This window comes from Candidatus Palauibacter soopunensis (assembly GCF_947581735.1).
Classification (GTDB): Bacteria; Gemmatimonadota; Gemmatimonadetes; order Palauibacterales; family Palauibacteraceae; genus Palauibacter; species Palauibacter soopunensis.
The window spans coordinates 57,672-115,342 of the sequence record NZ_CANPVT010000027.1 but is presented as its reverse complement, the minus strand read 5'-3'; the positions used below and the strand labels follow the sequence as shown (position 1 = coordinate 115,342).

The 57,671-nt window shown below is 68.7% G+C and carries 46 protein-coding genes and 1 tRNA gene (2 of these 47 cut by a window edge); 23 read left to right on the top strand and 24 right to left on the bottom strand.

The annotated features are described in order from the left end of the window. Positions 1-608: the 3' portion of a hypothetical protein gene (locus RN901_RS08720; RefSeq protein WP_310757888.1), read on the top strand. 547 nt of this gene lie to the left of the window's left edge; the window shows 608 of its 1,155 coding nt (coding positions 548-1,155); its start codon lies off the left edge, out of view; its stop codon occupies positions 606-608. 61 nt (positions 609-669) lie between these two features. Here RN901_RS08720 and RN901_RS08715 read toward each other — a convergent pair whose 3' ends face one another. The 5 genes from RN901_RS08715 to RN901_RS08695 all read right to left on the bottom strand — a co-directional run bounded on the left by RN901_RS08715 (position 670) and on the right by RN901_RS08695 (position 5,578). Continuing rightward, positions 670-1,365 carry a hypothetical protein gene (locus RN901_RS08715; protein WP_310757887.1) on the bottom strand — a complete coding sequence of 232 codons (696 nt, stop codon included), beginning with the start codon at positions 1,363-1,365 and terminating at the stop codon, positions 670-672. A gap of 179 nt (positions 1,366-1,544) precedes the next feature. Beyond that, the gene (locus tag RN901_RS08710; protein ID WP_310757886.1) at positions 1,545-2,081 is read right to left on the bottom strand and encodes a hypothetical protein; all 537 of its coding nucleotides are present in this window, start codon (positions 2,079-2,081) and stop codon (positions 1,545-1,547) included. A gap of 143 nt (positions 2,082-2,224) precedes the next feature. After that, positions 2,225-3,061, bottom strand: a complete 837-nt coding sequence (locus RN901_RS08705) for a hypothetical protein (RefSeq protein WP_310757885.1) — start codon at positions 3,059-3,061, stop codon at positions 2,225-2,227. A 35-nt stretch (positions 3,062-3,096) separates the two neighbouring features. Further along, positions 3,097-4,575, bottom strand: a complete 1,479-nt coding sequence (ahcY, locus tag RN901_RS08700) for an adenosylhomocysteinase (RefSeq protein WP_310757884.1) — start codon at positions 4,573-4,575, stop codon at positions 3,097-3,099. 19 nt (positions 4,576-4,594) lie between these two features. Then, the gene (locus RN901_RS08695) at positions 4,595-5,578 is read right to left on the bottom strand and encodes a metalloregulator ArsR/SmtB family transcription factor (RefSeq protein ID WP_310757883.1); all 984 of its coding nucleotides are present in this window, start codon (positions 5,576-5,578) and stop codon (positions 4,595-4,597) included. 376 nt (positions 5,579-5,954) lie between these two features. Here RN901_RS08695 and RN901_RS08690 point away from each other — a divergent pair. After that, positions 5,955-6,028: transfer RNA gene (locus tag RN901_RS08690), tRNA-Pro, on the top strand. 13 nt (positions 6,029-6,041) lie between these two features. Here RN901_RS08690 and RN901_RS08685 read toward each other — a convergent pair. Continuing rightward, the gene (locus RN901_RS08685; RefSeq protein ID WP_310757882.1) at positions 6,042-6,725 is read right to left on the bottom strand and encodes an outer membrane beta-barrel protein; all 684 of its coding nucleotides are present in this window, start codon (positions 6,723-6,725) and stop codon (positions 6,042-6,044) included. A gap of 178 nt (positions 6,726-6,903) precedes the next feature. Here RN901_RS08685 and RN901_RS08680 point away from each other — a divergent pair, with 178 nt between their 5' ends. Next, complete coding sequence (locus RN901_RS08680) at positions 6,904-8,475, top strand: amidohydrolase family protein (protein WP_310757881.1); 1,572 nt, start codon at positions 6,904-6,906, stop codon at positions 8,473-8,475. A gap of 9 nt (positions 8,476-8,484) precedes the next feature. Here the strand turns inward: RN901_RS08680 and RN901_RS08675 are convergent, their stop codons facing one another. After that, positions 8,485-10,431, bottom strand: a complete 1,947-nt coding sequence (locus RN901_RS08675) for a CocE/NonD family hydrolase (RefSeq protein WP_310757880.1) — start codon at positions 10,429-10,431, stop codon at positions 8,485-8,487. 169 nt (positions 10,432-10,600) lie between these two features. Between RN901_RS08675 and RN901_RS08670 the strand changes: the two genes are divergently transcribed. The 7 genes from RN901_RS08670 (at position 10,601) to RN901_RS08640 (ending at position 19,394) form a co-directional block, all read left to right on the top strand. Further along, the gene (locus RN901_RS08670) at positions 10,601-12,748 is read left to right on the top strand and encodes a hydantoinase/oxoprolinase family protein (RefSeq protein WP_310757879.1); all 2,148 of its coding nucleotides are present in this window, start codon (positions 10,601-10,603) and stop codon (positions 12,746-12,748) included. Further along, complete coding sequence (locus RN901_RS08665; protein ID WP_310757878.1) at positions 12,745-12,939, top strand: hypothetical protein; 195 nt, start codon at positions 12,745-12,747, stop codon at positions 12,937-12,939. Before RN901_RS08670 ends, RN901_RS08665 begins: the two co-directional genes overlap by 4 nt. Beyond that, on the top strand, positions 12,936-14,369 hold the full coding sequence (locus RN901_RS08660) for a sodium:solute symporter family protein (protein ID WP_310757877.1): 1,434 nt from the start codon (positions 12,936-12,938) through the stop codon (positions 14,367-14,369). Before RN901_RS08665 ends, RN901_RS08660 begins: the two co-directional genes overlap by 4 nt. Positions 14,370-14,393: 24 nt before the next feature. Continuing rightward, the gene (locus RN901_RS08655; RefSeq protein ID WP_310757876.1) at positions 14,394-16,130 is read left to right on the top strand and encodes a hydantoinase B/oxoprolinase family protein; all 1,737 of its coding nucleotides are present in this window, start codon (positions 14,394-14,396) and stop codon (positions 16,128-16,130) included. Next, positions 16,127-17,305, top strand: coding sequence for an FAD-binding oxidoreductase (locus tag RN901_RS08650; protein WP_310757875.1), 1,179 nt, complete (start codon positions 16,127-16,129; stop codon positions 17,303-17,305). The genes RN901_RS08655 and RN901_RS08650 overlap by 4 nt, the downstream gene beginning before the upstream one ends. Before the next feature lie 143 nt (positions 17,306-17,448). Next, positions 17,449-18,240: a phage Gp37/Gp68 family protein gene (locus tag RN901_RS08645; RefSeq protein ID WP_310757874.1), complete on the top strand. Its 792-nt coding sequence runs from the start codon at positions 17,449-17,451 to the stop codon at positions 18,238-18,240. Next, positions 18,132-19,394: a three-Cys-motif partner protein TcmP gene (locus RN901_RS08640; protein WP_310757939.1), complete on the top strand. Its 1,263-nt coding sequence runs from the start codon at positions 18,132-18,134 to the stop codon at positions 19,392-19,394. The genes RN901_RS08645 and RN901_RS08640 overlap by 109 nt, the downstream gene beginning before the upstream one ends. Before the next feature lie 29 nt (positions 19,395-19,423). Here RN901_RS08640 and RN901_RS08635 read toward each other — a convergent pair whose 3' ends face one another. Together RN901_RS08635 and RN901_RS08630 are read right to left on the bottom strand one after the other, a co-directional pair. Next, positions 19,424-19,786, bottom strand: a complete 363-nt coding sequence (locus tag RN901_RS08635) for a DUF1499 domain-containing protein (RefSeq protein ID WP_310757873.1) — start codon at positions 19,784-19,786, stop codon at positions 19,424-19,426. A 50-nt stretch (positions 19,787-19,836) separates the two neighbouring features. Beyond that, positions 19,837-20,949: a hypothetical protein gene (locus RN901_RS08630; protein ID WP_310757872.1), complete on the bottom strand. Its 1,113-nt coding sequence runs from the start codon at positions 20,947-20,949 to the stop codon at positions 19,837-19,839. 117 nt (positions 20,950-21,066) lie between these two features. On the opposite strand from RN901_RS08630, the gene RN901_RS08625 reads away from it, so the two are divergent. The 6 genes from RN901_RS08625 to RN901_RS08600 all read left to right on the top strand — a co-directional run bounded on the left by RN901_RS08625 (position 21,067) and on the right by RN901_RS08600 (position 29,976). Continuing rightward, entirely contained in the window at positions 21,067-22,197 is a 1,131-nt protein-coding gene (locus RN901_RS08625) for an acetamidase/formamidase family protein (RefSeq protein ID WP_310757871.1), read from the top strand. Between the two features lie 67 nt (positions 22,198-22,264). Next, positions 22,265-24,886, top strand: a complete 2,622-nt coding sequence (locus RN901_RS08620) for a DUF5916 domain-containing protein (RefSeq protein ID WP_310757870.1) — start codon at positions 22,265-22,267, stop codon at positions 24,884-24,886. 22 nt (positions 24,887-24,908) lie between these two features. Beyond that, positions 24,909-27,557: a DUF5916 domain-containing protein gene (locus RN901_RS08615; RefSeq protein WP_310757869.1), complete on the top strand. Its 2,649-nt coding sequence runs from the start codon at positions 24,909-24,911 to the stop codon at positions 27,555-27,557. A 54-nt stretch (positions 27,558-27,611) separates the two neighbouring features. Further along, the gene (locus tag RN901_RS08610) at positions 27,612-28,331 is read left to right on the top strand and encodes an SDR family oxidoreductase (protein ID WP_310757868.1); all 720 of its coding nucleotides are present in this window, start codon (positions 27,612-27,614) and stop codon (positions 28,329-28,331) included. Further along, a complete protein-coding gene (locus tag RN901_RS08605; RefSeq protein WP_310757867.1) occupies positions 28,328-29,188 on the top strand; it encodes a deoxyribonuclease IV in 861 nt (286 codons plus the stop codon). Before RN901_RS08610 ends, RN901_RS08605 begins: the two co-directional genes overlap by 4 nt. Before the next feature lie 2 nt (positions 29,189-29,190). Further along, the gene (locus RN901_RS08600; RefSeq protein WP_310757866.1) at positions 29,191-29,976 is read left to right on the top strand and encodes an enoyl-CoA hydratase-related protein; all 786 of its coding nucleotides are present in this window, start codon (positions 29,191-29,193) and stop codon (positions 29,974-29,976) included. A 46-nt stretch (positions 29,977-30,022) separates the two neighbouring features. Here the strand turns inward: RN901_RS08600 and RN901_RS08595 are convergent, their stop codons facing one another. The 3 genes from RN901_RS08595 to RN901_RS08585 are packed head-to-tail and all read right to left on the bottom strand — an operon-like array spanning position 30,023 to position 34,870. Continuing rightward, entirely contained in the window at positions 30,023-31,651 is a 1,629-nt protein-coding gene (locus RN901_RS08595) for a PH domain-containing protein (protein WP_310757865.1), read from the bottom strand. Next, positions 31,648-32,265 carry a PH domain-containing protein gene (locus RN901_RS08590; RefSeq protein WP_310757864.1) on the bottom strand — a complete coding sequence of 206 codons (618 nt, stop codon included), beginning with the start codon at positions 32,263-32,265 and terminating at the stop codon, positions 31,648-31,650. Before RN901_RS08590 ends, RN901_RS08595 begins: the two co-directional genes overlap by 4 nt. A 16-nt stretch (positions 32,266-32,281) precedes the next feature. Continuing rightward, positions 32,282-34,870, bottom strand: coding sequence for a CehA/McbA family metallohydrolase (locus RN901_RS08585; RefSeq protein WP_310757863.1), 2,589 nt, complete (start codon positions 34,868-34,870; stop codon positions 32,282-32,284). A gap of 239 nt (positions 34,871-35,109) precedes the next feature. Here RN901_RS08585 and RN901_RS08580 point away from each other — a divergent pair, with 239 nt between their 5' ends. Genes RN901_RS08580 through RN901_RS08565 form a run of 4 tightly spaced genes read left to right on the top strand, consistent with a single transcriptional unit; the run spans position 35,110 to position 41,967 of the window. Then, entirely contained in the window at positions 35,110-36,729 is a 1,620-nt protein-coding gene (locus tag RN901_RS08580; protein WP_310757862.1) for a D-aminoacylase, read from the top strand. After that, a complete protein-coding gene (locus RN901_RS08575) occupies positions 36,729-38,417 on the top strand; it encodes an amidohydrolase (protein ID WP_310757861.1) in 1,689 nt (562 codons plus the stop codon). The genes RN901_RS08580 and RN901_RS08575 overlap by 1 nt, the downstream gene beginning before the upstream one ends. Beyond that, positions 38,414-40,543 carry a CehA/McbA family metallohydrolase gene (locus RN901_RS08570; RefSeq protein WP_310757860.1) on the top strand — a complete coding sequence of 710 codons (2,130 nt, stop codon included), beginning with the start codon at positions 38,414-38,416 and terminating at the stop codon, positions 40,541-40,543. The genes RN901_RS08575 and RN901_RS08570 overlap by 4 nt, the downstream gene beginning before the upstream one ends. A gap of 26 nt (positions 40,544-40,569) precedes the next feature. Then, positions 40,570-41,967 carry a CapA family protein gene (locus RN901_RS08565; RefSeq protein WP_310757859.1) on the top strand — a complete coding sequence of 466 codons (1,398 nt, stop codon included), beginning with the start codon at positions 40,570-40,572 and terminating at the stop codon, positions 41,965-41,967. A gap of 28 nt (positions 41,968-41,995) precedes the next feature. Here RN901_RS08565 and RN901_RS08560 read toward each other — a convergent pair whose 3' ends face one another. From RN901_RS08560 to nthA, 4 genes are read right to left on the bottom strand one after another with little or no spacing between them, the layout of a single operon-like run. Next, on the bottom strand, positions 41,996-45,343 hold the full coding sequence (locus RN901_RS08560) for a hypothetical protein (RefSeq protein WP_310757858.1): 3,348 nt from the start codon (positions 45,341-45,343) through the stop codon (positions 41,996-41,998). A gap of 52 nt (positions 45,344-45,395) precedes the next feature. Beyond that, positions 45,396-45,791 carry a nitrile hydratase accessory protein gene (locus RN901_RS08555; RefSeq protein ID WP_310757857.1) on the bottom strand — a complete coding sequence of 132 codons (396 nt, stop codon included), beginning with the start codon at positions 45,789-45,791 and terminating at the stop codon, positions 45,396-45,398. Further along, a complete protein-coding gene (gene nthB, locus RN901_RS08550) occupies positions 45,788-46,444 on the bottom strand; it encodes a nitrile hydratase subunit beta (protein WP_310757856.1) in 657 nt (218 codons plus the stop codon). The genes RN901_RS08555 and nthB overlap by 4 nt, the downstream gene beginning before the upstream one ends. Further along, complete coding sequence (gene nthA, locus RN901_RS08545) at positions 46,441-47,196, bottom strand: nitrile hydratase subunit alpha (protein WP_310757855.1); 756 nt, start codon at positions 47,194-47,196, stop codon at positions 46,441-46,443. Before nthA ends, nthB begins: the two co-directional genes overlap by 4 nt. A gap of 95 nt (positions 47,197-47,291) precedes the next feature. On the opposite strand from nthA, the gene RN901_RS08540 reads away from it, so the two are divergent. Further along, positions 47,292-47,837 (top strand): thiamine pyrophosphate-binding protein, encoded by a 546-nt coding sequence (locus tag RN901_RS08540; RefSeq protein WP_310757854.1) that lies wholly within the window; start codon positions 47,292-47,294, stop codon positions 47,835-47,837. Between the two features lie 37 nt (positions 47,838-47,874). Continuing rightward, positions 47,875-48,495: a thiamine pyrophosphate-dependent enzyme gene (locus RN901_RS08535; protein WP_310757853.1), complete on the top strand. Its 621-nt coding sequence runs from the start codon at positions 47,875-47,877 to the stop codon at positions 48,493-48,495. Between the two features lie 24 nt (positions 48,496-48,519). Here the strand turns inward: RN901_RS08535 and RN901_RS08530 are convergent, their stop codons facing one another. From RN901_RS08530 to RN901_RS08505, 6 genes are all read right to left on the bottom strand, one after another. Continuing rightward, positions 48,520-49,965, bottom strand: a complete 1,446-nt coding sequence (locus RN901_RS08530; RefSeq protein WP_310757852.1) for an amidohydrolase — start codon at positions 49,963-49,965, stop codon at positions 48,520-48,522. 3 nt (positions 49,966-49,968) lie between these two features. Continuing rightward, positions 49,969-50,634 (bottom strand): peroxiredoxin, encoded by a 666-nt coding sequence (locus RN901_RS08525; RefSeq protein ID WP_310757851.1) that lies wholly within the window; start codon positions 50,632-50,634, stop codon positions 49,969-49,971. Between the two features lie 71 nt (positions 50,635-50,705). After that, positions 50,706-51,485 carry a tetratricopeptide repeat protein gene (locus tag RN901_RS08520; protein WP_310757850.1) on the bottom strand — a complete coding sequence of 260 codons (780 nt, stop codon included), beginning with the start codon at positions 51,483-51,485 and terminating at the stop codon, positions 50,706-50,708. A 34-nt stretch (positions 51,486-51,519) separates the two neighbouring features. Next, entirely contained in the window at positions 51,520-53,724 is a 2,205-nt protein-coding gene (locus RN901_RS08515) for a TonB-dependent receptor (protein WP_310757849.1), read from the bottom strand. Between the two features lie 4 nt (positions 53,725-53,728). After that, entirely contained in the window at positions 53,729-54,058 is a 330-nt protein-coding gene (locus RN901_RS08510) for a transcriptional regulator (RefSeq protein WP_310757848.1), read from the bottom strand. After that, positions 54,055-54,672, bottom strand: coding sequence for a hypothetical protein (locus RN901_RS08505; protein WP_310757847.1), 618 nt, complete (start codon positions 54,670-54,672; stop codon positions 54,055-54,057). The genes RN901_RS08510 and RN901_RS08505 overlap by 4 nt, the downstream gene beginning before the upstream one ends. 184 nt (positions 54,673-54,856) lie before the next feature. On the opposite strand from RN901_RS08505, the gene RN901_RS08500 reads away from it, so the two are divergent. Further along, positions 54,857-55,729 (top strand): DUF4198 domain-containing protein, encoded by an 873-nt coding sequence (locus tag RN901_RS08500; protein WP_310757846.1) that lies wholly within the window; start codon positions 54,857-54,859, stop codon positions 55,727-55,729. A 42-nt stretch (positions 55,730-55,771) separates the two neighbouring features. Here RN901_RS08500 and RN901_RS08495 read toward each other — a convergent pair whose 3' ends face one another. Together RN901_RS08495 and RN901_RS08490 are read right to left on the bottom strand one after the other, a co-directional pair. Continuing rightward, on the bottom strand, positions 55,772-56,752 hold the full coding sequence (locus RN901_RS08495) for a D-2-hydroxyacid dehydrogenase (RefSeq protein WP_310757845.1): 981 nt from the start codon (positions 56,750-56,752) through the stop codon (positions 55,772-55,774). Positions 56,753-56,922: 170 nt separating this feature from the next. After that, positions 56,923-57,671, bottom strand: the 3' portion of a protein-coding gene (locus tag RN901_RS08490) for a hypothetical protein (protein WP_310757844.1). It continues 340 nt past the right edge of the window; the window shows 749 of its 1,089 coding nt (coding positions 341-1,089); its start codon lies off the right edge, out of view — the gene reads right to left on this strand; its stop codon occupies positions 56,923-56,925.

Genomic DNA, 57,671 nt, shown 5'->3' with positions numbered 1-57,671 from the left:
CGCCCTTCGAGTCCGACGCGTATCAGCTCGCGACCGTCGCGGCCATGAGCGTGGGCCTGGCTCCGGGATGGCTCGAGCAGGCCCCCTCTCCCGAGCTGCAGAAGCGGATCGCGAGTCTGCGGGAGTACCTGCGGCGGGTCCCTCCTCCCCACGACTACGCTCGCGTGGCGCTGCTCTGGGCGGACCGGTATCTCCCCGGCGTAATCGACGCCGACGCGAAGCAGGACATCGTCCGGATGATCCTGGACCGTCAACGCCCGGACGGGGGCTGGTCGATCCGCTCGTTCGCTCAGCCCGAGGAGTGGGGCCGCGGCAACCGCGCGGAACGCCTGCGAGCCGAGGTGGACTTCGGCGATCCCGCGAGCGATGGCCACCAGACCGGCTTGGCGGTCGTCGTGCTGTCGTCCGCGGGAGTGCCGGCAACGCACCCGGCCGTGCAGCGAGGCGTCGAGTGGCTCAGCCGGAACCAGAGAGAATCAGGCCGCTGGTGGACAAAGTCGCTCAATACGGAGACATGGCACTTCATCACGTATACGGGGACGCTCTACCCGGTGATGGCTCTCGCCGTGACGAGTTCTCTGGCGAGTCCCTCGTCCGAGGAGCGCTAGGGAATCGCGTCGGCGCTGGCCTCTACAATACGGCCACGTCCTCCGGCGAAGAGTCTGCGTGTCAGTTGTCGGCCGCGAGATTCAACGTGTGCACTGTCTCGCCGTCTCGCCGGACCAGCAGTCCCTGAAATTCCTCTGAAAGGCCCGTCCACGCGTGTCCCGCGGGTGCGGTGCCGAGAAAGACCCTGTCCGGTCCGCTGCCCACCAGAACGCCGTGCGGACCATTATCGTCCAGGATCAAGATGAGACCCTCCTGGATGCGATCCGTGTCGAGACCGAGACTGACCCGATAGTTGCCGTCCATAGGCTTCACGCCGTACCCCATCCGCTCGAACCCATTGGCGTCGTTGATCACCATGCCCGTGCTCGGTGCGATCCGCTGTCCGATGTTCGGATCGGGCACGGGATCCCCGACGACGAGGCGATCAAACCCCTCCTCGCTGAGGATGAGCATGCCGTTCGTCTCGTGGTTGTAGTCCTGGTAGAAGTCCATGTAGACGTCGGGGAATCCGGGTCCCCAGACCTCCCGCACGCGGGCTTCATCGGTGCGAACGCGGTCGGAGGCCTGCGGGATCGGAGCGCCGATGAGGATTCGTTCCCGCCCGCCCGCGTCCTCGATGACCAGCCCCTGGGCTCTGATTATATCATCCGTAGCCGCCCCGCTTCTGACGAAGAGCACGACCAGCGCGACGGTCATCAACGCGGCGTAGACCTGCAACCAACGAATCGAACGTGTGAGTCGTTCGCCATTCGCCATCACGGAATCCTCCTTGTCAGTTGTCAGCCGCGAGATTCAGTTGGTGCACGGTCTCGCCGTCTCGCTGGACCAGCAGTCCTTGAAATTCCTCTTCGAGACCCGTCCACCCGTGTCCTGCGGGCGCGCTGCCAAGAAAGATCCTGTCCGGCCCGGTGCCCACTAGAACGCCGTTCAGGCCATCATCTTCCAGGAGCAGGACGAGACCCCTCTTCGATACGATCCGTGTCGAGGCCCAAGCCGACGTTGTAGCGACCGTCCACAGGCGACAGGCCGTACCCCGTCCGTTCGAATCCTTCGACGTCATTGATCACCATGCCGGTAGTTGGTGCGCTACGCCGCCCGATGTTGGGATCGGGTACCGGATCCCCGACGACGAGGCGGTCGAATCCGTCCTCGCTGAGGATGAGCATCCCGGTGGTCTCGTGGCTGTAGTCCCGATAGAAGTCCATGTAGGCTTCCGGGAATCGGGGTCCCCAGACCTCGCGTACCCGGGCTTCATCGGTCCGAACGCGGTCGGCGGCCTCCGGGACCGGGGCGCCGATGAGGATTCTCTCTCGCCCGGCCGCGTCCTCGATGATCAACCCGCGGGCTCTGAGCACATCGTTCGTCGCCGCCTCGCTTCTTACGAACAGCACCACCAGCGCGATGGTCATCAACGCGGCGTAGCCCTGGAGCCAGCGAACGGAACGCGTCAATCGTTCGGAACTCGTACCCATGGAGTCCTCCCCCATACGACCCCGGCCGTCCGGTCCGCCAACACCCGACTGCGGCGTCTCGAGGGGATCCCGGATTGGCCTCCGCGCTGCTGTCGCGCATGTGACACGAGAACGTCAGACGAGGGTTGTACGAGCGCCCAGCTCTAGGGGCGTAGCAGCAAACCCAGGACCAGTCCCGCTTCGCTGGCCTTCATGCTCGAACGGACGGTGACGACGACGTCCTCGAACTCCGTGGTCCACTCTTCCCGGGCGTAGACCGAGTAGCTCGCCTCGACCCGGAGGGCGACCCGCTCGCTCAAGGCCTTTCCCAGTCCGATCCCGGACTTCCAGACCGTGAAATCCATGTCGCGGTCCTCCTGGCCGGACTGGAACTGGGCGGGATCGCAGGGCTCGGTCGTGAAACAACCGTCGAAGTGGTTGGTGAACTGCGCACCCGCAAAGCGGACGCCGACGAGGACGTGCAGACTGATGCCCCGCGACCGCAGGCCTCCCGGACTGCCGCCGAGCCTCAGCGTCATCCCGTAGCTCGTTGCCGGATCCAGGTTCCACCGGTCCGGCCAACTCTCTCCGAGTTGCTTCCGTTTCGGCGAAATCCCCACGCCCGGGAACTGCGCCTCCACGGTGCCGCCGCGGGACTCCACATCGACGGCCGCATCGAGGAAATAGGCGCCGCCGGAGAACGGCATCCGGTATCCGGCGACCAGACCGATCCCGTAGGAGAGCGCGTCCCCGGAGGCCTCGTCTTCGAACACCTGCCCGCGCCGGGGCTCCGGCACCAGCGTGTTGGGCGCCGTGTTGTCGACCGATTTCTGCATCGTCGCGCTCAGCTGCCCGAGCGGAAACGCCAGGCCCAGGTAGAAGCCGCCACTCCCCGCACTGCCCTCGTCCGCCTGGCCGGCGAGGCCGTCCGTGGCGACGAGAGCCGCCAACACGAGGCAGCCGAGCAGGCCCGTGGTCGACACTCTTGGGAACATCTTCACGCTCCGTTCTCTGCTGGTAGCGGTGGTGGCCCGGGCTAGTAGCGGTAGTGGTCCGGCTTGAAGGGGCCGTGCTTCGGCACGCCGATGTAGTCCGCCTGCGTTTCCGTCAGCTCCGTCAGGCGCGCCCCGAGGTGATCGAGGTGCAGCCGCGCCACCTTCTCGTCGAGGTGCTTCGGCAGCATGTAGACCTGCCGCTCGTAGGCCTCGCGGTTCCGCGCGAGTTCGATCTGCGCCAGCACCTGGTTCGTGAAGCTCGCGCTCATCACGAAGCTCGGATGCCCCGTCGCGTTCCCGAGGTTGAGCAGCCGCCCCTCGGACAGGATGAGCACCGAGTGTCCGTCCTCGAACACGAACTCGTCGTACTGCGGCTTGATGTTGTTCCGCGTCACGCCGGCCTTCGCGAGCCCGGCCATGTCGATCTCGTTGTCGAAGTGGCCGATGTTCCCGACGATCGCCTTGTCCTTCATACGCGCCATGTGATCGAAGTTGATCACGTCCCGGTTGCCCGTCGCCGTGATGAAGATGTCCGCCGTCTCCACCACATCCTCGAGCGTCCGCACCTGGAAGCCCTCCATGGCGGCCTGGAGCGCGCAGATCGGGTCGATCTCCGTCACGACCACGTGCGCGCCCTGCCCCTTGAGCGCCTGCGCGCACCCCTTCCCGACCTCGCCGTACCCGCACACGACGGCGGTCTTGCCCGAGATCATCACGTCCGAGGCGCGGTTCAGCCCGTCGATGACCGAGTGACGGCACCCGTAGATGTTGTCGAACTTCGACTTCGTCACCGAGTCGTTCACGTTGATGGCGGGGAAGAGAAGCGTCCCCTCCTCCGCCATCTCGTACAGGCGGTGGACGCCGGTCGTCGTCTCCTCCGACACCCCCTGGATGCCGGGCGCCGTGCGCTCCCACCGGCCCGGGTCCTTCGCCGCGATCCGGCGCAGCGTCTCGAGGATGACACCCCACTCCTCCGGCTCCGTCTCCGCGTCGAAGTCCGGAATGTTCCCGGCGCGCTCGAACTCGAGCCCGCGGTGGAGGAGAAGCGTCGCGTCGCCCCCGTCATCGACGATGAGGTCCGGGCCCGAGCCATCCGGCCACAGGAGCGCCTGCTCCGTGCACCACCAGTATTCCTCGAGCGTCTCCCCCTTCCAGGCGAAGACGGGGATCCCGCGCGGGTCTTCCGGCGTGCCGTCCGGCCCCACCGCGACGGCCGCGGCCGCGTGATCCTGGGTCGAAAAGATGTTGCAGGAGACCCAGCGCACGTCCGCGCCCAGATCGGCCAGCGTCTCGATGAGGACGGCCGTCTGCACGGTCATGTGCAGCGAGCCCATGACCTTCCGGCCCGCGAGCGGCTTCGCGTCGCGGTATTCCGCCCGCACCGACATCAGCCCGGGCATCTCGTGCTCGGCGAGCCGGATCTCCTTGCGGCCCCACTCGGCCAGGCTCAGGTCCGCGACCCTGAAGGGAATCCGGCCGGCGGCGGTTTGGGTCGATTCGTGAAGTACGGCGCCTTCCATCGTCTATCTCCTTGGGTGTTCAGGCAGTCTTTGCAGTCTTCGTTGTGCAGACAGCTTTCCGGGCGGTGGCCGCGAAGAGCGCCGGTCCGGCCGCCTCGGGTTCGGGGGCGAGCGGAAGGTGACGGTACCCTTCGAGACCGGCGCTACGCGTCCAGTCGCGCATCTGATCCTCCGTGAAGCCGAGCCACAGGTGCCCCATGGTTTCTCGATACTCCTCTCTGTCGTGCGCGCGCATGTCGAGCACGAGGAGTCTCCCGTTCGGGGCCAGTGCCCGGGCCGCCTCCGCCAGCACCCGGCCGGGTTCGACGGTGAAGTGGAGGACGAGCATCAGCACGGCCAGGTCGAGTTCCCCGTCGTCGACGGGGAGCGACTCCAGTTCTCCCTCGCGGACCTCGACGTTGTCGCGTTCGCCCAGGCGCACGGCCGCCGCCGCCAGCATCTCGGGCGATCGGTCGACCGCGATCACGCGCTTCACGAAGGGCGAGATCATGTTTGCCAGCGTCCCCGTCCCCGCGCCGAGATCGCCCACGACCCACTCCGGATCGAGCAGACCGAACAGCGCCGCGAACCGGGCGTCGCTTCCGAACAAGTCGTCGCGGAGGGCGTCCCATTCCGCTGAGGATTCGGAGAAGAAGGCCGCGGCCCGATCCCGGCGCTCGGCGAGCACGCTCTCGGCCCGCTCGGCATCGTCCACGGCCCAACGGGCCCCCGCGAGACTCCCGGCCGTGACCTGCCACAACTCCCGGGCACCGGCCTCGAGAACGCCCTCCATCCGGTAGAACCGGGTCTTGCCTTCGTGTCGCCGGCGCACCCAGCCATCATCCGCGAGCACGCGGAGGTGACGCGAGACCGTGGACTGCGGGAGCTGGAGCACGGAGACCAGTTCCGAGACGGTAAACTCGTTCCGGTCCAGGAGCGTAAGCAGCCGCAGCCGGTTCTCGTCCCCGAGGGATTCAAGGCGGGAGAGAAGATCCCGAGTCGGTGCGGGCGCCCGTGCGGCCATCGTATCCATAAATCCAAATATATGGATACGAAAATGTTGGCGCTACGCTCGCTTCAGGACCGGCCCGCTGCGATCTGTGCGATCATGTCGTCTATGTCGGCCGTCGGACCTTCGATCTTCCGCAAGGCCTCGAGCGCTTCCGTGTGCGAGCCGCCGGACTCGCGTTCAAGGCGCTCCGTGATCGCCCGACAAACCCATGCTTCCGGCGCGACCTGTGATTGCCCCGCCGCCTCACACAGGCGGTGGTACAACGAAGCGGAGACCAACACTTCCAAACGGTGATTCTGCACTTCACCCCCCCCTCCCTCACTCTGGACGGACCCCTTCGGTCGTCAGCTTGACCCTATCACCGTACAAGCTAGCTTCACGTCCACATCGGGGCGTGGCGCAGCCCGGTAGCGCGCCTGAATGGGGTTCAGGAGGTCGCGAGTTCAAATCTCGCCGCCCCGATTTTGCTTCAAGCTTATCCGATCAGGAAGACGGGACCCGCCTGGAATCCGAGATGTCGCGTTTTCCAGTACCCGTCGTCGCGAATCGCGGTCAGGCCAAACGAGTAGAGGGCGTCGAGGCCGAACCGGAGGCGGTCGGCGAGCGGTATTTCGAGCCCGACGCCGGCCGACAGGCCGAAATTGATCGACTTCACGTTCGTGCTCAGGCCGAGGTTCGGATGGTCGCAGGCAGTACGGACACGCTCGGACAGGGGCAGCAGGGGCGGACTAAGGCCCCGCCCCACTGGCTCGGGATGCCGGGTAAAGCCCGCCGCCACATGGCATGAGCGTTTGAGTGCGGTCCACGGACCGAACAAGATGCCCACCGCCCAGCCATCCCGTGCGGTCGGAGTCCACCGGCCCAACGCGGACAACTGGACGTAATCCACCCACAGGGAGACCGTGTGCCCTCGATGATCGCGGCCAGCCTCACCGTCGGCCTCTATCGGTGAATAAGACCCGCCGAGCCTCAGGCTGACCGCATCGGAGAGTTGGATTCCGACATCGATGCCGACGATGGCCACCGCGCGCGTCTCCGTATCGTACCCCTCCGGCATGGTGACGGTGGAGACACCGATGCCGCCCCGAACCCCGAGCGTGGTTTGGGCCGCTGCCGGCGTGGCCAGGAGCATGAGACCGAAGAACACGATTCTGCGCATGACTCGCTCACCTCGGAGCAAGGGGGCCTGATTCCGTCACCGGCGCCTAAACCTGACACCCGTGGAAGCCGGAAGAGTTTCAAGCGCCGCGCGGGATTACGTCTCTAGGGCCGGCTGGACGTATCGGGACCCTCCCGGCAGCTTGCGGGAGACGGTGTCCGGGAAAGAGGAGAGGAACATGGGCTCACGATCGGTCTTCGCGGCGGCTTGCTTTCTTTCCTTCTTCTCCGTGCCGGCTGCGGCGGCCGCGCAGGAAACATCCCCGCCCCTCGCGATCGTCGGGGCGACGATCATCGACGGAAACGGCGGTGCCTCCATCGTTGACGGGACGATCGTCATCGAGGGGGATCGGATCGCCGCCGTGGGGCCAAGCGCCGACGTGGCCGTTCCCGCGGGCGCGGAAGTCATCGACGGGAGCGGCAAGTTCGTCACGCCCGGGTTCGTGGACACCAACGTCCACATGTCGCTTGCCTTCGGGCGGGGAGGGCGTGTCGAGGAGCACGCGGCGTACTGGGCGCACCACGAGGCGCTCATCCTTCAGGGGCTCCAACTCCACCTGAAGCACGGGGTGACGACCGTCCGCGACAGCTACGGCGTGCTGCGTCCCATGCAGCGGGTCAAGAAGAAGATCGATTCCGGGGAGGAGATCGGCCCGCGCACCTACCTCGCCGGCAACATCGTGGGCTGGGGCGGGCCCGCCTCCGAGACGTTCGCCGGCCTCCCGGAGTCGGAGATCAGCTTCTTCGCCGAGCAGATGAACGACGAGGTCACGCTCGGAAGCGGCGAAGAGATGATGCACATGACGCCCGACGAGCTGCACGTCGCGATCAATGCCTATCTCGACCACGGGCCGGACTTCATCAAGTACGGCGCCACGCACCACTTCAACTATCCGGCGGGTATCTCGTTCTCGCCGCGAGCCCAGCGGGTGATCGTCGAGGAGACGCACAAGCGCGGGCTCGTCGCCGAGACCCATGCCACGAGCCTCGAAGGCCTGCGCCTCTCGATCCTCGCGGGGATCGACCTCATCCAGCACCCGGACAACGTCGGGAACCGCACGATCACCGATGAACTCGTCGACATGATCGTGGAGCGCAACATCGTGTGCTCGATGCTCATCAACCAGTTCACGGGTCCCAGTTGGCAGTTCCACGTCCGCAACATGGAGCGCGCGCGGGAGGATCTCGCCGCGGCCCAGTCTCGCGAGCGTCAGCGGCGCATCCCCCCGACGACCGCGGAGATCCGCCGTCGCGTCCAGGACACCGGCCTTCCACAGCCGGGATCCGTGATGGAAGGACGCTGGACGACGAAGCGGACGAACGCGAAGAAGCTCATCGAAGCGGGCTGCATCGTGACCGTCGGCACCGACAACACGCTCTTCGGGCGCGGGGGCGTGGCGGCGGACTTCCTGCGCGAGGAGCCCGAGAACATGGAGCACCAGCTCCCCGGGCTGGGCACGATCTTCGCCATCGAGGGGCTCGTCGAACTCGGCATGACGCCGCTGGAAGCGATCACCGTCGCCACGAAGAACGGCGCCATCGCGAGCAAGGCGCTCGACGACTACGGCACGCTCGAGGCAGGGAAGGCCGCGGACATCGTCGTCCTCGACGCCGACCCGCTCGCCGAGATCGCGAACATCCGACAGCTCTCGATGGTCATCAAAGGCGGCCGGATCGTCGACATCGAGGCCCTGCCCACCGACCCCATCGCCCTCGACTGGGCCGCCGACCCGCCGAACGGGTCGCGCTAGGACCTCACGCTAGGGCATCAGCGGGAGCAGGACGTGCGAGGCGTTCGCGGCCTCGTGGTAGACCGTGTTGTTCGCGACCTGCCACCGGCGGTCGCGCGGATTTCCCGTGTTCCGGTTGATGTCGAAGTTCGGGAAGCTGCTGCTGTAGACGTCGACGCGGATCCGGTGTCCCGCCTTGAAGAGGTTCGCCGAGGGTTCGAGCGGGAACTCGAGGCGGTAGACCTCTCCCTCCTCCATGAGCACGGACTGCTCGAACCCGTCCCGGTAGCGGGCGCGGAGGATGCCCTCGGAGACCGGGAACGCGTAGCCGCTCGGATAGTCCGCGTTCGACGGATGGACATCGAGCAGCTTCACGTAGAAGTCGGTGTCCGGCGCGTCGGATGAGATGAAGAGAACCGCCGTGATGTCTCCGGCGATCGTCAGGTCGTCGGGGAGCGGGTCCGTCTGGAAGACGAGCACGTCCGGGCGGGAGGCGATCGGCATGCCGGGGATCCCGTGGCCGGGCAGCGTCTCCATTTCGATCTGGTCGCGCGGGCCCATCCCCTGGAACCCGAACTCGAGCGCGGGGCCGTAGGCCACGATGCAGCGGCCGTTGCTGGAGACCGAATTGCGCGGGTCGTACGTGTAGGTCGTTGAGGAGGCGCGCGCGGACGGCGCCTCCGGGGAGAGCCCCCCTCCCTCGTGGAGATGGAATTCGGTCGGCCGGGCCGCGACCGGGGGCCAGCTTTCCTCGTAGCGCCACGCGCCGCCCTGGTTGAGGCGGCCGTTCTCGGCCTTCCGCCCGTCGCCCCCGCCCATGATGAAGTACTTGGCGGGCGCCCACACGTCGGCGCTCTCGTCGCCCTTCAGCCAGCGGTCGAACCAGCGGAGTTCCAGGTTCAGGTAGTCGTCGTAGGTGACGATCCGGGCGCCCTCGGTGCCGAAGTTCACGTCCCCGATCGACGACGCGAAGTTGTTGTGCGTCCACGGACCGATGAGGATGTGCTGGTCCTCCCGCTCCATGCGCACCATCGCCTGGTACCCGTCGCTGATCGTGCGCGGATACCAGTCGAACCAGCCCACGACCCAGAGGATGGGCATGTCCGGGTACGACTCGAAGTGCTCGTCCATGCCGAGGCCCGGCTGCCGCCAGAAGTCGCTGTAATCGTAGTTGTCGAAGTAGAGCTGGTGGGCGGCTTCCTCGTAGGTGGGGGCGAGGCTGAGCGGGGTCTCCCCGCGCCGCCATGGGATGCGCGAGGCCCAGTCGAGAAACGTCTGCCCCGTGCGCATCTCGTTGATCGCTTCGGTGATCTGCGGGTTCGCGCGCGCCTCGTTCCCGTTCGACGCGACCGACAGGATCCACTGCAGCAGCCCCAGTCCCAGGGCGCCGCCGCACTTCATGCTGTAGGTGTAGGCGTTCGTCGGACCCTGGTAGGGGATCATCGTCTTGAGGCCGGGCGGGTTCAGCGTCGCGGTCTCGAACTGGACCCACGCCTGGTACGAGACGCCGTACGTCCCCACCTGGCCGTCGCAGGACGGGTGCCGCGCGACCCACTCGACCGTGTCGTAACCGTCTTCCGGCTCCTGGACGAAGGGGAAGAAGTCGCCCGGCGAGTTGAATCGCCCGCGGCAGTCCTGGACGACGGACACATACCCGTTCCGCGCGAAGAACATCGCGTGCTCGATCGAGATCGGGCGCATCTTGTCGTACGGAGTCCGCGCGAGGACGGCGGGGAGCGGCTCCTCCAGCGGGACGCCGTCCACCGCCGGCAGGTAGAGATCCGTCATGAGTTCGAGGCCGTCGCGCATGGGGACCGGCACGTCCTTCACGATGACGACATCCCCATCGGTCTCCGGGAGTGGGCGCGGAGCCGGCCCCTCGGTGCCCCCGGCCAGCGCGTGGGGGTCGAGGGCGGCGCCGATTCCGGCGAACCCCGCTCCGGCCAGTCCGGCTCGAACGAACGATCTGCGGTCCATGTGGCCCTCCGGTAGGCGTGAGAGGCGGGACAATCGCTGGCGGCGGGCGCCCGATTCCCAACCTACGGATGCCGACCACCGCGTCCAGACGTGGCGGGCGGCGGCGAATCTGGTCGTGGACGGCGGTGCCTTGTCACGGGAAACGCCCGCGTCGAACGTTGGAAGTGCGATGACGGGCAACCAGTTCCACCTCGGGATAGACGTGGGCGGCACCTTCACGGACGCGGTCCTGATCTGTGAGGAGACGGGGCGCATCGACACCGCCAAGGTCCCGTCCACGCCCGCGGATCCCTCCATCGGCTTCATGGCGGCGGTGGAGCGCGCCCTCGAGAGGGGTGAGGTCGATCCGGGCGCCGTCTCCCACCTCGTTCACGGGACGACCGTCGCGACGAACTCGCTCATCGAAGGGAAGACGCCGCAGACGGCCTTCGTGACCACGGAGGGGTTCGGCGACATGCTCGAGATCGCGCGCCAGGTCCGGCCCTCTCTCTACGACGTCCACTTCGAGAAGCTGCGCCCGCTCGTCCCGCGCGACCTGTGCTACGAGGTGCCGGAGCGGCTGGACGCGGCCGGCGACGTCCTCCGGCCCCTCGAGGAGGACGCGGTCCGGGAGATCGCCGCGGCCCTGCGGACGCGAGAGGTCCGGTCCGTTGCCGTGTGCCTCCTGCACGGCTACGCGAACCCGGCGCACGAAGAGCGCGTGGCCGAGATCCTGAGGGAAGAGGATCCCGATCTCCTCATCTCCCTCTCGTCGATCGTGTGCCCCGAATTCCGGGAGTACTTCCGGGCCAGCACGAGCGTGATCAACGCCTGCATCGTTCCCGTCGTGGCGCGCTATCTAGCCGGGGTCGAGGAGGGGCTCGGGCGCGCCGGTCTCGATGCGGAGCTTCTCGTCATGCAGTCGAACGGCGGGGTGCTCACCGCGGAACAGGCGGCGAGCAAGCCGGTGTTCATGGTCGAGTCCGGACCCGCCGCGGGCGTGGTCTCCGCCAACTTCATCGCGGGCCAACTCGGCCACGCGGACCTGATTTCCTTCGACATGGGAGGGACGACGGCCAAGGCCGGGCTGGTCCTCGACGGCCGACCGCGCGTCACGAAGGAGTACGAGGTCGGGGCCCGGGCCCAGCCGGGGCAGGGGATGACGCGGGCCGCCGGTTATCCGATCCGCACGCCGGTCATCGACCTCGTGGAGGTGGGCGCGGGCGGGGGGAGCCTCGCCTGGGTGGACGCCGGCGGCGGGCTTCGCGTGGGGCCGCGGAGCGCGGGCGCCGACCCGGGGCCGATCTGTTACGGGAAGGGCGGGACCGAACCCACGATCACGGACGCCAACCTCGTGCTCGGCCGCCTGAACCCGGACTACTTCCTGGGCGGCGAGATGGAACTCGACGTGGACGCGGCCGCCGCGGGCATCCGCGAGCGCTGCGCGGAGCCGCTCGGCCTCGACCCGGTCGAGGCGGCGAACGGGATCATCGAGATCGCGAACGCGACGATGATCAACGCGCTGCGGCTCGTCACCGTGCGGCGGGGCAACGACCCCCGTGAGCTGACGATGGTCGCCTTCGGCGGGGCCGGGCCGCTGCACGCGAACCGGCTGTGCATGGAGATGCAGATTCCCACGCTCGTGGTGCCTCCGAGCCCGGGGACGGCGTCCGCCCTGGGTCTCCTCGTCACGGATCTGCGGCACGAGTTCTCGCGCACGCGGGTCACGGCCGTCGGCGTCGCGGACGCGGCGCGGATCCGGTCGCGCTTCGAGGCGATGGAGGAGGAGGGTCGGCGTACGCTCCGGCGCGAAGGGGTGGCCCCGGAGGACATGGAGTTCCGGCGGGGGATCGAGATGCGGTATGCCGGCCAGTCCTCCGAGGTGCCCGTCGCGTTGCCGCGGGAGGGGATGGACGATGGGCCGGACGACGGGTCGGACCGGAAGTTGGACACGGCGACGCTGGCCGATGCCGTGCGCCGCTTCCACGTGGAGCACGAGCGGGCCTACGGGCACGGCTACCCCGAGCAGCCCGTCGAACTCGTGAACTTCACCGTCACGGCCATCGGCAGGATCGCGCGGCCCCGGCTCCCGAGGATCGGCTCGAACGGAAAGGACGTCTCGGACGCCCAGCGGGGGACGCGGCGGGTGTTCTTCGCCGACGCAGGCGGCTTCGTCGAGACCGGGATCTACGACCGGGCGCGGCTAGGGGCAGGCCACGTCGTGGCCGGTCCCGCCGTCATCGAGGAAGTCGACTCCACCACGCTCGTGCATGCCGGATACCGGGCGACCGTGGACGAGTTCGGCAACCTCCTGATCGCCGCGAGAGGCGCCGCGTGAAGGGGCGGGACCCGAGCGGAGGTCGACCCGACGGCGGCGCGGCGGGCCCGGCCGCGGGCCGCCCGGACCCGGCCCGCATGGACCGGATCGCGCTCCCGCGCCTCAACCCGTGGCTCGCGCTCCTCATCCTCGTGCTTTTGGGCTTCGGCTACATCGGGCTCTGGGGCTGGCTGCTGGGAGGGCAGCCGTGACGGAGGGCCTGCAGCTGTCATGGTGGCTCATCGGGGCCTACCTCGCCCTCATGCTGGGGGTCGGCGTGTGGTTCCGGCGGCGGGTACGCTCCGTCGAGGACATGGCGGTGGCGGGGCGCCACTCGGGGGTGTGGCTCATCGCCTTCTCCGTCGCCGCCACCTGGATCAACGGCACCACCCTGATCGGGATCTCGGCGCTCGGCGCGGACTTCGGCCTCGACGCCTACTGGAGCGGCGGCTCCTTCATGCTCGGGACGATCTGGATCGCGTACTTCATCATCCCGCGGCTGTGGGAGACCGGCGTCATCACGATCCCGGAACTCTTCGGCCGCTGCTTCGGTCCGCGGCACCGGATCGTCTCGCTCCTCCTCGTCATCCTCCGGGACATGGGGGTGACGGCGGGGACGATCGGGGCGCTGACCCTCGTCACCACCGCGGTGCTCGGCATCTCGGTGGCGGAGTCGCTCCTCCTCTGGCTCGGCGTCACGTCCGTCTACGTGTTCCTGGGTGGCATGTGGGCGGTGATGGCGACCGACGCGATCCAGTTCTTCATCATCCTGGCCGGTTCGATCGCGGTGCTCGTGGCGGGGCTCGTTGCCGCCGGAGGGCTCGGCGGACTGAGCGCCAGCCTCGATCCGGCCCTCATCGACATCTTCGGCCGGGCGGGCGTCACCCAGGTCCTGGCCTGGATCGTCATCGGTCTGGCGATCACGGGTGCGTACCAGGGGCTCATCCAGCGCGGCTTCGCGGCGAAGAGCGCGGACGTGGCCCGGCGCGGGTTCCTGTACGGCGGGGTCATCGCCTCGATCTGGTACATGACGCCGCCCCTGATCGGAATCGTCGCCCGCACGATCTACGGGCCGGCCCTCGCGGCGGAGGACGCCTTCGTCACGCTCGCGTTCGGGGCGGCGGGGAACGAACTGGCGAGTCTCGTCGTCGTGTGCGTGCTGGCGGCGAGCATGTCGACGCTCTCCAGCACCATCAACACCATCGCCTCCAACTTCACGCTTGATTTGTATGCGCGCTTCATCGCGCCCACGGCGAGCGCCGTGCGGCAGCTCTGGGTGTACCGCCTCAACGTCCTCCTCGTCGGGGCGCTCGCTGCGGCCCTCTACCTGGCGCTTCCCCTCCTCATCGAACTGTTCTGGATCGGAGGACGGATCATGGGGGCCTCCGTCGCCCCCGCGCTCGTCGGGCTCGTCCTCTTCCCGTCGCTCCGGCAGGCGCCGCGGACGGTGATGGCGGCGATGCTCATCGGCGCCGCGGTGCAGGCGGTGTGGCAGACATTCGGGGCGATCCGCGAGGTGGGAGCCGTCGTCATCATCTGGGAACTGGATCCGATCCTGGTCGGACTGCCGCTCACGATCCTGATTCTGTGGGTCGGGGCGCGTCTCGAAACTCGAACCGGGGGCCGAAATGCCGCAGCGTGAGAGTCGGACCGTGAGAGCCGGACCGTGAGTGCCGTGGATCCGGTCCTCTTCGAGGTGATCCGGAACGCGCTCGTCGAGGCGACGGAGGAGATGTCCGTCACGCTCCAGCGCACCGCCTATTCGACCAACATCAAGACGCGGCTCGACTACTCGTGCGCCTTCGTGGACGCGGACGGGCGGATGATCGCGCAGGCGTTCTGCCAGCCCGCGCACCTCGTGACGATCGGGCGCCTCGTCCCCCGCGCGGTGGCCGAATACGAGGCGGAGCACGGGCAGGGGAGGCTCGGGCCGGGGGACGGGCTGCTGGTCAACGATCCGCACCGGCAGGCGAGCCATCTCAACGACGTCTTTCTCATCGCGCCCTTCTTCCACGAGGGGGAACTCACGGGATACGTCGCCAACTGCTGCCACCACGTGGACGTGGGAGGCGGGGCGCCCGCGAGCATCGGCGCGTTCCGCGAGATCTACCAGGAGGGGATCATCCTCCCCGTGGTGAAGCTCTACGACGGCGGCGACCTGGTGGACGACGTGCTGAAACTCATGCTCGCCAACGTGCGCGCGAAGAAGGAGGTGGCGGGCGACCTGCGGGCGCAGCACGCGGCGAACGAGATCGGGCTGCGGCGGCTCTCCGCCCTGTGGAAACGCTACGGCACGGAGATGCTCGGTTCCTACATGGACCGCATGGTCGAGTACAGCGAACGGCGGCTGCGGGCGGAGCTGGCGGAGCTTCCGCGGGGCGAGTTCGCGGCGGAGGGGTGTCTCGACGACGACGGAATCACCGGGGAGCCCGTTCGCCTGAAGGTCCGGATCCGGTTCGACGGCTCGACGGCGCGCTTCGACTTCACGGGGACCGACGCGCAGCGCGCGGCGCCCATGAACTGCAACCTGACGCAGTGCTTCACCGCCTGCGTCTACGTGCTCAAGTGCCTGGTCGACCCGGACATCCCGCTGAACGAGGGCTTCTATCGCCCCATCGAGGTGATCGCGCCGGAGGGGTCGGCGGTGAACGTGCGGCCGCCGGCGGGGGTAGTCGGTGGGTGGGAGGTCGCGATGCGGCTGTGCGACATCATGTTCCGGGCGCTCGCGGGCCCCATGCCGGCACGCGTTCCCGCGGGAACGAAGGGGATGATCTGCCATGTGGGGTTCGGGGGAGAGGATCCGGGGACAGGGGAGTACTACTGCTTCCTCGAGACGCTCGCGGGCGGGTACGGCGGGCGGCACGACGCCGACGGCCCGGACGCGGTCCAGACCCACATCCAGAACACGCAGAACGCTCCGATCGAGGAGACCGAACTCAACTATCCGGTGCGGATCCACGAATACAGCCTCGTCCCCGACTCCGAGGGGGCGGGCCGGCGGCGGGGCGGCCTCGCGCTGTGCCGCGAGTACGAGTTCGTGGGCCACGAGCCGACCTTCACGACGCTGGCCGACCGGGCGCGGTTCCCAGCCCACGGCCTGCACGGGGGAGATGATGGGAGGGTCGCGAGCTACAGGCTGATCTCGGGCGGCGAGGCGCGGGATCTGGGCTCGAAGGCGACGGTGCAGCTCAAGACGGGAGACCGGGTGCGGATCGAGACGGCCGGCGGGGGCGGGTTCGGGCCGGCGCACGAACGGGATCCGGACGCGGTGCTCCGGGACGTGCGGGAAGGCAAGATCTCCCGCGCCCGGGCGCGCGTCGCCTACGGAGTGGCCATCAAGCCGGGGGAATGGGCCGTCGATCTCGCGGAGACGAGGAGTCTGCGCCGAGCACCGGGACGATGACCGCGGGCGTGAAGACCGCCGACGCCGTGGTCATCGGTGGCGGGATCATGGGCGCAAGCGCCGCGCACTTCCTCGCGAAGCGGGGGTTCGGCCGCGTCGTACTCCTGGAGAAGGGGCGCCTGGCGGGCGTGAGCACGGGACATTCCGCCGCCATCGTCCGTACGTACTACTCGAACCCGGTCACGCTCGAACTCGCGAAGCGGGCCCTTCACATGTTCGAGAACGACCGGGATCGGCTCGGCGGCGACTGCGGGTTCCGTCCCATCGGCTTCCTGCTCCTGATCGGCGAGCGTCTGCGTGCCGCCGGGGAGCACATCCTCGAGTCGGAGCGGCGGCACGGGCTCCACGTCGAGCGGCTCACCGTGGAAGAGGTGGCCGATCTGGCACCGCCCCTCGCTTTGGACGGCGTGTCGTACGGCATCCTCGAGTCCCGCTCGGGTTACGCCGACCCGACGCGCACGACGGAAAACCTCGCGGCCGCGGCCCGCCCGTGGGGGCTCGAACCCCGCGCCGGCGTCGCCGCCATGGGGGTCCGCCTGCACGGGGACCGGGTCGTGGCGGTGGAGACCGAGGACGGGACGATCGCGACAAACGTCGTCGTGAATGCCGCGGGTCCCTGGGCGGGGCAGGTCGGCTCCTGGCTCGGCCTCAAATACTCGCTGCGCTGGAGCCGCGAGAGCGATCTGTTCGTGGAGCGACCGGCCGGGTTCGACGCCCTTCCGGTGGTCTCGGACCCGGGCCTGCGCGTCTACCTGCGGCCCTACGGGGACGACCGGATCATCGCCGGATTGGGGGCGCCCAAGGACATCGAACCGGTGGATCCGGACGACTGCGATCCGGCCCTCGATCCAGAGATGCGCGAGCGCATCGAGCGCCCGCTCTTCCAGCGGATCCCGGCCCTGGCCCGCGCCCGGCACCTCGGCGGCTACGCCTCGCTCTACACGATCACGGACGACTGGCACCCGATCGTCGGCCCGGAGCCCGGCCTCGAGGGCTACTACGCCTTCTTCGGCGGCAGCGGCCACGGGTTCAAGCTCGGCCCCCCGATCGGCGAGGCCCTCGCCGATGTCATCTGCGGCGAGACACCGGAGATCGACCTCTCACTCTTCCGCCCCGGCCGCTTCGTTGACGGCGAGCCGCTCACATCCGCCTGGGGCGAAGGCAACCGCGGCTAACTTGTTGATTCCCGCTTGAAGAACGCGCGTATGTTAGAGCCGAAGCAATGAGTTCGATCTCAAAGAGAGGGTTGCGAGTTGGCTGATTTCGGTCTTTATTCGGTACATGAATCCAGAGATTCGTAGGCAGGGGTACGCGACACATGGGTGAAAAAACGGCCATCGAGTGGACCGACGCCACGTGGAATCCGGTCACCGGATGCACAAAGGTAAGCGCCGGCTGCGACAACTGTTACGCAGCGGCGTTTGCCCGTCGGCGACTCAAGCATACATATCTCTTGCGTCGACCCGCCGTCGAAACGGACGAGAACGAAGCGGACCCCTTTGCCGTGAGGCTGTGGCCGGAGCGTCTGGCGCAACCCGAACGCTGGTCTCGGCCGCGGATGATCTTCGTGAACTCGATGTCCGATCTGTTCCACAAGGACATCCCGGTCGACTACGTGCGCCGCATCTTCGAGGTCATGCTGGCCTGCGACCGACACATCTACCAGGTGTTGACGAAACGACCGGCTCGGGCGGCCAACTTCTGGGCATCACATGCGAAGGCGCTGGGATACGCCGAGGTCCCGGCCCACATCTGGCTGGGCACGTCGATCGAGAACCAGAGGGTTGCCTATCGGCGCTCTCATTTGGTCCGCGTTCCCGCTGCGGTGCGCTTCCTGTCGTGTGAGCCGCTCCTGGGGCCGCTCGACCTCGACCTTGGGGGCATCCACTGGGTCATCGTCGGGGGTGAGAGCGGTCCGAATCATCGATCGATGGAGTCCGGCTGGACGCGCTCGATCCGTGAACAATGTCAGCGAAGCTCGGTACCCTTCTTCTTCAAGCAATGGGGCGGGAACACGCCGAAGGCGGGTGGCCGACTCCTGGACGGGCGGGAGTGGAGCGAGTTCCCCGAGGTTGTGGCATCGACGGCCTTGGCCGGTGCCGCTACGTGATGACAGCGCCAAGGGCAACAGTCTGGCCGCTCGGCCCACACTCGCTGGGCAAGCATCGAGTGCTGAAGGAATACCTGAAGGCCTGGCTCCCGATCCTCGGACAGACCCAGGGGAGAATCCTCTTCCTAGACGGCTTTGCAGGGCCAGGCGAGTACAAGCGAGGCGAGAAAGTGTCCCCGATTATCGCCCTTGAGGCGTTCCTCAACCATTCGGCAAGACAGAAGATCACGGCCGAGGTAAAGTTCATTTTCATCGAAAAGGAACGAGACCGCGCCGAGCACCTCAGGCAGCTCGTGATCCCCTTGGCGGAACGCCTACCCGCGGGGTCCGACGCGCAGATCGTCTGCGGCGCATTTGACGAAACGGTGGCGAGAGAACTCGACGCCCTCGTCGACGCGAACGAGACCCTTGCCCCGTGTTTCGCGATGGTCGACCCGTTCGGGGTTCGCGATACGCCGATGGCTGTTCTCCGTCGCATCCTGGCTCACGCGAGGAGTGAAGTCTACGTCTCGGTGATGTACGAGTACATCAACAGGTTCGACGAGGCGGCTGAGTTCGAGGCTCCTCTCACTTCGCTCTACGGTTGCACCGATTGGAAGGAGTGCGCCGACATCGCTGATTCCCGCGATCGCCGCCAGTGCTTCTTTGATCTGTACAAGCGACAGCTGAAGGAGGCCGGAGCCGAGCAAGTCATCCATTTCGACCTCTACGAAGGCAGTCGACACAAGTACAGCATCTTCCACGCGAGTCGGCATGCCCTGGCTGCAGACAAGATGAAGGCAGCGATCTGGAGCATCGATCCGGGCGGCAGCTTCATCTTCCGAGGAGGACAGACCGACCAACTTCTGCTTGGTGTCGATGAACCGAACTTCGCACCGTTGCGGGATGCCCTACGGGATGAGTTTCGAGGACCGCGTTGGTCGACGATTGAACAGGTCGAGAGGTTCGTTATGTCGGACAAGACGGACTATCACAAGTCGCAACTTCGCGACTACGCACTAGAACCAATGGAAGTCGCGGGAGAGGTCGACGTTCTACGTGCCGCGTCAAAGGAGCAGGCGCAGCAACCTGCGCTCCCCGGTTTCGACATGGGCGCCGCGCTCCCACGGAAGAAGAAGAAATACCCGCAGGGAACGAGACTTCGATTCATCTAGCCTGCGGCCAACGCGACGCGGCGTCTGGCCTACGCGTCCGCCACGCTCCTGCTGTGAACGTCGTCAGCGCTCTCGGAGGCGATCGCTTCAAGCTTCCTGCGCACCCGCTCCACCCTCCGCCGGTTTACCCCAAAATCGAACAGGCCGATGCGAGACGTCGACGCTACATGGGCGACGTCCTCCGACGGGCACCACCGGAACTCCAGATCGTCGCGGAACCCGAGCCGGGTTCGGCAGACGGCGTGCAGGTAATCGTCCGTCGCCGTGACGAGGCGGGTACGCGGCATGGCGGCGACGACTGTCCGGAGGCGACGAAAGAGGTTGACCGGGCCTCCCGGCGCGTGGAACGGTGCCACCCGGTGAATCCACCACGCGCCGGGTTCGCTGCTCACATGGTCGTGCCTGAGCCTCCGGAACCGGCGTGTCGCAATCTCGTCGCTTATCAACGGGGCATGAAGCGCTGCATCCGGCGGCCGGTGGAGGCTTCGCCGACGTAGATGTTGCCGCGGGAGTCGACGCTCATCCCGTGCGGGCGCAGGAACTGGCCCAGTTGGCGCCCGCCGCGGCCGAATTCTCCCACGATCTCGAGGTCGGCGCGGCGCAGGATCCACACCTTGTGGTTCGTGCCGTCGGCGAGGTAGAGCCAGCGTTGCTCCGCGTCCGGCGAGAAGGCGACGACGAAGGCCGAGCCCGAGGCGCGCGTGGCCGGGGCCACGATCTTCTCGGCCTGGAACGCGCCGGCCTGATCGAACACCTGGATCCGGTTTCCGCGGCGGTCCGCGACGTAGATGAGGCCGTCGTTCGATCCGATGAGGCCGTGCACGGTGGAGAACTGGCGCGGCTGCTCCGAGTCCGGCGTCCGTCCCGCATAGTCGTACTCGTAGGCGTCGTCCGGCGGCTCTCCATAGGCGCCCCAGTGGCGCAGGTAGGCGCCGGTCTCGCCGTCGAACACGACGACACGGCGGTTCTGGTAGCCGTCGGCGACGAAGACCTCGTTGTCCTCCGGGTCCACCCAGACGCCGGCGGGGCCGCCGAGAAGCTCCGGGTCATCGCTTCCCCCGTTCTCGTCGTAGCGGCCGATCGTCATCACGAGGTCGCCGGAGCGCGTGAACTTCATCACGCGGTGGTGCCGGTAGGTGCCCACCCACACGTAGTCGTTGTGGTCGACGAAGATGCCGTGCGCGTTGCGCGGAAACTCCGAGACGTCCTGCGTGGCCGGGTCGCCCCACCCCTGGACCACGTTCCCCGCGGGGTCGAACTCGGTCACGACCGGGGCCGGGACGCAGCAGGTGCCGATCGGCGGATCCTGCACGGCGGACGTCTCCTCCGGCGTCAGCGACTCCGGGATGTGCGTCACCCAGACGTGATCGCGCGCGTCGACGAACACGCCCGTGATGGATCCCATGATCCAGAGGTTCGGCATCTCTTGCGGCCAGCCGGGGTCCACCTCGAACGCCGGCACGCCGCCCTCGGCGCGCCCGCCCGTGTCCGGGTTCGCGCACGCCGAAAGGAGGACCGCAAGGAGGAAGATCAGGCGCCGGATGCCGTCTTTCATGGTCGCCGTCCGTGTCAGGTCCGGGATCGTTGCCTCCCGGAACGGGAAGATCCACTGTAAGCGCTCACACTCAGCGTGGGAGAGCGTTCCATGTCGCGTCAAATGAGGCCGGGCCTGGTGGCACTGGGATGCGCGCTCGCGGTGGGGTGCGCGCCGTCCGCGAGCGAAGAGACGGTTGTCGCCCAAACCGGGGAAATCGAAGCGGACCACTTCCTCCCCTCCAGGCCCGAGACGCTCAACTGGGGCTGGTTCCCGATCGACAGGGAGCCGGTGCTGCGGATCGCCTCCGGCGAAACCGTGCGGATCGAGACGTTGACCCATGTGGGGGCCACACAGGACGAGCATCCGGTCGAGTTCCTGACCGGGCTCGGAGTGCCGCGGGAGGAGATCCTCGACGACGTCGTCGACTTCTGGGCCTCGCGCGACGGCCGCCCCCGCGAGGGGCGCAGCGGGCACGTCATCACCGGCCCGATTCACATCGAGGGCGCGGAGCCGGGCGACATGCTCGAGATCCGGATCCTCGACATCGAGACGCGGGTGCCGTGGGGCGTGAACTCCACGAGCGGCCGCGGCGGGGTCTTCTCCCCGAGCTATCCCGGCGCCCGCGAGGAGGACGCACCACTCGACATACCGGCCGGCCGGCACCTGATCCGGACCGGTGACGCGGACGGGCGGGAAGTCGCCTTCTTCTCCCCCGACATTCAGGTGCCGCTGGCGCCGTTCATGGGGATCCTCGCCGTCGCCCCCGATCCGGTCGTCGGCGAGCCGGGCGTGACGGTGCCCGGCGTCCAGGGGTCGCGCCCGCCGGGCGCCTTCGGCGGCAACCTCGACGTGAAGGACCTCACCGCTGGAACCACCGTGTACCTCCCCGTCTTCCACCCGGGCGCGCTCTTCTACGCGGGGGATCCGCACGGCGCGCAGGGCGACGGCGAGGTGAGCGGCACCGCGATCGAGCAGTCGCTCACCGGCGTGTTCCGGTTCGTCCTTCACAAGGGAGTGACGATCCCCGCCCCCCGCGCCGAGACGCCGGCCCACTACCTGATCATGGGTATCGATGTGGATCTAGACCGCGCCGCGCGCGAGGCGACCCGCCTCGTGGTGGAGTTCCTCGTCGAGGAGAAGGGACTGACGCCCGACAAGGCCCTCTCCCTGGCCAGCATCGCCGTCGATTTCCGCGTGAGCGAAGTCGTCGATCTGACCCAGGTCGTGACGGGCTTCATCCCGAAGGACATCTTCCTTGAGCGCTGACGGTTCGCGCGGGAATCCGTTCGCGCAGGATCCGAGCGTTCACTCCAGCGAGAGGCTGCACCGAAGGATGACGGAGCCCGGTGTCGCACGTCGCGTCTTGCCCGCCGTCGTCGCCGCCATCCTCCTCCTGTTCCCCGCGGCCGGGGCTGTCGGCGCGCAGGGTCTGGGGCCCGAGGTGCGCCAGCAGCTTCGGGCGACCTTCGATGAGACCGGCAGCCTCGACCTCGATGGCCGGCTCGACGATGCCGCGTGGGCGCAGGCGGAGTTCGCGACGACCTTCTGGCAGCGCGAGCCGGACGAGGGGATGCCGTCCACCCGGCGGACCGAGGTCGCGTTCGTGTTCGACGACGAGGCGCTGTGGGTCGGCGCGCGCATGTACACCGAGGACCCGGACGGCATCCGGGCGTACCTGACGCGGCGCGATCAGGACTTCAACTCCGAGCAGCTGATCGTCTCGATCGATTCCGACTACAATCACCGCACCGCCTTCTCGTTCGGCGTGAACGCGGCGGGCGGACGGCGCGACTGGTTCCACTACGAAGACGACATCGAGGATCGGGACTACAGCTGGGAGCCGGTGTGGGGCGCGCGCGTGCAGCGGCACGCGGAGGGCTGGAACGCCGAACTCAGGATCCCCCTGTCCCAGCTCCGCTTCGACGGCGACGAACCCGCGTGGGGCGTCAACGTCGCGCGCTACATGCCCGACATCCAGGAGTGGGCCCTGTGGGAACTCCTGCAGAAGGCCGAGCCCGGGTGGTCCTCGCGCTTCGGCGATCTGACGGGCGTGGAGCGGGCCTTCGGCGTCCGGCATACCGAACTGATCCCGTACCTGGCGGTCGACGGCCACCGGGACACGGAGCCCCACGAGGACGAGAGCGGGAGCCCCTACGATGGTTTCGCGGGCGCGGACCTCAAGATCGGACTGACGTCCAACCTGACGCTGGATGTGGCCGTGAACCCGGACTTCGGCCAGGTCGAGGCGGACCCCGCCGTCGTGAACCTGACCGCGTTCGAGGAGGTGTTCGAGGAACGACGGCCGTTCTTCACCGAAGGACGGCGGCTCATGGAAGGGCTCGGTCCCCGGTACTACTACTCGCGCCGTCTGGGGGCGCCCCCTCGCGGCCGTTTCGAAACGGACACCGAGGTCGCACACGACCAGACAACGATCCTCGGCGCCGCCAAAGTCACGGGCCGGCTGCCCGGCGGGGCCTGGGTGGGGGCGCTCTTCGCCGTCAACGATCGGGAGGAGGGGCACTTTCACGATCCCGAGACCCACACGGAACAGGATGTCGCGATCGAACCCAGATCGGGGTTCGGCGTGGCCCGCATCGAGCAGCAGTTCGGCGAGTGGCGGGTGGGTCTGACGGGAACCGCGCACGTGGACGAACACGATGAGCGTCTGTCCGAACTGCTTACGGCGCGCGCCTTCGCCGGGGGGGCGGACTGGCGGTACGAGTGGGGCGAGGGCGAGTTCGAAACGGGAGGGCACATCGGGTTTTCCCACATCGGAGGGGACTCACTGGCGATCCTCGAAGCGCAGATGTCCAGCGCCCGCTGGTTCCAGCGTCCCGACGTGACGACCGCGCGGCTCGACCCGGCGCGCACCTCGCTCTCCGGCTACACGGCCGGGGCCGGAGTGGAGAAGGTCGCGGGACGCTGGCTGTGGGGCCTTTCGGGAGACGTGATCTCGCCGGGGTTCGAGATCAACGAGGTGGGACAGATGTTCAGCGCCGACCGCGTGTCGACGGAGGCGGAGGTCGCGATACGGGAGACGACGCCGAGCGACTTCGCCGAGTCGTGGCAGGTCGGGGTCACGGCCGGGAATGCCTGGAACTTCGAGGGCGTGCGAACGGAGACGCTGCTCGGCGCCGGGGCCGAAGTGAAATGGCCCAGCGGCCTCGAGACGGGACTCGAGCTCGAGTACGCGCCCACCGCCCTCAGCGTCGACCTGACGCGGGGCGGTCCGTTGATGGAGACGGCGGCGGCGTGGGGAGCGAGCGCCTCGCTGGCGAACGACCGCTCCGCGCGGACGGGGCTCAGCCTCGAAGGCGGGTACGGGCGCGACGATCTCGATGGCTGGGTCTACCGGCTCGGCGGCTCCATCACGCTGCGCCCCTCGACGCGCCTCGAGCTTCGACTCGACCCCAGCTATGAACGCGAAGTGGAGTCACAGCAGTACGTGACGACGCTCGCGGACGGGCGCGCGGCCACCTTCGGCCACCGCTACGTGTTCGGGTCCATCGACCGCAGCACGCTCGCGATGCAGATCCGGGGGAGCTACGCGTTCACGCCCGACTTCACGCTCGAAGCGTATCTCGAACCCTTCGCCGCCATCGGCCGCTACCAGGGTCTGGGGGAGCTTCTGCGGCCGCGCGGGAAGGATCTCCTGCGTTACGGGGAGATGGGTTCAAGCCTCCGGCGCGCGACCGACGGCTCCTACGAAGTCACCGAGGGAGGCAGGGCGTTTTCCCTCCCGAATGCCGACTTCAACGTCCTTTCGTTCCGCAGCAACGTCGTCCTCCGCTGGGAATGGGGCGATGGGAGCACGCTGTTCCTGGTGTGGCAGCAGGACCGCTCCGACATGCGGACCTCCGGGGAACTCATCGACCCGGGTCGCGTTCTCGACAGCTTCGGCGCGCCCGGAGAGCACGTCTTCCTGGTCAAGGTCGCCTACTGGCTGCACCTGTGACTTTCGCACGCCTGCCCGGCCGATGACCGACCTCCCGCTGTCGCTGCGAACCGTTGCACTCGCGGCCGGCCTCGTCGCGGGGCTCGCGCTTTCCGATCGAGACGTCCGCGCCCAGGGCCTGGGTCCGGCGGACCGGCAGCAGCTCAGGGCCACGCGCGACACGGATGGAACGCTCCAGCTGGATGGCCGCCTGGACGACGCGGTCTGGGCGCGGGCGGAGTTCGCGACGACGTTCTGGCAGCGCGAGCCGGACGAGGGCGAGCCGGCCACGCGGCGGACCGAAGTCGCGTTCGCGTTCGACGACGACGCGCTGTGGATCGCCGGGCGCATGTACACGGACGATCCCGACGGCATCCAGGCCTACCGGACCCGCCGCGATCAGAACACCGGGTCGGAGCGCCTGCTGGTCTCGCTCGACCCATACCTGAACCGGCGCACGGCCGTCTCCTTCGGGGTGAACGCGGCGGGCAGCCGCACGGACTGGTACCACCCCGAGGACAACGTGACGAACCGCGACTACACGTGGGATCCCGTGTGGTCGGCGCGCGTGCAGCGCGACTCGCTCGGCTGGACGGCCGAGATGCGGATGCCGTTCTCGCAACTGCGCTTCAACGGCGAAGAGTCGGCGTGGGGCGTGAACATCAACCGCTACATGCCCGACATCCAGGAGAACCTCTTGTGGGAACTCGTGGTGCGGAGCGAGCCGGGATGGGCCTCGCGCCTCGGCGATCTCACCGGACTCGAGGGCGTGCGGGGAAGCCGGGGGATCGAGTTTCTCCCCTACGTGGCAGGCGATCTTCGAACGCCCACGGGCGGCCCGATGGCGGGTGTCGTGACGCGGAGCGAGTCCCGCGTGGGGGCGGACTTCAAGGTCGGCCTCGGTTCGAGCCTGACGCTCGACGCCGCCGTGAACCCGGACTTCGGCCAGGTCGAAGCGGACCCCGCGGTCGTGAACCTGACCGCGTTCGAGGAAGTCTTCGAGGAGCGCCGCCCCTTCTTCACGGAGGGTCGCCAGCTCATGGAGGGCCTGGGTCCGCGCTACTTCTACTCGCGCCGCATCGGGGCTCCCCCCGCGGGACGGGCGGAGGCCGACAGCGTCGTCGCGCCCGATCAGACCACGATTCTCGGGGCGGGGAAGGTCACGGGCCGGCTCCCGGGCGGGACCTCCGTGGGCGCGCTCTTCGCCGTCACGGGTCGCGAGGATGCCCGGGCGTTCGACTTCACGCACGGAGGGACCGGGACGGCCCCGGTGGAGAGCGCCGTCCCGGTCGCCCCTCTGAGCGCCTTCGCGGTCGCGAGACTGGAGCAGGAGTTCGGGGAGGAGGGTTCCACGCTCGGCTTCACGGGGACCACGCTCAGCCGCGAGGGCCGTCCCGAACTCGCCGCGCTCCTCCCGTGGCGCGCCTACGCAGGAGGCACGGACTGGAACCTGCGCTTCGGCGGGGGCGAGTACGAACTCACGGGGCACGCGGGGTTCTCGCACCTCAGCGGCAACTCCGAGGCGATCCTGCGGGTGCAGCGCTCGAGCGCGCGCTTCTTCCAGCGTCCCGACCGCGAGACCGCCCGGCTGGACCCGTCGCGCTCCGCGCTCTCCGGGTATGCGGCGGCCCTCGGGATGCAGAAAGTGGGCGGCCGGCGCTGGCTGTGGCGCGTGCGGGGCGAAGCCACCTCGCCCGGCTTCGAGATCAACGACGTGGGACAGATGTTCAACGCGGACCGGCTCACGGCCGAAGCCGACATCGCGATCCGCGAGACGATCCCGACCGCGTTCGCCCGCGCCTGGCAGGTCGGCCTCACCTCGGCGAGTTCATGGAACTTCGATGGCGTGCGCACCGAGACGACGCTCGGGGCCCGGGCCACCGCGACCTGGCACAACTACCTGCGCACGACGCTCGAGGGCGGATACCACCCGCGCGCGCTCAGCGACCACCTCACGCGCGGCGGCCCCCTCATGGAGACGCTCGCGCGCTGGCAGGCCGGCCTTGCGGTCGCCACCGACCGCTCCTTCCGGACCGGCTTCCGGCTCAGGGGGTCCTACGGGCGGGACGAGATCGGCGGGTGGGCGTACGACATGGGCGGCTCGCTCACGCTCCGCCCGGGGTCCGCGCTGCAACTCGAGGTCGAACCCGGCTACCGGCGCGAAACGGAGTCGCGCCAGTACCTCACGACGCTGGCCGGCGGCCGGCGGGCCACCTTCGACCGGCGCTACATCTTCTCCGCCATCGACCGCAGCACCCTCTCCCTCCGCCTCCGCGGCGCCTACGCCTTCGGCCCGGACCTCACGCTCGAGGCCTATTTCGAGCCGTTCGCGGCGAGCGGACGCCGCCACGGGCTGGGCGAACTCCTCGAACCCGGCCAGCGGCACCTGCTCCTGTACGGCGAAGAGGGATCGAGGATCGATCGCCAGCAGGACGGGTCGTGGGACGTGACCGAGGGCGGCCGCTCGTTTACGCTCCCCGACGGAGACTTCAACATCCTCTCGCTGCGCAGCAACGTCGTCCTGCGCTGGGAATGGCAGCCGGGCAGCACGCTCTTCCTCGTCTGGCAGCAGGACCGCTCCGACATGCGGACCTCGGGCGAACTCGTGGACCCCGGCCGTCTCGTCGACAGCCTGCGCGCGCGAGGGCAACACGTCTTCCTGCTCAAGATCGCCTACTGGCTCCCGATTTGAGGACCCGGGAGAGCGTCTCGAATCGAACGTGAAAGGGGCAACGAGAGGGGTGGAATGGGAACGTCGAACATGACGGGGAAAGTCGCGCTCGTGACGGGCGGGACGAAGGGGATCGGGCGCGCGGTCGCGGAGCACTTGCTCGCGGCGGGCGGATCGGTCGCCATCTGCGCACGGACCGAGGCGGACGTGCGGGCGGCCGAGGCGGAACTCGGCGACCGGGCGCTGGGCATCGTGTGCGACGTGGCGGACGCGGGCGCCTGCGAGCGCATGGTCGAGGAGACCGTGGCCCGTTTCGGGTGGCTCGACATCCTCGTGAACAACGCCGGACTCGGGATCTTCAAACCGCTGCGGGAGATGAGCGTTGAGGAGTGGCGGCTCCAGATCGACGTGAACCTCGGCGGCGTCTTCTACTGCTCGCGGGCCGCGCTCCCGCACCTGAGCGCGAGCGGCGACGGCTTCATCGTGAACATCGCGTCGCTCGCCAGCCGCCACGCCTTCCACGGCGGCACCGGGTACAACGCGAGCAAGTACGGCCTGCTCGGACTCACCGAGGCGATGCTGCTCGACGTGCGCTACGACGACGTGCGGGTCAGCATCGTGATGCCCGGGAGCGTGGACACGTATTTTAACGGCCGCGAACAGGTGCCGGAACGGACCTGGCGCCTGCACGTGGATGACTGCGCGGCGGCGGTCGTGCAGCTTCTCTCCTATCCGAAGGAGGCCCACGTGAGCCGGGTCGAACTCCGTCCGTCGCAGCCACCCCGGAAGGCGTGACCGACGAACTCGGCGCCCACGTCTCGGTGGCGGGAGGCGTGCAGACCGCGCCACGGCGGGCGGCGGAGATCGGGGCGGTCAACTTCCAGCTCTTCACCAAGCAGCCCAACCGGTGGGCCGAGCCCCGAATCGACGACGAGACGGCGGCGGCGTTCAAGGCGGCGCGCGCGGAGCACGGGATCGCGATCGCGGGGGCCCACGATTCCTATCTCATCAACCTCTCATCCCCCGACCGGCGGCTGTGGCGGATGTCGCAGCGCAGCTTCCAGGGAGAACTCGAGCGCTGCGCTCGCCTCGGCCTCGAATTCCTCGTCACCCATCCCGGGAACGCGACGGACGGGGACATCGAGGAGGGGCTCGCGCGCAACGCACGGGGCGTGACCGAGTCGCTGGAGGCCGTGGAGGGCCCGACCCGCATCCTCCTCGAACTCACCGCCGGCGCCGGGACGACCGTCGGCGCGAGCTTCGAGAATCTGCGGAGCATTCTGGATCAGATCCCGGAATCACAGCGGGACCGCGTGGGCGTCTGTCTCGACACGTGCCACGCCTACTCCGCCGGCTACGATCTCGTCGGGGACTACGACGGCGCCTGGGCGGCGTTCGACAGGGTGCTGGGTCTTGAGCGGCTGGGTCTCATCCACATGAACGACTCGAAGAACCCCTTCGATTCGCGCAAGGACCGCCACGAGGAGATCGGAGCAGGCAGCCTCGGCGAGGGTCCCTTCCGGCGGTTGATGCGAGACTCCCGCCTGCGCCACGTCCCCAAGATCCTGGAGACCCCGAAGGGGGAGGACGGCGCGGACGCCGACATCCGGAACCTCGCCCGCCTGCGGAGCTACCGCGAAAGGAGTCGCTGATCATGTCCGATCCGGTGAGCACCCGGCGCCGCGGGCACGTCCTCGAAGTCACGCTGGACCGGCCGCCGGCGAACGCGATCGACGCGGCGACGAGCATCCGCATGGGAGAGGTCTTCTGCGACTTTCGCGACGACGATGACCTCCGCGTGGCGATCCTCGCCTCAGCCGGTGACCGCATCTTCTCGGCCGGCTGGGACCTGAAGGCCGCAGCCGGAGGGGAGCACGAGCGGATGGACTACGGGGCGGGCGGTTTCGGCGGGATCACGGAGCTGTGGGACCTGACGAAGCCCGTGATCGCCGCCGTGAACGGCCTGGCGGTGGGGGGAGGGTGCGAGATCATGCTCGCCGCCGACCTCATCGTCGCGAGCGAAGGCGCCGAGTTCTGGTTCCCCGAGGGCCGCCTCGGGAACGTGCCCGACGCGGGAGGCGTCCAGCGACTGCCGAGGAGACTGCCGCGGAACGTCGCCATGGAGATGCTGCTCACCGGCCGCCGGATGGGAGCCGCGGAAGCGCACGAATGGGGCCTCGTGAACTGGGTCGTCCCTTCGGAGCAGGTCCTCCCGAAAGCTCGCGAAGTCGCCGAGGGTCTGGCCCGGAACGCCCCGCTCTCGATGCGGGCGACCAAGGAGATCGTACGCGGGATCGAGGGTCTGTCGGTGCGGGACGCCTTTGAGGCCGTCCAGGAGGGCCGGTTCCCCGCCTACGAGCGCATGCTCGTCTCCGAGGACCACGCCGAAGGCCCCCGCGCCTTCACGGAGAAACGCGAGCCGAACTTCAAGGGCCGGTAGCCGGGCTCGGGCAAGTGGCGGGCGTCGCTTCCGACGGACTGCTCGGTCAATGCCAGCGTCGGCGTGAGGACTCCACCCGGTACAGGATGTAGTCCCGCAGCGCACGAGCCACACGGCGGTCGATGTACGGGACCGTGATCCTCCCACACGCCAGTTGTACCCGCAGCGTAGCCAGTCCCTTCCGGCGCTGCAGTGGGGACTGCCGGACGGTCGCGGACTGCACCTTCCTGAGGGGGAACGCCTTCACCTCGCTTCCCAGGAATCCGCTGCGGCTCGCCAGTCCGTCGCGGTCGTACGCGTATCCTTGTCGGCGCCACCGCTGCCAGGCGGCGAGCGCAGCGGCCGGGATGGATGCGGCCCACCAGAAGAGAATCGTGGAGGTGCGGGCGAACACTCCGGTCCCCGCCAGCAGCAGGAGGGTTCCGAAGACGGCGGCCAGGACGAGCGCGTAACGCAGGGCGAGCGCGCGAATGTAGTGGGGCGACACCCGTTTGAGACCCAGGCTTCCGGGCAGAACGGGAACCGCCGTCGCTTCCCGCTCGAACATCAGCGTCCGTAACTCCTCGGCGAGCCGGTCACCCAGGAGCGGCACCTCGAGCACATCCGGCACTTCGATGGCGGCGACCCGGCCCGCGTCCGGGGAGACGGCCGCGGCCGGGAGGGCGTATAGCCGGTACCGTCGCAGCCACCGCAGCACCAAGCCCTGGCTCACGGTCAATTGCTGGATCTTCGGCGCCTCGACCACGACCTCGCGTTGCGTCAGGAGGCCCGCGTACGAACGGAACCTGCCGCCGTCGTGGCGGAGCGTGAAGTTGTGGTGCCGCAGAAACGCGGCGGTCACCGTGAGGAGGAGCGCCACGCCCGCGATGCAGGCGATCACGGCGGCCGCGAGCCCCACCTGGGCGAGCGCCCCGAGACTGGTGAACGCGCTCGCGGCACTGTCGACGCCGGCCTCGACCGCCTCCAGGACAGGATCCAGAGAATCGCCCGGTTGCAGCAGATCGGTCAGCACGCCGATCAACGCCGCCACGAAGATGAAGTTCCGGCTGGCGAGTCCGATGCGCACCATGTCGGCCGGGCCGAGCCGGAGAAGGGCGGGGTCCGGTTCGACGCCGGACCGCGCTTCCGCCGGAGCGGCCGACCCGCTGGCGCCCGCGGCCGCCGAGTCCCCCTCGCCCGCGGCGGGGCCTCCGAGGACGGGTCGAAGCGCCGTCACGCTGCGCTGCAGCCGGTGGGCCACCTCCGTCTTGATCGACGGCAGTTTGCCCTCGGCCTGGACCGAGCCCGACGTATCGAGAGTGACTGTGACCAGCCCGAACAGGCGGTCGACCGGGGACCGCCTGACGTTGATGCCCTGCACGCGCTCGTAGGGGAGGTCCAGCGCGGTCTTCTTGAGGACGCCTCTGCGGATGAGGAGTCGGTCACCGGCGATCCGGAATCTGAAACAAGCCCACTGAACCGCGCCCACGACGAAGGGCAGCAGGAGAACCGCCCCGAGCACGAGGAGCAGAATCCCGAGAGCGCCGGGATCGTCCCGCACCAGGGGTATGATCGCGATCAGCGGGATCAGGGCGCCCATCATCGCTCGTGCCAGGATCCTGACGACGTTTCCGGCGAAGAAGAGAAGGGCGAAGGGGGAGGAGCGCTGCCAATCGCCGGGGTTCGGCGAATTCACCGGCCGGCGTCCCCCGCGGATTCGAAGTGTTCGGCGGAATCCGCAGCGGGCGTCCCGGATTCGATTCGTTCCGAGACGTACACGCGCAGCCGCTCGGCCGTCTCCCGTCCCAAGCCGCGGACGTGGTTGCCGAGGCCGCCTCCCGCCGGAAAGACCGACAGGCTGGCCAGGCCGAACCGGCGGTCCAGCGGATTGCTGTGGAGCTTGGTGTGCTGCACGCGGTTGAAGGGGAACGCCTTCACGGAGCGCCACAGGACGCCGGACTTGTACAGGAGGTCCTTCTCGCGGACGACATACCCCCGACGCGGGACGGCGATCAGCGGCCATACGATGGAGCACACGCAGAAGGCCCCCAAGGCCGTCCACAGGAGGGTCGGCAGCCACGGCACGGACTCGGCGATAGCGGCCCGGTTGCGAGGGGATACCGCCATCTGGAACGCCCCGGCGGCCACGACGTAGACGGTGGACCGGATGGCCGCCCCGACCTGGAGACGCCTTGCGAAACGGGAGTGAAGTGGGACCCAATCGACGGCTTCCGCGCCGGGCAGGGCGTCGAGCGGTACGTGAGGGTTGACGAAGTCACCGGGTACTTCGAGTGCCGGGGTCGCCGACATGGCTGCCCCGCGGCCCTCAGCGACCATCGTTCGCCTGGTCCTGGTACAAGCGGAGGCCTTCCTCGAACGTTGCGATGACTTCGGCCTTGTGGGCCGGGTCGTCCCAGCGATCCATGGAGTGGATGTCGTCGAGCGTACGCTCGATCCAGCGCACGAAGAACGCCGCGTCCTCCCCCGACCGGATCGGTTCGCCATCGGCGATGACGAACACGGGGTTCGTGTGTGCGAACAGGTAGCTGTCCATGGCGCCGTGCTGCGCCGGCCCGAGGACCCGCGCGGCGATCCAGCCGCTCCCGTCCATGGCGACGTCGATTTCCGCCTCGAGTGTGCGGCCGTCGCCGCTCGCCTCTACGGTGTGGATGATCTCGCCGTTCCGGACGATGTCGAGCCGCTCCATCTCGAACAGCGAGCGCGCGGTGACCGCGACCCTCACGCTCTCGCCGCGCGATACCGCGAGTTCCTCGCCCATCCCCATGCCGTCCACGTCGAGCGTGAGGATGGGTCCGCTCGTCACGAAGGCGTGGCCCGCGGCCATCGCGTCCGCCCATTCGTCGTAGTCGAGGTCCTCTTCGCCGGTGTAGACGTACGAGCGCGTCGTTCCCACGGCCGGATGCCGCCACATGTCGGTCATCGCGTCCGTCCCCGCCGTGGCCGGGATCCGCGAGCCGGTGTTGAGCAGGCGGTACCAGATCGCGGCCGTCCCCAGTTCGTCGCTCCAGATGCAGGAGACGTCCACGAAGTCGGCCAGCCCCAGGATCGCGTCGACCGGCAGCTCCCGCGCCCCGCTCGGCACCGGATCCGCTGCCCCGCGGTGGCTGAGCCCGAACGGGTGCACGTAGCCGCCGATCCCGCCCTGCTCGTGCACGCGCCTGAGCACCGCCGCGTTGTCGGGATAGAGCTCACGGAAGGCCGTCCCCTCATAGCCGATGTAGAACGGTGTGATGAGTTCCACGAGGTTCAGCAGTGACATGTGGGCGAAGAAGTTCGGCCGGTACTCCTCGTTGTAGTAGACGATCGTGCGCGGGTCAGGGTGCGGATGCGGGTGGCCGAGGAAGTGTTCCAGGTCCTCCACGCGACTGTTCGCCCAATAGTTGGCGATCATCCCGTTCGCCACATTGAGGTCTTCCGCCAGCGCCTTGTTCCCGAGGTCGAGCGGCGTGACAAAATAGTGGCCGCCATAGTTCGGGTGAATGTGATTGTCGCCGGAATACCAGCCGTCCGCGGCCATGTCGATCCAGCGCTCCAGCCGGACGTCCACATTGGTCCATTCGCCGGCGCGCACCTGGACGGTCTGCGCGACGGGCTCGTATTCGAAGCCCCGCCACACCTCCAGTTCGGCCGTCCCGACCGGAAGGGTGACGGAGAAGCTCCCGTCCGTGTGGAAGTAGTAGTCCTCGGGCCCGCTCAGGACGCGGGGAAAGCTGCCGTCGGGGAAGTAGCTCCGCCCGTCCGACGCCTCCAGGTAGATGCGGGAGGGGACCCGCCGCCCGTTCGCGTCGCTGACGCGGACCTGCACCCGGCCCGTCGGTTCGGACCACGCGTAGTCCTCGATGTGCACCGGGACCGGCTCGCCGCCCCCGCGCCCCGTCGTGTAGAGCCCGAACCCCATCCCGCCGTCCGTCGTCCGGTCCTCGCCGTGGAGACCCCCGTTCCTCGCGTAGACCAGGCGCTCCCCGTCGGGGGACCAGGAGGGGAAGTACTCGTCCGTGCGGGTGTGCGTGAGCCGGACCTGCTGGATCCCCGGACTGGAGCGGTCCTGCGCCGCGGACGCCCGGTAGGTCGGGACCTGGTAGATGTCGTTGTTCCCCGAGGCATCGGTGACGTAGGCCACCGAGCCTCCGTGTGGGGCCACGACCGGCGAGGCCTGGTAGTTCGTCTCGATGCGGATGAGGAGTTCGGCCTCGCCGGTGTCCGCGCTCCAGCGCCACAGCGAGCCCGAGCCGAGCGCCGCCTCGCCGCGCTTGGAGACGAAGACGATGTCGCCCGTGTCGCCGATCCAGTCCCCGGCCATGTCGTTCGCCCCCGGGTGGGCGATGACCGATTCCATGGCTTCCGCCTCGAGGTCGTAGACCCAGAGGTCGAACGTCCCATCCCGTCCGGTCGTGAACAGGATCCTGGAGCCGTCGCCGGAGAACCGCGGCCGCATGTCGATCGCCGGATCTTCCGTCAGCCGGCGGGAGTCCCCGCTCTCGAGGTCGAGCAGGAAGATGTCGAGGTTGAGACCGATGTCCGCGGCGTAGGCGATATGACGACCGTCGGAAGACCAACTCGGCTGCGAGTGGTAGCCGGCCCCGGAGGTGAGCTGCCGCGCCACGCCCCCTTCGGCCGGGACCGCCCAGATCCGCCCCTGGTAGGCGAAGGCGATCGACGCGCCATCGGGCGAGAACGCGGGATAGGTGGGCGACGCCGTGACCGGGGGCGGGAAGTAGCTCTCCATGTACATCTTCCCCGACCCCCCGATCCCGCTCATCGCCGGATACCCGCCCGGGAACGGCCCCGGATACCGCTCCAGGTCGTCCTGCCCCGCGAGCGGCAGGGCAGCGAACCCGCCGCCGGCGATCAGAAGGAATCCGAACAGTCGAAGGGTGCGCGGCGTCGGCGTCATGTCAGCCTCCGGAACGGTAGAGCCAGGATTCGGTCCCCAACACTGGCCGACGTGTGCGGTTGCCGCCAGACGACGCCCGGTCGATCCTTGATGGGACACCCAAACTCGCCCCTTCCCGGGACTGGCCAATGAAATCAGTGAACGCGAGACACGACGGGCCGCGGGGGGCACCGAGAACGGCTCCGCTGCTCGCTGTGCTGGGAGTCTGTCTCTTCGCAGCCGGTCTTCCCGGATGCGCGATGGAGGAGGCGTCGACGCCGGCGGGGCCGTTCGACGTGCTGATCACCGGGGCGCGGATCGTGGATGGGGCGGGGAATCCCTGGGTGCGGGGCGACGTCGGCCTCCGCGGCGACCGGATCGCGGCCGTCGGGAACCTCTCGGGCCACCCGGCGACGCGCACGATCGACGCGGCGGACCGCGTGGTGAGCCCCGGCTTCATCGACATGATGGGCCAGTCGAGCGTCGTCCTCGTCACGGATCCTCCGAGCGCCGAGAGCAAGCTCCGGCAGGGCATCACGACCTACCTCTCCGGCGAAGGCGGGTCGGCCGCGCCCCAGAGCGACGCCACCCAGCCCGAGGGCCCGGTCGTGAACGGCGAGGAACTGCGCTGGCGGACGTACGCCGAGTACTTCGCGCACGTCGAGCGCATCGGGATCCCGATCAACGTGGTCCACGACGTGGGACTCACACAGGTGCGGCGCGTGGTTCTGGGCGAGGAGGACGTGCAGCCGACGCCCGAGCAACTCGAGGAGATGAAGGCGCTCGTCCGGCAGGCGATGGAGGACGGCGCCGTCGGGACCTCCACCTCCCTCATCTATCCGCCCGCCGTGTACGCGACGACGGAGGAACTCGTCGAACTCACGCGCGTCGCTGGCGAGTACGGCGGCACCTACTTCACGCACATGCGGAACGAGTCGCATTCCGTGCTGGAGGCGATCCGCGAGGCGATCGAAATCGGCGTCCGCGCCGGCACCCCCGTCCACATCTACCACCTCAAGGCGGCGGGACAGGAGAACTGGCCGCTGATGGCCGAGGCCCTCGCCCTCATCGATTCGGCGCGCGTGGCCGGGATCGACGTGACGGCGGACATCTATCCCTACATCCGGAACGGAATCGGCCTCGGGTCCTTCCTCCACCCGCGGCACTACGCGGGCGGCAGGGCTCCCTTTCTGGAGACCCTGTCCGACCCCGCGGTGCGGGCCGAACTCCGACGCGAGGTGGAGACGACGTCGGACTGGGAGAACTGGTACCGCCACGTGGGAATGGACTGGGACAAGGTCCTCATCGTCTCGGCCCCCGACGAGGTGGACGCGCGGGTGATCAACCTCTCGGTCGCCGAGGCGGCGGACCTCCTCGGGACCGATCCCTGGGACGCGTTCTTCGATCTCGTGCGGGCCGGCGGCGTGAGCGTGAACCCGGAGAGCATGAACGAGGAGCAGAAATGGCAGGCGCTCCGGGCCGAGTTCGTGATGATCGATACCGACGCTTCCCCCGTGAACCCCGCGACCACGGCGAGTTCGCATCCGAGGGCGTTCGGGGCCTTCCCGCGCGTCATCGCGAAGTACGTGAGGGAGGACGGGATCCTGAGTCTGGAGGACGCCGTGCGCCGCATGACGTCGCTCGCCGCCCGCCGCCTGGGGCTCGCGGACCGGGGCCTGATCGCGCCGGGGATGGCGGCGGACCTCGTCATCTTCGATCCGGAGGAGGTACGGGACATGGCCCGGTTCGGGGACGCGATGCGCTATGCCGAGGGGATGGACTACGTGTTCGTGAACGGCGTGCCCGTGATCGATGACGGCGCGCTGACGGAAGCACAGCCCGGCAGGCTCCTGCGCCGGGAGACGGGAGGGGGCCTGTGATGGCGACGATCCTGCCTTCACGAGCCGGGGTCGCGCTGGCAGCGCTTGGGTTCGCGGCGCTTGGACTCGCGGCTTGCTCGGAGGCCCCGTCGGAGGCGGCGGATCTCGTCCTCGTCGACGGGGAGATCCTCACGATGGGGGAGCCGGGAACGGTGGAGGCACTGGCGGTCGCCGACGGCCGCGTGGCGGCGGTGGGAACTTCGGAAGAAGTTCGGGCGCTCGCGGGGCCGGACACACGGGTCGTCGAACTGGGCGGCCGCACCGTGATCCCCGGGCTCACCGACAACCACTACCACGGCATCGGGGGCGGCCCCGGCGTCGACCTGACGGGCGCGCGATCGATGGCGGACGTGATCGACGCGATCGCCGCCGCCGCGCTCGAGACCGCGCCCGGCGAGTTGATCGTCACGAACCGCGACTGGCACGAGGGGCAGCTTGCCGAGCACCGCCTCCCCTACCGTGACGACCTCGACGGCGCGGCGCCCGGGCAGCCGGTCGTCGTCGTCCGCGGCGGGCACGAGTACGTGCTGAACAGCGCGGCGCTTGCCCGCTGGGGCGTCGACGAATCGACGCCGGAGGTGCCGGGCGGCCGCATCGGACGCTACCCGGACGGGCGGCTGAACGGCGAACTCGTCGACCGCGCCAAGGACCTCGTGACGCTGCCGGCGGCCGCGCCGCCCGCCCCGGCCGCCGTCCTCGACGCGCTGGCCGAGGAATACGCCGCGCTCAACGCCCGCGGCCTGACCAGCATCCGTTACCCGGGCGGCCCCCCGGAGCAGTACCGGGCCATCGAGCGCCTAAGGGACGAGGGCCGGCTCACCCTGCGCGTGAACTACGTCCTCCGCGCCCCCCGGGGCGCCGGGGCGCCGCCGCTCGCCGACGCCCTCGCCACGTGGCCGGCCATGGACGAGGGCGACGAATGGCTCCGCGTCGGCGGCGTGAAGCTCGGCGTGGACGGCGGCTTCGAGGGCGGCCTCATGCGCGAGCCGTACGAGGAACCCTGGGGCGAGGGCGGCACCTTCCACGGCCTCCAGACCGTGCCCACCGAGCGCTTCATCGAGACCGTCCGCGAACTTCACCGGCAGGGCTGGCGGGTGGCGACGCACGCGGTGGGCGACGCGGCCATCGACCTCGTTCTCGACGGCTACGAGGCCGCGCACGCCGATGCGCCGATCGACGGCCTCCGCTGGGTCATCGAACACGGGTTCATCCCCCGGGACGACCACTTCCCGCGCATGCGGGCGCTCGGCCTCTCGGTGACCGCGCAGAACCACCTCTACGTGGCGGCACCGAGCCTCGTGAAGTACTGGGGGGCGGAGCGCGCCGCCTGGACCACGCCCGTGCGCGCCTACCTCGATGCCGGGATTCCGGTGTCGCTGGGGACGGACTCCCCCGTCATCCCCTGGGACCCGTGGTGGATGCTGCACCACTTTACGACGCGCGGCACGATCAGCGCGGGCGTGCTGGATCCGGCCCAGGCGATCACGCGCGAGGAGGCACTGCGCGCGGCGACAAGCGCCTACGCGCATCTCACCTTCGAAGAGAACGAGAAGGGGACGCTCGAGGTCGGGATGGCCGCCGACCTCGTCGTGACGACAGACCATGTGCTGGAGTGCGAGGACCCATGCCTGGAATCGATGGAGGTCGATCTGACCGTCGTGGGCGGCCGGATCGTGTACGAGCGGTGACCGCCCGCGTCCGCCGGATCGGCCTGCTGGCCGGGGCCGGCCTCCTCGTCTCCGGAGCCGCCGGCCCGGCGGGGGAGGGCGCGCCTTCCCCCCCGCACGGCAGCGAGGCCCGCTTCGTCGTCGAACTCGAGTGGCCGCGGGAGAACATCGCCCGCACGCTCGGCGTCGCCCGCTCGGAACTCGGCATGTACGGCCGCGGCAACCCGTTCCAGACGCGCGACATCGACGACCTGACGTGCGTCGTCGGCCCCCTCTTCGCGCTCGACATCGAGGACGGGTTCGCGTTCGACATCGATGAGCCCGTCGACCTCGTGGTCACCTACGCGCCGGAACTCACGGGCCCGTTCAGCGTCGGGTTCAACGACAACGGTGGCGACGGGATCGGCGAGTCGGCGACCATCGAACCCGAGACCGGCTCGACCTTCGCCACCGCACGCGTGACGCTCGAGCGCGCCAGGTTCGCCGCGCACGGCATCCGCGACACGGACCTCGCCATCGGCGGCCCGGAGGGGATCGCCCTGTGCGACATCGAGGTCGTGCGGAGCCACGCTACGCCCGTCCCGCCCGGCTACGGCACGCTGCGCCTGGCGGTCGAGGATGCGGCGAGCGGGCGTCCGATCCCGGCCCGCTTCGGTCTCTACGACGAGACCGGCCGCGCTCCGCTCCCCTCCGAGCGCTCCGTCCTCGTGCACCGCTTCGTGGACGAGGTCCGGCTCCTGTGGGTGAACCCGCGCACGTGGTGGCCCTCCGAGCACCGCCTCGCCTTCTACGTCGACGCGGAGTACGAGGCTCGCCTCCCGGTCGGCAACTACGAACTTGTCGCGACGCGGGGTCCGGAGTACCGCGGCTACCGGCGGACCATCGAGGTGCGCGCGGATGAGACGACCGATCTCACCGTCTCGCTCGAGCGCTACGCGGACCTACCGGCGGAGGGCTGGTACTCCGGCGATTCCCACGTTCACATCGCGCGCGACCACACCGAGGACGACGCCGTGTGGGCGCAGGTCGCCGCCGAGGACATCCACGTCGCGAACCTGCTCGAGATGGGGAACATCGCCGTCACGCACTTCAAGCAGCCGGCGTGGGGCGAGGCAGGGCAATACGTGCGCGAGGGCCACGCGCTGGTGTCCGGACAGGAGGACCCGCGCACCGTCCAGCGCGGACACACGATCCATCACAACCTGCGCCGCCCCATCCGCCAGGACCCGGAGTCCTACTTTCTCTACCACCGGGTGTTCGAGGAATCGCGCGCCCAGGGCGGGATCTCCGGCTACGCGCACATGGGCCAACTCTTCAACGGCGAGCGGGGGCTGGCGCTCGACGTGCCGTTCGACCTCGTCGACTTCATCGAGGTCCTGCAGGGCGGGCGCCTGTACGACGATATCTGGTACAGCTTCCTCAACCTCGGCTTCAACGTCCGTCCGATCGCGGGTGCAGACTATCCGTACTTCGGGCCCACGCTGCCGGGGGTCGAGCGCACGTACGTGAAGCTGGACGGGCCGTTCGCCCCGAACGAGTGGTACAACGCCTACCGCTCCGGCCACACCTACGTGAGCAACGGGCCCTTCCTCGAGTTCCGCGTGAACGGGCGGGAGATGGGCTCCGAGCTGCGCGTCGCGCGCGGGGAGAGCCTCGAGATCGTGGCCAGGGCCTTCCTCAACCCCGACATCGATCGCCTGAACCGGCTCGAACTCGTCGTCCACGGCGAGGTCGTCGCGACCGCGACCCAAACATCCGGGGACGGCGACCGGCTGCGGCTCAGAACGCAGATCGAGGCCGACGAGAGCCTGTGGGTTGCCGTCCGCGCCTTCGGCGACCGCGACGGGGAGCGGGACATGACGGTGGCGCACAGCGCCCCCGTGTTCGTCGTCGTCGAGGACGATCCGTGGTGGAAGCTGGAGGCCGTGCCCGACCTCGTCGCCCGCCACCGGGCCAAGCTGCAGGAACTGCTCACGGAGCCGATCCGGCCCGCGGGCGACCTCGAATACTGGGAGACGACCCGCCTCCTCGAGGAGCACTGGGACGAGCAGCGCCTCCAACTCGAACCGCGCGTGCAAGAGGCGGACGCCCGCTACCAGGCCCTCCTCGACCGCGCCCGCGCCGCGACCGCCGCATTTCCCGAATGACAGGATTCCGTCACAAGGAGGACCCCATGCGCCGCCCCGCTCTCCTGGCCCTCTGCTTCGCCGTCCTCGCGCCGGCGGGCTGGTCCGACGCCCATGCGCAGAGCCTTTCGCCGATCGATTCCGAGACGCGCTGGACGTTGTCCGCGGTCGGCGACGTGATCATGAACCGCCGCACGGCGCCGTTCGATCACCCCGGCGATCCGGGCTTCCACGACCTCGCCAACATCATCCGCGCGACGGATGCCGCGTTCCTGAACCTCGAGCAATCCGTGTTCCGGCTGCAGGAGTTCACCGGCTGGCCGGCGGCGGAGAACGGCGGCAACTACGAGGTGGGCTCGCCCGAGACGCTGAAGGACCTCGTGGACATGGGGTTCAACCTCTACAACCGGGCGAACAATCACTCGACGGACTACGGGGTCGAGGGCATGCGCCTTACGAACCGGCTGATGGACGAGTGGGGCCTGATCCACTCCGGGACCGGCGAGAACCTGGGCTGGGCCAGCCGCCCCGGGTATCTGGAGACGCCGAAGGGCCGGATCGCGCTCATCGGGATGGCGTCGACCTTCACGCCCATGTCGCGCGCCGGGAAGGCCGGGCCCACCGTGCAGGGGCGGCCGGGGCTGAACCCGCTGCGGCTGAGCACGCGCTACGAGGGGTCGCCGGAGACGATGGCCGCGCTGCGGGAGGTGGCGCGCCGGCAGGGTGCGAACGTGTCGGACGACCCGAACGCGCCCGTCCGTGTGTTCGGCTCCACCGTGTTTCCGGGCGACGAGGACCGCGCGACCGTGTCGCTCAACGACGTGGACCGCGAGCGCGTCCTCCACGAAGTGCGGAACGCGACGGATCAGGCCGACTACGTCGTCGTGAACAGCCATTCGCACGAGCCCGGCAACGCCTTCGTGACGGCGCCGGCGTGGATGGAGGAGTTCGCGCGGCAGACGATCGACGCGGGGGCGAACACGTTCATCATCCACGGGCCGCATCAGCTCCGCGGCGTCGAGATCTACAAGGGTCGGCCGATCTTCTACTCGCTGGCGAACTTCATCTTCCAGAACGAGACGATCGACCCCATGCCCTCCGATCAGCGCGACCGCTACGGGATCCCCCTCGACCGGCTCGCGTCGGAGATCTACGACACGCGCTTCCAGGTGGACGAGGACGGGAACCCCACGACGGGCTTCCCCATCGGGTCCGAGTGGTACGAGAGCGTGGTCCCGGTCGCGACCTTCGAGGGCGAAGAGGTGGTCGAGATCATCTTCCACCCGATCGAACTCAGCTGGAAGGCGCCACGCGGGCGGCGGGGGACGCCGCGGATCGCGCCGGAGGAACTGGGCCGCAGGATCATCGAGCACCTCGCGGAGCTGTCGCGTCCCTACGGCACCGAGATCCACTACGAGAACGGCGTCGGCGTCTGGCGACGCTAGCCGCCGCCGACGCTGGTCGCCAGACACTTCATGCGCCTCCGCGTTCGGCGGCGTCGAAGAAGCGGGCGGCTTCGCCTTCCTCGACGAAACCGAGTTCCTCGATCTGCTCCTCCTGACGTTCCGAGAGGTCGTCGAACAGCATGCGGTCGCGCGAGGTCGGGGCCGCGTCCGAGGCTTCGGCGTGTTCGAGCAGCTTCGCGAACTTGTCGTCGAGACGGACCGGCCAGTTGATGAGTTCCTGCTTGGCACGATGCTCCCGCGAGGGCCGGAACTGGCGCAGATGGTCCTCGATCTCCCACAGCCGGGCGTCGAGTTCGGCCCCCGCGCGCGCGATGTCCGTGGCGCCCTCCGTCCCCGCGGCGTCCTCGATCGCCTCCACGATCCTCCGTCGCAGGTTGTGGATGCGCGCCACCGCCCGGTGGTTCTCGCCGATCTTCTCCCGGATCGCCATCAGGAACCCGAACTGCTCGTCGAACTCGGCCTGCGGCGTCGCCACGCGCGGGTCCGGCACGATCTCGAAGGGGGCCGCGAACGTCTCGCCGTCCACCGTCAGCCGCGCTTCGTAGCGGCCGGGCGGCGCCAGCGGCCCGTACGGATCTCGATGGCGGTAGAGCGTCTTCGGGACCCAGTCGACGGGTTCCGGATAACGCATGTCCCACTCGAAGGCGTTCGCCCCGGCCTCGGCGGGGAGCCCCGGCTCCACGAGGTCCGCCGGGTCGATGAGATCCGGCCCCGGCTCGGGGGCGGCACCCAGGCTCGAGAAGGTGCGGATCTCCGCCCCGGCGGCCCCGTCGTCGCCCGCCTCGTGGATCGACAGCCGGACCTCGCCCTCGGGGGCGCGGGGCAGGTAGTAGCGGAAGACGACGCCGCTCGGCGGGTTGGGCATCCAGAGGCCGCCGAACGTGGCGCGCGTAACCATCTCGCGGAACCGGATCGTGGGCCGCGGCGTGAACAGGCGCACGCCGTCGTCCGCGCCCGGTCCTCCTCCTCCGCTCCTCAGCGCTACGCCCGCCGCCGCGAGCTGCCGCAACGGCGAGATGTCGTCGAGGACCCAGTGCGCGCGCCCGTGCGTGGCCGCGACGATGTCGCCCTCCTTCACCTTGATGTCGCGCACCGGAGTGACCGGCAGGTTGAGCCGCAGCGAGTGCCAGCTCTCCCCGTCGTCCAGGCTCACCCACACGCCGCTCCACTCCGCACCGGCATAGAGGAGTCCCGGCTGCTCGTCGTCCTCCCGCACGACCCACACGAAGTCGTGCGCGGGGAAGTCCGCGTCGATGCGGCGCCAGGTGGCGCCGTAGTCCGAGGTCGCCCACACCGAAGGCGTGTCGTCGCCCATCATATGCCGGTTCGCAGAGACGTAGGCGGCGGCCGGATCGTGACGCGACGGCTCGACCACGCTCACCCAGGTGTCGGGCTCCATGTCGGGCGGCGTCACGTTCTCCCAGCTTCCTCCGCCGTCCGTCGAGACGTAGACGAGGCCGTCGTTCGAGCCTGTCCACAGCACCCCTTCCCGCACGGGCGACTCGGCGATGCTCGCGATCGCGGCGTACCACTCGATTCCCACATTCTCGCGCGTGAGGCCCCAGAACTCGCCACGATCGGAGGGGGGCGTCGCTTCGAAGCGGGTCTCGTCGGCGCGCGTGAGGTCGGGGGAGATGTCCGCCCAGCTCTCGCCCTCGTCCGTCGAGCGGTGGACGTACTGGGTCGCCGTGTACATGACATCGGGGTCGTGGGGTGAGAGGAAGAGCTTGACGTCCCACACCTGGCGGTAGCGGAGCTGGTCCTCGCCCGTGCCGTAGTAGTTCTCGCCCCAGACCGAGATCCAGCGGCGCTCGCCCGTCGAGCGGTCCACGCGCGCGATCCAGTGGTGGTCGCCCCCGTAGCTCACGTCGAGCCGGTCGGGATGGACCGCGATCCCCCCGTTCTCGGCCGCCGCCGTCGTCCAGCGCTGGTAGTCCCAGATCGCGCCCTCGTCGGAGCGGCTGGGCACGCAGATGCTCGTGTTGTCCTGCTGCGGCGCGCACACGTTGTAGGGGAAGTCGTCATCGACCGAGGCGTTGTACATCTGGCCCGTGGGCTGGTTCTCGACCGACGACCAGGTGCGGCCCCCGTTGAGCGTCACGGTCGCGCCACCGTCGCCCCCGCCCAGCATGCGGCGCGAATCCGTCGGGTCGATCCAGAGCGCGTGGTGGTCGCCGTGCGGGAGCGTCGTGAGGGCGGTGAAGGTCTCGCCCCCGTCCGTCGACTTCCAGATCGAGGTGTTGAGCACGTACACGACATCCGGATCGGTGGGGTCGGCTGCGACGTGCGTGTAGTACCACGGACGCTGGAAGAAATTCGGATTATCGGCCACGCGCTCCCAGCTGCGGCCGCCGTCCTCGGAGCGATAGAGCCCGTTGCCGGAGCAGTAGTAGTCGCGGCACGGAAGCCAGTCCGCCTGTCCGGGCGCGTCCGCCGTGTAGAGCCCGCCCGTCCCATCGCCCTCGGCGGTCATCAGCGCCCACACCCGATTCGGCCGCGACCGGGAGATATCGAGCGAGATCCGCCCCTTTAGGCCCGCCGGGAGTCCGGGCGCGGTAGTGATCTCCTCCCACGAGTCCCCGCCGTCTGTCGACTTCCAGATCCCGTTGCGGGGCCCCGCGTCCTTGATGGTCCAGGGGAAGCGCCGTCCGTTCCACGTCGCGGCGTAGAGCGTACCGGGCGCGCTCCGGTCCATGACGAGGTCGATGACCCCGGTTTCGTCGTCCACGTACAGGACGCGCTCCCACGTCTCGCCGCCGTCGCGGGAGCGGTACACGCCGCGGTTCTCGTCCGGGATGAACCCGTGCCCGTGCGATGCGGCGTAGACAAGGCCGGGATTGCGCGGGTGGACCTCGATCGCCGAGAGGTTCCGGGTGTCCGCCAGCCCCATGTTCCGCCACGTGCGTCCGGCGTTGTCGGAACGATAGATGCCGTCACCGCGCGAGATGTTCGTGCGGAACGAGACGTCCCCCGTCCCGACATAAAGGACGTTGGGATCCGACTCGGAGATCGCCAGCGAAGCGACGGTCGTCGTCCCGAAGTACCCGTCCGAGAGGTTGTGCCAGCTCACCCCGGCGTCGTCCGTTTTCCACACGCCGCCCCCGTTCGTGCTCCCCATGTAGAACACGCCGGGTTCCGTTGGGTGCCCGGCCCCGGCGATGGACTTCCCGCCCCGCCACGGGCCGATCGGCCGCCACTCCAGCACGTCGAGCACCGACGCGTCGGCCGAACCGCCCACCAGCCTGCCTGCCGCGTCCCGATCCGGTACGGGTTCCGGCTCCGCACAGGCCAGCGTGGGAACGAGGAAGATCGAAAGGAGGATCCCGAGCGACGGCGAGGGATCGTGATGGCGCATCATCGCCTCCCAGCTTCAAGAATGACGTTCCCGCGGGAACGCGTGGCTGTGTTCAGTCGGTGCGGCGTAGCTCGACGGGCTGACCATGCGGGGTGTGGCGGTAGGCGTCCGCCCACGCCTCCTTGCAGTCGTCGAGCGCCGCGGAGGTGCTCAGCCGGCGGTCCACGACGAGCCGTTCGAGGGCGGCGACCCAGTGGTGGTAGTACCGGGAGCCGTCGTCGGGTTCGCCGCGCGCTTCCGCCGCGGCGAGTTCGTCCGCGAGCGTTCCGGCCCACTCCTTCCAGGTGAAGTGACCTTCCTCGGAGAGCTTCACCGCGAGCGCGAAGGCCTGCGCCTGCCACGGCGCCTCGAACACCGGGCCCTCCTCGTCAGCGGGCAGGGGAGGGAGCGCCGCGAGACGTTCGGCGTCGACGCGTGCGGCCCCGCCCCACTCGGCCCCGGCCGTCACGCCGGCTCCAGGTAGTCTTCCCACAGGTCCACGTACACCGCGTCCCTCGCGCCGCCCCGCTCGCCCCACAGTTCCCGCGACTCGAAGCGCACCGAGTAGACGTGTTGCGGGCGGCGGTCGAGGGGACGCCGTCCGTCCTCGTCCGTGTCCTGCAGCGCGTAGACGCCGTAGTCCGCGACCACCGTCCCCAGCCGTCCACGCACGTAACGCGGCTGCCGGGTGTGGCCGCGCGGGTGGAGGTTCCGTGCGCGCACCCGGTCGTTCGGCGCGAAGCGGGCGGGTACATCCATGTCGAGGAGCCCGGCGCCCGGCGCCCCGGCGTTCGAAGCCGGGAGCAGCTCCGGCCGCGGCGCCCCCGGATCCGGATAACCCGTCTCCAGTTCGGTCTCGGAGATGAGCCCGCTCACGAGGAGCCGGGTCGTCATCATCCGGAACCAGCGCTCGTAGTAGGACATGCTGAGGTATTCGACCGGCGGGATGCTCTCGAGCGTGTAGCGGAAGGAGGGCCATTCGCGCCCCCGGCCCCACGGACCGACCGCCCGTGTGAGCGCATACACACGCCCCTCCCAGCGGTGGTGGAAGACGGGTTCGTTCTCCTCGGGCCCGATCGGGCCGAAGCCGTCCATGCCGCCCATGTCGTGGATCGTGTTCACTGGTCGCCTCCCGACGGGCCTCCGGATGGCACCTCGACCCGGGCCACGCCGATCATCGAGTCACGACTGACGATCCCCGCCAACTCCTCCTCCGTCATGTCCTCGGTGCCGGCCGGCCGCTCGGGGAGCACGAGATAGCGGATCTCCGCCGTGCTGTCCCAGACGCGGATCTCGACGTTCTCGGGGAGGTCGAGGCCGAACTCGCCGAGGACGTCACGCGGTTCGATCACCGCTCGCGCCCGGAAGGGGGCGGACTTGTACCACACGGGGGGCAGGCCCAGGGTCGGCCACGGGTAGCACGAGCAGAGCGTGCAGACCACGAGGTTGTGCACCTCCGGCGTGTTCGCCACCACCTTCATATGCTCGCCCTGGCCGCCGAGATAGCCGAGTTCGCCGATCGCCGCGGTCCCATCCGCGAGGAGGCGTTCGCGGTACGCGGGATCGACCCACGCGCGCGCGACGACCTCGGCCCCGTTCCGGGGGCCGACCCGGTTCTCGTAGGTGTCCACGATCTCGTCCAGCGCCGCCGAGTCCACCATCCCCTTCTCCACGAGGACGGACTCGAGCGCCCGCACCCGGAGGGCGATGTCCGGCGGCACGTCCTGGTGGTCGTGATCGTGGCTGTGACTGTGGTCGTGTGACTCGTCCTGGTCGGCCATCAGCTTCCCCGGGGCGGCGAATGCGGCCGCACCCACTGCCGCGTCCTTGATGAACCCGCGCCGGTCGACCGGCCGCCCTTCCGATTCGTCCATACGCACTCCTTGCTGGGCGTTCATGGTGTTCACGGGTCGCCGCGTGGCGCAACCTGTCCGTCGTTTTGGCGCGACGGGCCGCCGCGCGGGCGGGATTGCGCGGCCCGAGCCGTCCGCGCACCCTTCGGCGCATGACCGTCTCCTACGAGAACTCGAAGACCATCTTCGACGGGATCAAGGCCGCCGGCATCCGGAGCATCTCCGCCCTGCCGGAGACCTGGCTCGGCCTCCTCCTGCAGCGCGCCGAGGACGATCCCGAGGTCGACCTCATCCAGGTCGCGAAGGAGGAGGAGGCGGTCGGCATCGCGGCCGGGGCCTACTTCGCCGGCGAGCCGCACATCCTGCTCATGCAGAACCACGGCTTCTTCGCGGCGATGAACGGGATCATCTCCCTCGCCCAGCTCTACTCCGTCCCGCTCTGCATGCTCATCGCGGTCCGGGGCCACTGGGGGGAGCCGTATCCGTGGCACACTCGTGGCGGGATCGTGACGGAGGGTTTGCTTCAGGCGCTCAACATCCCCTACCACCACGCGCGAGACCCGGCGCTCGTCGCGAAGGAGATCGCCGAGGCGTACACGCTGTCGCAGAGTTCGCTCTCGCCCGTCGCGCTGCTGCTGACGCGCGACCTCATGGAAGTCTGATGCGGGACGGCGGACCGAGACGGGGGAAGGAGCGCTGATGCGGCGGGCGGACTGCCTCGAACTGATTTATCCGGAGATCGAGGACAAGCTGGTCGTCACGATCATGGGGGCCTGCGCCCAGGAGCTGTACGACCTCGGCCACCGCGAGAACTTCTTCTACCTGCAGCACGCGATGGGGCTCGCCTCGTCGATCGGTCTCGGCCTCGCGAGCCATCTGCCGCACGAGAAGGTGATCGTGCTGGACGGGGACGGATCGGCGCTGATGAACCTCGGCACCTTCACCACCCTCGCGCGCTACCGACCGCGGAACCTCCTCCACATCATCTTCGACAACGGGAGCCTCCTCTCGACGGGCGGGTTCGAGTCGCACACCACGTCGGGCGTCACGGATCTCGCCGCCATCGCGCGCGGGGCGGGGATCGAGCACGCGGTGGCCGTGGATTCGCCGCTGGCGTTCGGGGAAGCGTTCGTCGAAGCGATGGAGCGGGATGACCTCGGCGTGCTCGTGGCGCGCGTGGACGCCGTGGGTCCCGACAACTACGGGATGGACTTCGCCCTGCCCGAGAACGCCTTCCGCTTCAAGCGGTGCGTGCAGGAGCGCCGCGCCGCGACGGGCTGGACGCCACCTCCGCAGCCGGGACACGCAAGCGGCGCCTAGCCTTCACGCCTGATAGCCGTACGCCTAGTGCCCCTCCGCGGCCACCCGGGCGATGACCTCCCGCACCCGGTCGCGGAAGGTGTACGCCCGTTCCATGACCTCCGCTTCGTCGACCGTGAGCACTCGGCCGTCGCTGACGACGACGCGCCCGTTCACGAGGACCGTGGAGACGTCGCTCCCCCGGGCCGCGTACACGAGGTGGGAATAGACGTTGTAGAGGGGCGTGAGCCCGGCCCGGCGCGTATCGAGCAGCACGATGTCGGCGCGCTTGCCCGGCTCCAGCGACCCGATGCGGTCGTGGAGGTTGAGCACGCGGGCGCCCCCTGTCGTCGCCATGCGGAAGACGGTCTCGGCGGGGAGCGCGGTGGGGTCGGCGTTCGCGAACTTGTGGAGCTTGGCGGCGGCGTCCATCTCGTCGAACAGGTCGAGGTCGTTGTTACTCGCCGGTCCGTCGGTGCCGAGTCCCACGGGGATTCCGGCGGCGAGCAGTTCGACGACCGGCGCCGCCCGCGGGATTCCCAGCTTGAGGTTGCTCTGCGGGTTGTGTGAGACCCCGGCGCCCCCCGCCGCGATGCGTTCGATGTCCTCGTCCGAGAGGTAGATGGAGTGGGCGAGCACCGTCCCCGGGCGGAGCGCCCCGATGGACTCGAGCGCTTCCACCACGCCCATCCCGGTCAGTTCCGTCGCCGTCGCGAACTCGCTCGCATCTTCGGCTGTGTGGATCTGAAACGGAGCATCGTGGTCGATGGCCACCCGCAGCGCGGCCCGCACGTCGTCGAGGGAAGTCGTGTACAGCGAGTGTGCGGCCGCTCCGGGAACCAGCGTCGCGTGGTCGCGATACGTCTCCATGAATCCGGCCGCGTCGGCCAGCGTCGCGGCTGGCGAGTCGAAGTCGGGGGCGGGGAAGCCGATGACATGCGGGCCCATGACGGCGCGGATGCCCGCGTCGATGGCCGCGCGCGCCGCGTCATCCCGGAAGTAGTACATGTCCGCGAACGTCGTCGTCCCGCTCTTCAGCATCTCGATGGACGAGAGCAGCGTGCCCCAGTAGACGAACTCGGAATCGACCAGTTCGGCCTCGGCGGGGAAGATGTGCTCGTTCAGCCAGGTCATCAGCGGCATGTCGTCGGCGAGTCCCCGCAGGAGCGACATGGCGGCGTGGCCATGCGTGTTGACGAGACCGGGGATCACGAGGTGCCCCGTCGCGTCGATCACCGGCACGCCGGCGGGGCGGGGAGCTTCTCGGTCGAGGACGGCGGAGATCCGGTCTCCCTCCACGAGCACGGCACCGCCCTCGAGGACGGTGCCCGCCTCGTCCATGACGACGACCGTACCACCGTCGATCAGGAGCGGGCCGCCTCCGGAGGCTATGTCACTCGTGTTGGAAGCGGGCGAGCACGACAGGAATATGCCCGCGAAGAGGAGTCCCCCGCCGGCTCGGGCGAAGGTTCGTGTCGGCGCGAACCGCAACGGCTAGCCGTCCCGCGGCTGCGGGACGATCCGGATGTAGGGCAGCGGCTGCTCCCACCCCTCCGGGAACCGCTTCCTCGCCTCCTCGTCGGTGACCGCCGGCGCGATGATCACGTCGTCGCCCTGCTCCCAGTTCGCCGGCGTGGCGAGTTGCTTCTCGGCCGTGAGCTGGCACGAATCGAGCAGTCGGAGGATCTCGGCGAAGTTGCGGCCCGTGCTCATCGGATAGGTGAGGGTGGCCTTGATCTTCTTGTCGGGCCCGATGACGAACACCGAGCGCGCCGTGGCGTTGTCCATCGGCGTGCGGCCCTGGGACGTGTCACCGGCGTCGGCCGGCAGCATGTCGTACGCCTTGACGATTTCGAGCCTCGGGTCGCCGATCAGCGGGTAGCCGACGGCGTGCCCCTGCGACGCCTCGATGTCCTTCGACCAGGCCTCGTGGTCGTTCACCCCGTCGACGCTGACCCCGATGATCTTGCAGTTGCGCGCCGCGAACGCGTCCTCGAGGGCCGCCACCGCCCCGAGTTCCGTCGTACACACGGGCGTGAAGTCCTTCGGATGGGAGAAGAGGAGGGCCCACCCGTCCCCGATCCAGTCGTGGAAGCGGATGCTGCCCTGCGTCGTATCCGCCGTGAAATCCGGCGCCGTGTCATTGATGCGAAGCGTCATCGGTACCCCCGACTCGAGTGTTTGCGTTGGATCCGCCGCTGGCGGCCAGGGGCTATGATCGGCGCCTCGCCCTATGGAGACAACGCCGGAAGCAGTGTATCGCGCACCCAGACATACGAGGGTTCGATCTCCAGGGCCCGTTCGTACGCCGCGCGAGCCTCTTCGGGCATCCGCAACGCCACGTACGTCTGTCCTAGCCAGGCATAGACCTCCGCCTGCCCCCACGCGGGAAGCGGAGCCTCCGGCGCGTCCTCCTCGAACAGCGCGGCTGCCGCGAGAAAACGGTCGAGGGCGATGTCGTGGCCGCCGCCGTACATGGAGGGTGTATGGAAGGCGCTGATCCCCTCCAGCACTTTAACACGGGGGTTTCGCGGCCCCATCCCTACGGCTCGACGCATTTCGGCGCCGGACCGCATCGAGAGACTCATCGCGGTCTCGTCACTGACGATCTGCCTGCCGAGCACGGAACTCATGAGCGCGTGCGATTCGGGGATGGGCTCGAGTTCAATCGACCGGAGAAGGGAGGACTCCGACTCGAACAGGATCGCGAGCGCCCCGTCCGGATCCGCATCGAAGCGGAGCGTCGCCAGGCGGTAGAGCGCATACCCGAGATAGTGCCGGACGAGTCCGTCTTCGGGAAAAGCGGTTACGGCCCGCCGGGCCAGCGCGACCATCTCGGTCAGGCCCTCAGAGTCACCGGCGATCACCGCCTCCCCGATGCCCGTTCGAAGACGCGCCGCCACTTCGGTGGGGTTCGGAGCCTGGAAAGCGAAACCGGCGGTCGGCAGAAGCAGCAGAGCCACGGACGCCAGTATGCCCGGTCGGTTCATCACGTTCGTCCGCGATGTCATGTCGTTCTCTCTCTTCCCCGTTCTGAACTGACCCTCAGAAGGGCAGCGTCGTCGTCGCGCCGAAGTAGATCGTGCGCGTGAATGGGCTTCGCAGGGGCGTGCGGTCGGTGTAGTCGCGGCTGTGCCGGTATTCGGCGACGTTGAGGCGGTCGAAGACGTTCATCACGGAGACATAGAACACCGTCAGATTTTCACGCCAGAAGCTCTGAAGGAGGCTCGCGGACAGGTCGAACCGCGCGTAGTCGGGAAGCCGCTCCGACATGGGCGCCCCGTACACCGGCTCCCACACGCTGCGGTCCGGATCGAAGAGCGCCCTCTCAACGGGCGTGAACGGAATCCCGGTCGCGGCTCGCCAGGCGGCGCCGACCTCGAGCCACTCGGTGAGGCCCCGCGTGAGGACGATGTTCAACGTATGCGTGGCGTCGAAGGGGGACGGGGCCAGTTCGCCGCTGTCCGGGTCCGTGCGCTCGGAGTCGACGAAGCTGTACGCGGCGCGTCCCGTAAGCCCCAGGAACGGCACGTCTCCCTTGAGGAAGATGTCGAATCCCGCCGCCTCGCCGGTCCCGGCTCCGCGAACGATGTGGTCCCGCGTCTGTGAGGCAAGCGACCCGTAGCGTTTTCGATAGGCCTCTACACGAACGAGGTGCTCGCCATCATCGTACGCGATGCCCCCGATCAGGTGACGCGCCGACATGGCTGGCAGGCTCGGGTCACCCAGCGTGGGCTCGAAGAAAAGGGGATCCGGGATCTGATGAAACACACCCCACGCCCCAGTAACCGTGAGATTGGCGGCCGGGCGCCAGGACACCGAAACCCGCGGGTCGGCCGTCACGCGGTCCGTGAACGACGAACGATCTGTTCGAGCGCCCACGACGAACCGAACAGCGTTCCACGGCTGTAGCTCGATCTCCCCGAAGCCCCCCCATCGCGATCCTGTCTCGCGGCTGCCGAAGACGGTCGTCGGCGCGCCGGGCGCGTTGTCGTGCGAACCCGCCGGCACCGCGCCGGCGATGTCCGCGTCCCGGCCCTCGAATTCGGTTCCGCCGGCCAGCGCAATGCCACGCCCCACATGGACGTCGAGCTTCGCGCGTGCTTGCGTGAGCCTGTCCTCCCGTTCGACGCGGAACGCTCCAAAATCCTCATCCTTCCGCGACCCGCTCGTTGCCACGCTCCACGTCACGCCGAACGCCCCGAACGCGTCGAAACCGGAGACGGCAAGAAGATCCGCTCGCGCGTCCGAACGGTACGTGCCCGAGTGCCCGGGGCCATCGATCAGGACGCCGACGCGGTCGGTCTGATACAACCCGAACGCCTTCATGCTGCCGCTACCGCGGTAGGACCATTCCGCGCCTCCGCTCAGGTCGGTTGAAGCAGGAACCTGATCGAACTCCGACCTGCGCCCGTTGAGACGCATTAGAAGGTGAGTGTCCGAGCGTGACGCTGTCACCCACCCGCCCGAAGACTCAGACGCGTCGAGGGCCGCCCGCCCGGACACTCCGGCCACGGAAGCGCCCAGGTTGAGTTCGCTCCGCGTCGGCATACCCACGCTGCGGAGATCGGCCACGGCGGAGAGGGCGTCACCGTATTCCACGCCGAAGCCGCCCGCCGAGAAGTGCGTGCCCTGCAGTTGAAAGGGGTCGAAGCGTCCGAACGAGACGGTCCGGTCGGTATCGAGCCGGAATGGAGAGATGACCGTTGCTCCGTCCAGCATCACCCGGGTCTCGGATATGTCGCCCCCGCGCACGAAGAGCCCCGCCCCCTCTCCGACGTTCTGGAGTCCCGGGAACGTCTGGATCGCGCGGAAGGGATCTGCTGCCGCCCCCGGCGTGCGCACGACGTCGAGATCGCTGAGAATCACATCCGGGAGGCTGCCCAACCGATAAGTGCCGGCTTCGACGTGGATCGGCTCCAGCGCTACCGGTGCCAACTCCATCACGATCGGGACAGGAGCCGCGAGTGGGAGTTGTATCGCCCGTCTGACTTCCAGGTATCCGAAACGCTGCACCACCAGCGTCACCGGACCCTCCACTGCGGATTCGAAGCTGAAAACGCCCAGGGAGTCCGTGAGCGCCCCTTCCAGCGTCTCGAGCAGGAACACATTCGCGCCGCCAATCGCTCCCCCCGCAGGCTCGCGTACGCTTCCCATCACGCGGAGCGCCTCCTGCGCGGCGAGGCCGGCCGGTATGAGTGCTGAGACCCAGATCCAGACCGCGGCGGCGGCCGCCTCTCTCGTCTTCACGGCTTCAGCCCGTCTCGCGATGGTCCGCGTCCGGCGGCAGCGAATGCAGTATCCACTCCAGACGGCCGACGTAGTTGCGGAAGGCCCCGCGCCCCGTCTCGGTTGTTCGGTATCTCGTGACGGGTCTCCGGCCGACAAAGCTCTTGCTTACGCGCACATACCCCGCGTCCTCGAGCTTGCGAAGGTGAGCACCAAGGTTGCCATCGGTGGTCTTGACCTGGTCCCGGAGGTACGTGAACTCCGCGTCCTCGACACTGGCGAGAATGGCGAGGATCGATAGTCGGATCCTCGAGTGAATCAACGGATCGAGATCACGGTAGTCATACGGCGTCATGCGACAAGCTCCATTCGGGCGGGTTTGCCCGCTCGGCGGATCAACAGGAAGCCCGGTCCCGCCATGAACAGGATCAGCCCGGCCGACATCACCAGGTTGTTGGCGGGGTGCGGCCAGATCAGCATGGCGCCGCCCAGGGCCCACCAAGCGATGGCCAACACCCGGAATAACGCGTGATCGCACAGGGAGGACGACGCAAAGAAGGCCGTCCCGATCACGATGGCCATCACAGCTGGGGTGATCGGGCCCGGCAGCGTTCCGGTCTGGGCTCCGCAGAGTCCGAGTAGCATCAACCCAAGGCCGCATCCAATCCAGACTGCGCCGAGAATCCTGTTGGCCAACGAGTCGACCGCGTCGTGCTTTCGGCTCCAACGGCGCAGAGGTACGGATATCCCCCAGGCGAGTCCGATTGCGGTGCTCCAGACAACACGGGGCGAAACGGGAAGCGCGCCGCTCTCCGCCCAGTAGTCGAAGACCTCGGCGGTCGCGAGCACGCTACCCCACAACACAAAGTGCCAGCCGTTGTTGGACACCGTCTCCCGTGCGTCCTCCATCAGCCGACGGATGACCGCCAAGTCGTCTCCCGCCTGCTGTCTTGCGTTCGCTTCACCCATCGAATCCTCTCTGCAAAGTACTTTGTATTTTAGAGTATGTGAATTCGAACTCGTCCACGTCAACTTCGTGAGAACAGCGAGATACGTGGCCGGGAAGCCACTGCTATGGCCGAACTCAGGCTGATCCTGTCATGTTGATCGACACGCTGGAGACTTGAAGAGTTGCCAACCGGGAGTATTGGAAATGACCGTAGGACGCCGTGTCCTGTTGACGACCGCCGCCCTTACCGTCGCCATCGTCGCGACGGCGCGGGCGCACACGATGTTCCTGAAGCTCGAGAGCTTCTTCCTGGAGCCGAACTCGACGAACGTCGTGGCGCTCTTCAACGGAGACTTCGACGAGAGCGAGAACCACATCACGCGCGATCGCATGCTGGACGTGAGCATCGTGGGACCGGACGGGGTCGTGCACCCGCCGGCGGAGGCGTGGCGGGACACGGCGATGTTCCACTGGCACGCGGACAGCGTCGACACGGCGCTGCTGACCTTCGAGACCGGCTCGGCCGGGACCTACACGATCGGCGTGTCGACGGCGGCGCGCGTCATCCCGCTCACCGGGGTGGAGTTCACGGAATACCTGGTTCACGAGGGCCTGGTCGACGAGATCGCGCAGCGCGAGGCGGCCGGGAAGACCGACGACGACGCGGCCGAGCGTTACAGCAAACACGTCAAGGCGATCGTCCAGGTGGGCGACGACCGGAGTGGCGAATGGGCGGAGGAACTCGGCTATCCGGTGGAGATCATCCCGCTGCACAACCCGTACGATCTCGTCGTCGGCGATGAGTTCCAGGTGCGCTTCCTGCGCGCGGGCGAGCCGGTCGAGAACGCGCTCCTTTATGCGAACTACGAATTCAACCCCCACTCGCACGACGATACCGGTGCGCACAACGAGGCGGTCGAGGTTCGCACGAACGAGGACGGCGTCGCGACGATCCCGCTCGTCGGCGGAGGACGGTGGTACATCCGGACGATTCACATGGTGGAGACGCCGTCGGAGCCTGACATCGACTACGAGTCGAACTGGGCCACGCTCACGTTCCAGGTCCGGGGCGGCTAGCCGGAAGCCGCTCTTGGGATCCGGCTTCGGGGAGACCGCCGGCTAGTAGCCGCGCTCCCGGTTGACGACCGCGAGAAGCGGTTCGCCGGCCGCGAAGCGGCGCAGGTTCTCGCGGAAGAGGGTCCACATCCGCTCCATGTGTTCATCGGAATCGCCGCCGAGGTGCGGTGTGATGATCACGTTCGGCATCGACCAGAGGACGTGGTCCCGCGGGAGCGGCTCGGGGTCCACCACGTCCAGACCCGCGCCCGCGATCCGACCCTCCCTCAGCGCGCGGACGAGCGCCCCCGTGTTCGTCGTGCGTCCGCGTCCCAGCGTAACGTAGAGCGCGGTCGGCCGCGTCAGCTCGAAGAAGGCCTCGTCGACGAGGCCTTCCGTTTCCGGAGTGAGCGGAAGGGCGTTCACGATGACGTCCGCCTCGGGAACGAGATCCAGGAGTTCGGATGCCAGCCCTACGCGCTCCACGAAATCGGGGCCCTCCCGGCTGCTGTTCCGCGTGGCGATGACCCGCATGCCGATCCCGTGCGCTATGCGGGCGGTTTCCGTGCCGATCCCGCCGAGGCCGATGACGAGCATCGTGCGGCCCCGGAGCTCGAGCAGTTCGCTCCCCTCTCCCCGGTAGGGGGAGGGCCCGGTCAGCGGCCGGATGTCCCAGCGCCGCTCCCGCTGGAGGTCGAGCGCCGTGTGGAACCGTCGCGCCAGCATGAGCGCCATGCCGAGCGCGTGCTCCGCGCCGCCGGGGGCGAAGATCCGCTGGGCGTTCGTGATGACGAGGTCCTCCGCGTCGGAGAGCCCGGGCAACGCGAGGTAGCGTTCGACCCCCGCCGAGGCGAGCTGCACCCAGCGGAGCCGGTCGCCGGCGGCGAGGATGTCCGCGTTCAGCACGCCGAGGACCGCGTCGGCGTCGTGCGCTTCGGCTGCCGCGGCCTGTCCGTCTCCGACGACGACGAGGTCCACGTCCGGAGCGACCTCCGCGAGTTCGGCCGTGCGGCCGGGCCACAGATCGGCGACGACGACTTTCACGGGCGGCTCCCAGTCAGGAGAGGATCGATCGGGCGAAGGGCCCGGGCGCAGGCCGAGCACCCCGGCCGGGGCGCGCTCCGCTTCGGCCGCGCTCTCCGGCGGACGATCGGTGGCGCAGCTCGCGACCGCCAGCGCGGCGAGCAGCGAGCACAGGCGACCCGGCGAGCGGGCTACGGATTCCCCCCCGTCCGCTCCTGGTAGCGCGCGCCGCTCAGCACGTTGAACATGGCATAGTTGCCCTCGTGGCACGCGTACTCGTAGAGCAGATGGTCGAAGCGCTTGAAGGGGACCTGTCCACCCCACGGGCCCGTGTACACCGCGGGATCGTCGATCGTGAACTCGTAGAGGATCGTTTCCTCGTCCACGCGGGTGAAGCGCTCGACGACCTTCCGATCCTTCGAGGGCGGCACCCCCCGGAACGCGTGCTCGGGGTTCAGGTTGGTCGTCTCGACGACGAGCGTTCCATCCTCCCACCAGCCGACCGAACTTCCGAACCACGGCGTGACGTGGTCCGGTCCCGGCCGGCTTTCGAGCGGCTCCCGCGGGTCGCGGATGGGGATGATCCGCGCGTCGTGCACCATCTCGGCCATGATCACGATGAAATCTTCGTTCTGCGCGATCGTGTAGCTGTTGTTGTACCAGTAATTCGGGAGCATCGGCGGCCCGGCGCTCGATCCGAACGATACGATGCACCGTTCCGCGAGCGGCCGAAGCTCCGGGTGGTCGTACTGGCCGAACCTGCCGCGGAACTCCGCCGCCTCCTCCAGCCGCCGCCGCGCCTCCGGCGTGAGATCCGGAACCCGTCCATCCGGCGGGTCGGTGACGAGGGAACTGCGCGGCTCGCCGTCAACGACCGCCACGCGCTCGCCCGGCTCGCGGTAGAACTCATCGTAGCAGGTCGTGGCCCCATCGATGCAGA

Excerpts from the sequence above, each read along its gene's own strand:
- RN901_RS08715 (WP_310757887.1), bottom strand. The coding sequence starts at position 1,365 with ATGGCGAATGGCGAACGACTCACACGTTCGATTCGTTGGTTGCAGGTC.
- RN901_RS08710 (WP_310757886.1), bottom strand. The coding sequence starts at position 2,081 with ATGGGTACGAGTTCCGAACGATTGACGCGTTCCGTTCGCTGGCTCCAG.
- ahcY (WP_310757884.1), bottom strand. The coding sequence starts at position 4,575 with ATGGAAGGCGCCGTACTTCACGAATCGACCCAAACCGCCGCCGGCCGG.
- RN901_RS08695 (WP_310757883.1), bottom strand. The coding sequence starts at position 5,578 with ATGGCCGCACGGGCGCCCGCACCGACTCGGGATCTTCTCTCCCGCCTT.
- RN901_RS08685 (WP_310757882.1), bottom strand. The coding sequence starts at position 6,725 with ATGCGCAGAATCGTGTTCTTCGGTCTCATGCTCCTGGCCACGCCGGCA.
- RN901_RS08680 (WP_310757881.1), top strand. The coding sequence starts at position 6,904 with ATGGGCTCACGATCGGTCTTCGCGGCGGCTTGCTTTCTTTCCTTCTTC.
- RN901_RS08675 (WP_310757880.1), bottom strand. The coding sequence starts at position 10,431 with ATGGACCGCAGATCGTTCGTTCGAGCCGGACTGGCCGGAGCGGGGTTC.
- RN901_RS08670 (WP_310757879.1), top strand. The coding sequence starts at position 10,601 with ATGACGGGCAACCAGTTCCACCTCGGGATAGACGTGGGCGGCACCTTC.
- RN901_RS08650 (WP_310757875.1), top strand. The coding sequence starts at position 16,127 with ATGACCGCGGGCGTGAAGACCGCCGACGCCGTGGTCATCGGTGGCGGG.
- RN901_RS08645 (WP_310757874.1), top strand. The coding sequence starts at position 17,449 with ATGGGTGAAAAAACGGCCATCGAGTGGACCGACGCCACGTGGAATCCG.
- RN901_RS08640 (WP_310757939.1), top strand. The coding sequence starts at position 18,132 with ATGGGGCGGGAACACGCCGAAGGCGGGTGGCCGACTCCTGGACGGGCG.
- RN901_RS08630 (WP_310757872.1), bottom strand. The coding sequence starts at position 20,949 with ATGAAAGACGGCATCCGGCGCCTGATCTTCCTCCTTGCGGTCCTCCTT.
- RN901_RS08620 (WP_310757870.1), top strand. The coding sequence starts at position 22,265 with ATGACGGAGCCCGGTGTCGCACGTCGCGTCTTGCCCGCCGTCGTCGCC.
- RN901_RS08615 (WP_310757869.1), top strand. The coding sequence starts at position 24,909 with ATGACCGACCTCCCGCTGTCGCTGCGAACCGTTGCACTCGCGGCCGGC.
- RN901_RS08610 (WP_310757868.1), top strand. The coding sequence starts at position 27,612 with ATGGGAACGTCGAACATGACGGGGAAAGTCGCGCTCGTGACGGGCGGG.
- RN901_RS08600 (WP_310757866.1), top strand. The coding sequence starts at position 29,191 with ATGTCCGATCCGGTGAGCACCCGGCGCCGCGGGCACGTCCTCGAAGTC.
- RN901_RS08590 (WP_310757864.1), bottom strand. The coding sequence starts at position 32,265 with ATGTCGGCGACCCCGGCACTCGAAGTACCCGGTGACTTCGTCAACCCT.
- RN901_RS08585 (WP_310757863.1), bottom strand. The coding sequence starts at position 34,870 with ATGACGCCGACGCCGCGCACCCTTCGACTGTTCGGATTCCTTCTGATC.
- RN901_RS08580 (WP_310757862.1), top strand. The coding sequence starts at position 35,110 with ATGGAGGAGGCGTCGACGCCGGCGGGGCCGTTCGACGTGCTGATCACC.
- RN901_RS08575 (WP_310757861.1), top strand. The coding sequence starts at position 36,729 with ATGGCGACGATCCTGCCTTCACGAGCCGGGGTCGCGCTGGCAGCGCTT.
- RN901_RS08565 (WP_310757859.1), top strand. The coding sequence starts at position 40,570 with ATGCGCCGCCCCGCTCTCCTGGCCCTCTGCTTCGCCGTCCTCGCGCCG.
- RN901_RS08560 (WP_310757858.1), bottom strand. The coding sequence starts at position 45,343 with ATGCGCCATCACGATCCCTCGCCGTCGCTCGGGATCCTCCTTTCGATC.
- nthA (WP_310757855.1), bottom strand. The coding sequence starts at position 47,196 with ATGGACGAATCGGAAGGGCGGCCGGTCGACCGGCGCGGGTTCATCAAG.
- RN901_RS08535 (WP_310757853.1), top strand. The coding sequence starts at position 47,875 with ATGCGGCGGGCGGACTGCCTCGAACTGATTTATCCGGAGATCGAGGAC.
- RN901_RS08525 (WP_310757851.1), bottom strand. The coding sequence starts at position 50,634 with ATGACGCTTCGCATCAATGACACGGCGCCGGATTTCACGGCGGATACG.
- RN901_RS08520 (WP_310757850.1), bottom strand. The coding sequence starts at position 51,485 with ATGACATCGCGGACGAACGTGATGAACCGACCGGGCATACTGGCGTCC.
- RN901_RS08510 (WP_310757848.1), bottom strand. The coding sequence starts at position 54,058 with ATGACGCCGTATGACTACCGTGATCTCGATCCGTTGATTCACTCGAGG.
- RN901_RS08505 (WP_310757847.1), bottom strand. The coding sequence starts at position 54,672 with ATGGGTGAAGCGAACGCAAGACAGCAGGCGGGAGACGACTTGGCGGTC.
- RN901_RS08500 (WP_310757846.1), top strand. The coding sequence starts at position 54,857 with ATGACCGTAGGACGCCGTGTCCTGTTGACGACCGCCGCCCTTACCGTC.